We start from the raw sequence: 57671 nt of genomic DNA, 5'->3' as shown, positions 1-57671 counted from the left end.
CGAGGGGTGAGACCGTACCGGCGTACGGCCTCGGCGCCGGCCAACAGCAGGGCCGAGGCTCCGTCGGAGAGCGAGGAGGAGTTGCCCGCGGTGACGATCCCGCCCTGGCGGAAGACCGGCCGCAGGCGGGCCAGCCCCTCCATGGTGGAGCCGGCTCGCGGCCCCTCGTCGGCGGTGACCTCGTGGGTGGCGCCCTTGCGTCCGTGCACGGTGACCGGGACGATCTCGCCGTCGAAGCGACCGGCCGCGGCGGCGGCCAGGGCCCTTTCGTGGCTGCGCAGGGCGAAGGCGTCGCACTCCTCGCGGGTCAGCCCCTCAAGGGTCGCGACCTCCTCCGCCGTCTCCCCCATCGACAGGGTGTAGCGCAGGTCCTCGGGGGAGGCGTCGTCCGGGACGCGGGCGTCGGCCTCGGCGAAGCGGGGGTTGGTGAAACGCCAGCCCAGGGAGGTGTCGGCGACCTCGCCGGGCTTGGCCCAGGGGGTTCCGGGCTTGGCCATGACCCAGGGGGCCCGGGTCATCGACTCCACGCCGCCGGCGACCACGATGTCGGCGTCACCGGCGCGGACGGCCTGGGCGGCGGAGGCGACGGCGGTCAGGCCGCTGGCGCACAGACGGTTGACGGTGTAGCCGGGCACCGAGGGGTCGAGTCCACCGAGCAGGGCCGCCATGCGCGCCACGTTGCGGTTGTCCTCCCCCGCCTGGTTGGCGGCGCCGAGGATCACCTCGTCGACGGCCTCGCCCGGCACGCCGGTCCGGCGGACCACCTCGGAGACGACCCGGGCGGCGAGATCGTCGGGGCGGACGGACGCCAGGGCGCCCCCGTAACGGCCCTGAGGGGTGCGGACCCCGTCGACCACGTAGACGTCGCTCACGTACGGCCTCCTGTTTCGAGGGCGGTGGCGTGGGCCACCGCGGGGTGTGAACTCATCGACACTTCTCCTTGACACCGCGGGTCGGAGACTGAGTAAATGCATTAGTAACCGAACGTTCGGTCAGTAAGCAAGTCGACCCTCCCTCTCGAAGGCCGACCACGATCCGCCATCGCGCGACGACGCCGAAGACCCGCCCCCGCGCCCGGCCCGGCGACACACCGCGCACCGTACCCGGAGAGGCCCATGGCAAGCCAGGACACCACCACTCATTCGGCCGGTACCGAACTCCGGAGGCGTCTGGGGCCGACGCCCGAGCCCGGGACCCTGGACCCGGCCGAACGCATGAGCGTCGACGAACTCCGCGCCCTCCAGTTCGACCGTCTGCGTCGGACGTTGGAGCACGCCTACACCAACGTGCCCCTGTACCGGCGCAGGTTCGACGAGGCGGGTGTCCGCCCCGAGGACCTCCGGACGCTGGAGGACCTGGCCCTCTTCCCCCACACCACCAAGGACGATCTGCGGGACAACTACCCCTTCGGGATGTTCGCCGTCCCCCAGGAACGGGTCAGCCGGATCCACGCCTCCAGCGGCACCACCGGCAAGCCCACCGTGGTCGGCTACACCAAGGAGGACATCGACGTCTGGGCCGACGTCGTCGCCCGTTCCATCCGCGCCGCGGGCGGCCGGCCCGGGGACAAGGTCCACGTCTCCTACGGTTACGGCCTGTTCACCGGCGGCCTGGGCGCCCACTACGGCGCGGAGCGGCTCGGCTGCACGGTCATCCCCGCCTCCGGCGGCCAGACCGCCAAGCAGGTGCAGCTCATCCAGGACTTCCGCCCCGAGATCATCATGGTCACGCCCAGCTACATGCTGACGCTGCTGGACGAGTTCGAACGCCAGGGCATCGACCCGCGGAGCACCTCGCTGAGAATCGGGATCTTCGGCGCCGAACCGTGGACCGAGCGGATGCGTCTGGAGATCGAGGAGCGCTTCGACATCAACGCCGTGGACATCTACGGGTTGTCCGAGGTCATGGGCCCCGGCGTGGCCAACGAGTGCGTGGAGACCAAGGACGGACTGCACATCTGGGAGGACCACTTCTATCCCGAGGTGCTGGACCCGATCACCCGGGAGGCGCTGCCGGACGGCGAGAACGGCGAGCTGGTCTTCACCTCCCTGACCAAGCAGGCCATGCCGGTCATCCGCTACCGCACCCGTGATCTGACCACCCTGCGTCCGGGCACCGCCCGCCCCATGCGCCGCATGGACAAGGTCACCGGCCGCAGCGACGACATGATCATCCTGCGCGGCGTGAACGTCTTCCCCACCCAGATCGAGGAGATCGTGCTCGGCCTGGACGGGCTCGCCCCCCACTTCCAGCTGGTCCTGACCAAGGAGGGCCGTCTGGACCGGATGGAGGTACGCGTGGAGGCCGCCCCGGACTGCACGGCCGACCGGCGCGTGGCCCTGTGCCGGGAGATCACCGCGACCGTCAAGGACCGGGTCGGGGTCAGCGTGACCGTGGAGGTCGTCGACCCCGAACGGATCGAACGCTCCGTCGGCAAGTTCCGCCGCGTCATCGACCGACGCCCCCGCGACTGACCGGCCCTGTCGTCCGTTCCCGCGTCGCCCCGGCCATGGGCGCGGGAACGGACGGCCTCACCCCGCTCCCGAGGCCGCGGCGCGATACCCCCTGGGCGAGGTGCCCATCATCCGGGAGAAGGCCGCCGAGAAGGCGGCGGGACTGTCGTACCCCAGATCGGCTGCCACGCGGGTGACCCTCTCCCCTCGGGCCAGGGGCGGCAGGGAACGCAGAACGCAGGCCCGACGCCGCCACTGCGCGAACCCCATCCCGACCTCGGCCCGAAAGAGACGGTTCACCGTGCGCTCACCGACGTGGAGCGCCCGCGCCCACCGCGCGAGCGGATCGTGCACGTCGGGCGCCTCCAGGAACTCCTCGCACAGCGCGCGCAACCCCTCGTGGCGCGGCAACGGCAGATCCAGCGGCAGGGGCACCAACCCCCTCAGCTCGTGCAGGACCAGCTCCATGAGGGTCGCGTCCCTGCCGTGCCGTTCGTGGCGCGGATCGACGTCGACCGCGGCCGAGACCAGGGCCCGCAGCAGCGGCGAGACCTCCACCACCCGGCAGTGTTCGGGGAACCAGGGGACCGCGGCCGGTTCGAGGTACAGGCTGCGGGTGCTCACACCCTCCATCGTGACCTGGTGGTCCACCCCCGCCGGGATCAGCACCGCGCGCTGTGGAGGGACCGTCCACGCGCTGTCCTCGGCGACCACCCGCATCACGCCGGTGACCCCGTACAGGAATTGGGCCCGCCGGTGTCGGTGGCGGGCCAGCACGAAACCGGGCGGGTAGTCGGTGCCGATCGCCAGGACCGGCCGGTCGATGTCGTCCACCTCGTCGACGTGGATGTTGCGCACGGGCAACGACGCTACCCGAGATGTCCGCTGCGCGATCGTTCCTGTCGTCCGCCCGAATGCGCGCCGGCCCCGGCGCTTCTAGCGTGGTGCGGGTGCTCTCCTCGACCCTGATACTCCTGGCCCTGGGCTGTCTGACCGGCGTCACCACGATCGTGTTCGGTTTCGGCGGCGGTTTCGTGACCGTGCCGGTCGTCTACGCCTTCACCCTGGCCCGCGCCGAACCCGGTGTGGACGCCATGGCCGTGGCCGTGGCCACCTCCACCGCCGTGATGGTGGTCAACTCCCTGAGCGCCACCCTGGCCCAGTACCGGGCCGGTCGGCTGCGCCGCGACCTCCTGTGGCCCTTGGGCGCCTACATCGGTCTGGGCGCAGCCGGGGGCGCCCTGATCGCCACCGTGGTCGGCGGCGCCGTCCAGCACGTGTTGTTCGTCGTCTACCTGGCCGCCACCATCGTCGACAGCCTGCTCCGCAAGGGGTTCCTCACCCGTTCCGCGGACGTGGACCCCACCCCCTTGAGACGGGGGCCGACCCGGGTGATCGGGGTGGGCATCGGCGCGGTCACCGGTTTCCTCGGCGTGGGCGGCAGCGTCATGACCGTCCCCCTGCTCCGACGCCGCGGCCTGTCCATGGCCGAGGCCACGGCGGCGGCCAACCCGCTCACCGTGCCGGTGGCCCTGGTGGGGACCCTGGTCTACGCCCTGTGGGGCACCGCCGGGGCCGGGGCCGGTCAGGGCCATCTGGGCTCGGTCGACCTGGTGACCGGGGCGCTGCTGTTGGCCGGTTCCCTGCCCACCATCGCCCTGACCCGACGTCACCTGAGGCGTATCCCCGACCGGGCCCACGCGGTGGCCTACGTGGCTCTGTTGGGCGTCGTTCTGGTCGCGGTGCTGCTGATCTGATCCGTGCCCTCCCCGCCGGCCTCGGGCACCGCGCGCCCGCCGAGGTGGAGGTGGCGCTCCCCCGTGGCCAGGGTGTGGAAGGTGACCGGGGTCCAGGTCCACCGCTCCTTCGCCCGGAACACGTAGAGCCCGTCGTCGATCGGGGCCAGCGGGTGTTCCTCGACCGGGTCGGGGTCCACCCCGCCCAACGCTCCCAGGTCGATCACGCGCAGTCCCCGTCGAGCGCCGTCGCGCCCCAGGACCTCCAGGCGTTGGGAGGTGTTCTCGTACACCTCGGAGACGGAGGCGCGATCCTCTTCGCTCAGGTCCTCGGGATCGTGGTCGGGGGCGGGCGGCGCCGGAACCCGCGTCCCGGCCACCCTCTCGAACACCTCTCCGTACAGCTCCTGGTACAGGTCCCTGGCCCGACCGCCGTTGGTCAGCAGGGCCACCGCGATCCCGGCGTCGGGCAACAGCCGCAGGAAGGCCGACTGGCCGATGGTGTTGCCGTCGTGCCCCACCAGACGCCGCCCGTCCCACCCGTAGCGGATCCAGCCCAGCCCCCAGGAGTCCCCCAGGGTGTAGGGGTCGGGCAGCGTCACCCGCGACCGGGTCATCATCTCGACCGTCTCCTCCGACAGGATCCGCTCCCCGGAGTCGGTACGGCCCCCGCGCAGGTGCGCCTCGGCGAAACCCAGGAGGTCTCCGGCGTTGGCGGTGACGCCGCCCGCCGGCCCCATGGACCGGGGCAGCCCCCATACCGGAGCGCGCTCCGGGTCGGGGTACCCGCGCACGTGCCCCATGGCCGCCCCGTGCGGGATCGCCTCCTCGGGCAGGGTGCCCGCGCGAGTCAGCCCCAGAGGGGCGAACAGCCGCTCCCGCATCGCCTCGTCCCAGGTCAGCCCGGTCGCCTTCTCGATGATCCGTCCCAGCAGGACGAACCCCGAGTTGCAGTAGGAGAACCCGGCCCCCGGCGGGTGGATCGTGGCCGCCTCGGCCAGCGTGCCCACGTACCGTTCCAGGGCGTCGTCGCCCCTTCCCGTGTCGGTGAACAGGTCTCCGTCGATCCCGCTCGTGTGGTCGAGCAGTCTTCCCACGGTGATCGGGGCGGCGCGCCCGGGGTCGTCGGGGAAGGTCTCGGGAACCGCCTCGGCGACGGAGGTGTCGAGCGACAGCAGCCCCTCCTCCACCAGGCCCATGACCACCGTGGCGGTCCAGACCTTGGTGATCGAACCGATCTGGAACACCGATCCGGTGTCGACCGCGTGGCCGGTCGCGACGTCGAGCACCCCATGGGCCGCCTCCACCCTCGCGGCCGGCCGATCCGGACCGGGGGTCCGCACGATCCCCAGCTGAGCCCCGGGCACCCCGTGCCGTCCCGCGAGAACGGCCAACCGCTCGCGCCAGTGCTCGATGTCGATGGGTGTGCTCGAACCGTCGGACAAGACGTCTCCCCTCGCTCGGACCCGGTCAGGGGCTCTCCTCGACCCCCTGACACGGGTTCCCACGATCCCACCCCGGCCCGGGTTCCGCACCCCCGTTCCCCTCGCCCTGTGGACACCGGTTGTGCATCTGCCCACCTCAAAGGCGTCAACTCGCGTTAAATCGTCATTGAGTCGGGGCTCACACCGGCTGCAACCTGGAAAGGTACGGAAAGACACACCCGCCCAGGAGCCCTGCCGCATGCTCGACCTCAAACTGACCCGTGCGCGCGTACGCACCCTCGACGACGACCGCCCCCACGCCACCACCGTGGGCATCGTCGGAGGCCGGATCCTCGGCTTCGACGACGACGTCGCCGACCTGCCCGCGCGCACCGTGGTCGACTGCCAGGGCGCCGCGGTCGTCCCCGGCTTCGGGGACGCGCACAACCACATGGCCTGGTTCGGTCAGTCCCTCTCCGAGCTGCCCTTGGAGGACGTCACCACCCTGGAGGGGATCTACGACGCGGTCGCCGCCAAGGCCCGCACCCTTCCCGAGGACGCCTGGATCGTCGGCTCCGGCTACGACGACACGGTCATGGGGGCCCACCCCGACCGGAACGGCCTCGACCGGGCGGGCGGCGGCCGCCCCGTCTGGCTCAAGCACCGTTCCGGGCACATGTGCGCCGTCAGCGGCGCCGTCCTCCGTCTCTCCGGCGCCGAGAACGCCCCCGACCCCGAGGGCGGGGTCATCGTCCGCGACAGCCACGGGGACGCCACCGGCCTGCTCCAGGAACGCGCCCAAGAGCTGGTCACCGCCCTGGTCATGCCCTACCCCGTCGCCGAGCTCGCCGACGCCCTGGGCCGCGCCTCGCGCGTCTACGCCTCCGAGGGGCTCACCCACGTGGTCGAGGCCGGCATCGGTCACGGCCTGGTCGGCCGCTCCCCCGTGGAGGTCGCCGCCTACCAGCTCGCCCGCGACCGGGGAGAGCTCCTGCCCCGTGTGGAGCTCATGGTGGCCGCCGACAACATGCACCCCCTGGACGCCCACGCCGACGACGGCATCACCACCGGCATCGACCTGGGGCTGCGGTCCGGCTTCGGCGACGACCGTCTGCGTCTGGGCCCGATGAAGATCTGGCTGGACGGCTCCCTCATCGGCCGGACCGCCGCCGTCACCGAACCCCTCTGCGGACACGGGCACGGCGTCTACCAGAACCCGCCCGAGCAGATGCGCGCCCTGGTCGTGGCCGCCCACCGCGCCGGGTGGCGCGTGGCGGCCCACGCCATCGGCGACGACGCGATCGACCTGGCCCTGGACGCCATCGAAGAGGCCCAGCGCGCCCACCCCCGGCCCGACATGCGCCACCGCATCGAACACGCCGGGGTCGTGCGGCCCGATCAGCTTCCCCGCATCGCCGCGCTCGGGGCCGTCCCGGTCCCCCAGCCCCGTTTCCTGTACACCGTCGGCGACGCCATGGCCGCCTCCCTGGGCCCGGACCGGGTCCCGTGGCTCTACCGGCACCGTTCCTTCCTCGACCACGGCATCCGCGTCCCGGGCAGTTCCGACCGCCCGGTCGCGCCCGGGGCACCGCTCCAGGGCATGGAGTCGATGGTCGAGCGCACCAGCTCCGGGGGCGCCGTCCTCGCCCCCGGCGAACGCGTCACAGCCGAACAGGCCCTGCGGGCCTACACCATCGACACCGCATGGGTCGGCCATGACGAACACCGGCGCGGCAGCCTCACACCGGGCAAGCTCGCCGACATCGTGGTCCTGGACCGCGACCCGGTGGACACCGCGGAGCAGGGCATCGGCTCGATCCGGGTCCTGGCGACCCTGGTCGGCGGTGTCCCCGTGCACGGCGCCGACACCCTCGGCATCGCGGACACGAGCACCGCGCTTCACCACACCTGACGGGCGCCCCCGTCAGCATCCCCACCCGCGCCCCAGGGCGCGGATCCCGGATTGGAGAAACCCGACCCATGCGTGACCTCGATTCAGGGGACGCCCAGGAGCAGCCGAACACGTCTGCGGTGGTCAAGGAACGTGAGGCCGGCAAGATCGCCTTCGCCGCCTTCGTCGGCACCGCGCTGGAGTGGTACGACTACTTCCTCTTCGGCACCGCCGCGGCCCTGGTGTTCAACCGGCTCTACTTCACGACGCTGAGCGCGACCGCCGCCACCCTGGCCGCCTTCGCGACCTTCGGTGTCGGCTTCGTCGCCCGCCCCGTGGGCGCCGTCCTGTTCGGCTGGATGGGCGACAGGATGGGCAGACGACCCGCTCTGCTGCTCACCGTCGTCTGTATCGGCGTGGCCACCGGCCTCATCGGTCTGCTGCCCGACTACGCCGCCATCGGTGTGGCCGCTCCGCTGCTGTTGGCGCTGCTGCGACTGCTCCAGGGCGTCGCCGTCGGCGGCGAGTGGGGCGGCGCGGTGACCATCGCCGTCGAGCACGCCCCGCCCGAGAAGCGCGGTCGTTACGCGGCGCTGCCGCAGATCGGTTCCCCGGTGGGCACCCTGCTCTCCTCCGGAGCCTTCTCCCTGGTCCTTCTTCTGCCTCCGGACCAGTTCGACTCCTGGGGATGGCGCCTGCCGTTCCTGGCCGCGTTCCCGCTGCTGCTGGTGGCGGTCTACATCCGCCGCAAGGTGGAGGAGTCCCCCGTCTTCGAGGAGATGGAGAAGCAGGAGAAGCGTTCCAAGGTCCCGGCCCTGGACGTGTTCCGCAAGGCCTGGGGACGTCTGCTCGTGGCCATCGCCTCGGCCCTGCTCGGCGTGGGCGGCTTCTACGTCATGACCACCTTCGCCATCAGCTACGGCACCGGAACCCTGGGGCTGTCGCGTGGGCTCATGGTCAACTCGACCCTGGTCGCGGCCGTCGCGCAGATCGCCGTCATCATCGTCTTCGGCCGGCTGGCCGAGCGTCTGGGCCCGGGCCGGGTCACCATGTGGGGCGGTCTGGCCACCGCGGTGATCGCCTTCCCGGTGTTCTGGCTGATCGACACCCGTTCGCCGATCCTGGTGGTCCTGGCCATCACCGCCGGTGTGGCCATCCTGTCCACCGCCTACGCGGTCTCCGGAGCGCTGCTCGCCGAGCTGTTCCCGGCCGACCTCCGCTACAGCGGTGTGGCGCTGGCCTACAACCTCGCCGGCGCGCTCAGCGGCTTCCTGCCCTTCGTGGCGACCGCTCTGCTGGACAGCACGGGCGGCGGTTCGTGGGTGGCCTCGCTGCTGTTCATGGGCATCGCCCTGATCACCGCCGTCGGTGGTCTGTACGGTGAACGGCTGCGCGTGCGCGACGAGGTCGTCGTGCGCTGACCCGGCCCCGTCACACGAGCGGGCCCCGTAGGGAGACGTTCCCTACGGGGCCCGCACTCGTACGTGCCCTCGGGCTCAGCCCTGAGCGGCCGGGTCATAGACGCCGGTGGAGGGGAGCTCCCCCGCGCCCAACCGGCGGACCACCTCGGTGAGCATCGCCAGTCCGGCCAGCATGTCGCCGTCCTCGGTGTACTCGCCCTCGTTGTGGGAGATCCCCTCAACCGAGGGGACGAAGAGCATCACCGTGGGCACGTGGCCCTTCATGTTGACCGAGTCGTGTCCGGCCACGGTCCTGATCCTCTGGTGGCTCAGGCCCAGACGCTCGGCCCCGGACCTGGCCAGACTCACCCCCTCGGGCTGATAGGGGTCGATCCCCCAGGCGTGGGAGAGGTGCAGGTCCACCGACACCTTCGCGGTCTCCTCGACCCCGATGACCTGTTCCCGCAGAATCCGGTCGGCCTCGGCCAGCACCTCCTCGTCGTCGGCCCGCAGGTCCAGCAGGAGCTCGACCTTGGAGGCCACCACGACCGGGGAGTTGGGGTAGACGTCCATGCTGCCCACGGCGGTGTGCAGCACGCCGGGGAAACGGTCGGCCAGCTCGCGCGCGGCGACCACGAGGAGGGAGGCGCCCAGCAGGGCGTCACGCCGGTCCTCCATCACCGTCGCCCCCGAGTGCGCCTGTTCGCCGTTGACGACGACCCGGTACTTGCGGGCCGCCCAGCAGGCCTCGACCAGACCGATCGTGGTGCCGGAGCGCTCCAGGACGCGTCCCTGCTCGATGTGGATCTCCGCGCAGAAGGCGGCCTCGGGTCCGTCGGTCTCGCCCAGGAAGCCGGTGGGGGCCAGCGCCTCGCCCACCGACACCCCGGCCCGGTCCCGTACGGCCAGGGCCGTCTCCAGCGGGAGCTTTCCGGTGTAGACGGCGCTGCCCATCATGGACGGGGCGAAGCGCGACCCCTCCTCGTTGAACCAGTTGACGACCGCGAGGTTGTACTCGGGGGAGGCCCCCTCGGCCTCGTCGCTCCGGGCGGCGCGATCCACCGCGTGGGCCGCGGCCAGCACACCGTAGGCGCCGTCGAAGCGACCCGCCGTGGGCTGGGAGTCCATGTGGGAGCCGACCACCACGTACGGGGCGCCGGGGACCCGCTCCACCAGCCCGAACTGGTTGCCGATGCGGTCGTAGACCACCCGCATCCCCTTCTCCTCCAGCAGCTCCGCCAACCAGCGGCGCTGGGCGATGTCGGGTTCGGTGGCCGCCTGGCGGTCGACCCCTCCCGAAGGGGTGGCGCCGAAGGCGCTCATGGACCGGAAGTCCTCCAGGAAACGGGTGTCGGCGTCCGAACCTTCGGTCGACGACGGCACTTCCCGCGCGGACGAGGTCATGGGTATTCCTCTCAGAAGGGAACGGTGGTGTCCGGTGGTCGGCGACCGCCGGACGGGCCCGGGGCCTCTTCCCATGGTCTGCTCGTCCACCCGTACCGCTCAATCGACATCCACACACGTTTTCCAGCGGCCGCTGTGCACATGACCAGGTCCGGGGCCCGGGCCTTCCGGAACATGACACCATCGGAGGTGAAGGCCGGTCCGGCCCGCGTGGAAGACCGAGGAGGTGCGTCGTGACCGACCCCGGACAGGAGGGGCCGCGTTCCTGGCCCGGCATGCTCGAACTGCTGGCCCGTGACCGCGACGGACTGGTGGAGGACTTCCTGGAGCGGCTCCGCTCCATGGGCCGTTACGACGACGGCGTCATCCCCGCCGACGACCTGCGCCAGACCGCCGTCGACACGTTCGACCTGCTCACCCACCGGATCGCCGGTCTGCCCGTGCCCGAACGGCTGCGCGATCTGTCGACCCGGCTCGGGGTACGTCGGGCCCGCCAGGGCGTGGCCCGCGAGGATCTGCTGGAGGCGGTGCGGCTGGACTTCCGGGTCCTGTGGGCCGGCCTGGTACGCGCCGGCGGCGCCGACTCGGCCCCCACCCTCGTCCTGCACGTGGAGGAGGTCCTGGAGACGGTCGAGCAGTACATCAGCGACGTCCAGGCCGCCTTCCTCGAAGAACGCGCCTCCTTGGAGCACGACTCCCGGGCGGCGGCCACCCGGGCCTTCGCCCGTCTGCTCAGCGCCGGGGAGCGCGCGCCGCAGGTCGCGGTCGAGGTCGCCCCGGTGCTGGGGCTGCCCCTGGACGGGGTCTTCGAGGTGTCCTTCGTCCGGCTGCCGCCGGAGCGCGTCCATCGCACCGACGCCCTCGACCTCTCCCGCAACGGGTGCCTGGCCTGGGAGTTCGACGACGGGGTGGCCCTGGTCCTGGAACCGGGCCGTGTACGCCGTCCCGTCCTGCCGGCCGACACCACCGGAGCGACGATCACCGGTACGCGGGGGCTCGCCGAGGTTCCGGCGGCGGTCGAGGCGACGCGGATCATGGCCCGCTACGCCCGTCGGAACGAGGGGATGGTCCGGCAGGAGGACGTGTGGACCGCCCTGGCCCGCGATCAGGTGGGCGCCCTGCTGCCCGGGTTCGGGCGGGAGCCGGTCGAACGGATGGCGGCCCTCGAACCCGACGCGCGCGCACGGTTGTTGGAGACCCTCGCCCACTACACGGCCACGGGGTCGGTCAAGGCCGCCGCGGCCTCCCTGTACTGCCACCGCAACACCGTGGTCAACCGGCTCCAGACCTTCCGCGAGGTCACCGGGCTGGATCTGACCGTTCCGTCGCAGGCCGCGCGGGCCCTGGTCCTGTTCGCCGACCACCGGGCCGCCCCGGAACGGTGACCCCGGGCGGGCGCCCCACGACCGAAAACCGGTCGTCTCCGGCGTCCCGACCCCGGTAGGTTGCGAACACCGTGACACGCCCGTGGAGGAGGCCCATGAGACATTCGAGCGAGGAGTTCGCCCGTATCGCCGCCCAGGGGACCGTCCTGCGCTGTCAGGTCGGTTCGGCCGCCCACGGCCTGAACCTCGACGGGGTCTCCGACCGTGACGAGATGGGCATCTGCGTGGAACCGCCCGAGTACGTCATCGGTCTGCGCTCCTTCGAGCAGTACATCCACCACAGCCGTCCCGAGCACACCCGCTCCGGCGAGGGCGACCTGGATCTGACCGTCTACTCGCTGCGCAAGTGGACCCGTCTGGCGTTGGAGGGCAACCCGACCGTCCTGCTGCCGCTGTTCGTTCCCGAGGACGAGATCGTCACCATCACCTCCGTGGGGCGCGAACTGCGGGCCGAGGGCCACCGGCTGCTGTCCCGCAGGGCCGGGGAACGGTTCCTGGGCTACCTGCGGGCCCAGAGGGAACGCATGGAGGGGGTGCGGGGCGGCCGGCACACCAACCGTCCCGAACTCGTCGAGGTCCACGGGTTCGACACCAAGTACGCGTACCACATGGTGCGTCTCGGGCTCCAGGGCGTCGAGTTGATGGAGACCGGCTCCATCACCCTGCCCATGCCCGAGCCCGAGCGTTCCTGGTTGTTGGAGCTGCGACGCGGCGAACGCACCCGTACCGAGGCCCTGGAGCGCACGCGAGAACTGGAGGAGCGTCTGGTCGACCTGTGCCGCACCTCCGACCTGCCCGCCTCGCCGGACACCGACCGTGTCGACCGTTGGCTCTGCGACACCTACCGGCGGTTCTGGGACGAGACCTGAACCACGCTGGTCAGGGCGGTACCCGACATGGTGTCCCGGTGGCGGCGAGATAGGGTGAACCACCGAAGAGGTAACGCCGCGCCCGAGACCCCGGGTGGCCCGGTGTGCCGGGCGCCGGGGAACGGCCCACGGCGCGCGGGGACGACAAGTGAAGGAAACACCATGATCGGAACCATCGGGTTCGTGCTCATGATCATCAGCCTTTCGATGATGATCATCTCCGGCCTCATCGCGACCGTCGTCAAGACCCGCTAGACGACGCCGAGGGCCGTCGGCGGGTGCCGGCCCAGAACGCGCCCGCCGACGTCCCGCCCCGTTCCTCCGGGCGGTGCCGCGCGCCGCCCCGCCGTCCCCCACGGCCTCTTCCCGGTCCGACCACGTCGTGTCCCTCCGACGGTCCTCACCGGGCCCTCCCCCGCTCACGCGGATCCCCGCTCCCCCGTTCCGTACGCCCTCGCCCGTCTTCGGGCCGGGCTCTCCCATGCCCGGACGTCGGGCCGGTGCGGGGCACCCGTCCACCGCGTCCCGCACCGGCGTTCGCGCGGATCCGCGCGGGGACCACCCTACGGAACTCCACGCCCTCGAAGCGTCGACTCCGGGGAATCCCAGACGTTTTCACCCCTCCTGCATGGTCTTTTCAAAGAAAGGGCGACCATGCGAAGTTACGCGTCTTTTGTGGTGTAGATTCCCTTCTTGTGACGTCCCGGTCGCCCCGTTCCCCGTGCCGAGCCGTCCACCCGGGAAGCCGGGCCGAATCGGGCCTGTATGGCCGGATCCGGCCATACACACATGAACATGCACGTGCAACTGCACCGCCGGTGATATCACTGGAAAACGCGGTCGCCACCTCGAATCCGGGTACGACGGACGAAGACGAAGCGGGAATTCCAGGTCGGGTTCGCTTTGTCATGGAACCGCCGACCGTTCACACCTCGTCCGGCCTCCCGACAAGGTCGGCTCCGCCTTCGGCCCCCACACCGTAGTTAGGGTGAACGTATGTCGATATGGGCGCGGGGAGACCGTACCGGGCGGGTCGGTGAGGCCCTCCTCATGCTGGAGGGCCAGGGCATCATCGACGGCCTGGAGATCCTCCCTCAGGAGGACAAGCCCTACCGGGTCCGGGTGCCCGCCGGCATCGTCCACATGGACGAGGAGGAGGCCTCCATGTTCGCCCTCGGCGCGGTGGTCGGCGCCTTCGGAGAGGTGGCCCGCACCCGCGGCTGAGCGACCCTCACCTACGACCCATGGTCCGCAGGATCGCGTCCAGGAGAAGGTCTCGGACCATCACTCGGCGCTCGTCGGTGTGCTCCACGGCCAGCTCGTTGTTGAAGGTCGACAGGCACAGGCCCACCGTCATCTCCGCCAGAGGCTCGGCCGGACGCCCGTCCTTGGGCAGCTCCTCCACGAAACGGGCGACCTCGATCGCCTCCCGGACCGCTTCGATCCACGGCCCGATCCGTTCACGCCACCAGTCGCGCTGGGGTCCGGGCTCGACCCCGAGCCCGGAGGCCGCGGCCAGCAGGCCCCCCGACTCCTCCCACAACGCGATCCAGGAGTCCACCAGACGCCCCATGTAGCCGTCGATCGATTCCATCCGCCCGAAGGTCAGGTCCACCTGGGAGGCGAAGGCCGTCAGACGTACGTCCACCGCGGCCCGCAACACCTGGTTCTTGTGGTTGTAGTAGCGGTAGACGGTGGAACGGTCGATGTCGACGCCCTCGGTGATCTCCTTGTAGGTGATCTGACCGAAGGGCTTGGTCCGCAGTAGCTCCACCAGACTGTTCTGCAACTGGAGCATCCTCTGCGTGGCACGCAGACTCCCGCTGGTTCCCGCGTTCGAACCGCCAGGCGCCGCCATACCCGTTCCGTCCGTCATGAGCCCTCACAGCCCTTGTGTGTCCGACTCCCCCAGCTTGCCGCAGAACGGCATGTATGCCAACACGACGTTGGCGTCGGAAGCAGACCTGTGGAGGCCGAAAGACCCTTTCCGCCCGCTCTCGAGGGCGCAAGGGCCCCGCCACCGGCCCGTTCTCCCCCACCACCGCCATGATCACGACTGGACGACGACCACGCCACCGGAGAACCTTCCCGACCCTCCCGTACGTCACAGTCACCGGCGCGCCCCCTCCCTCAGGCACGCGAAGAAAGGCGATACCGGGCATGAGTTGGATCGATTACTCGCAGAACGTGCGGATCAGGGACCTGGAGGAGAGTCTGGGTTCCGCGTATTCGCAGATGACCCAGGACCGCAAACGCATGCGGTCGGAACTGAGTCATCTCAAGGGCGATCTGGGACAACGGCTGGACCGGGTCTCGGCCACCCTGGACGCCTTCATCGAACTCAGCGACCTGCGCGTCACCCTCTCCCTGTTCGACGGTATGGCCATCACCCGCCATCGCACCCTCCAGATGCTCGACGGCGCCTTCCTCGGAGAACTGCGTCTGGACGACGTCCCGGGCTACTGGCTGGTCCCGGCCGCCCGCGGGCTGCACCACCTGCTCAACGGCGACCTGCCCCGGGCACGGGCGCGTTTCGCCGAGGCCGCCGAGATCGACCGGGAACGGGCCTTGGGTTTCACCGCCCTGGCCACCGCGCTCACCAGCTCGGAGAACGCCCACCTGCTCGGTTCGGGCGCCGCGACCGAACTCCTGCCCCACCTGCCCCTCCCCGAGGTGCGCCCCACCCGGGTTCAGCGGGCCCTGTGGCTGTTGAGCGCGGACGGCTCCTTCGGCGACGACGCCCGCGAACACCTCCTGTTGTCGACCCTGCGCCACTGGTCCGCCGAGGACGCGCGGGTCGCGACCGTCGAGGCCTGGTCCGCCACCGCACCCTCCACCTCCGGGGGCCGGGGTCGCACCCCCTCCAAGGACCCCTTCGCCGTACGTTCTCGTACGGCGAAGGCCCTGGGCCGGCTGCGGGAGCAGGTCTCCCACGTCACCGGGCCGAACGGCGAGGACGAACCCGATCGGGTGCTCGCCCCCGATCAGGCCAGCGTCGACTTCCTCAAGGAGACCCTGCGGCTGCTGGTGGAGGAGGGCGGACCGGAGGAGGCCCCTCTGCTGGCCGAGGCACGCGCGCTCCGGGCCACCATCGAGAACGGCGGCGAGAAGGTGGAACCGCCCCATTGGAACGAGGGGACCGACGACGTCGCCACCCTGATCCAGCGCGACCTCACCTCGACGGACACGCCGCTGCGCCGCCGCACCTTCGCCCTGGTCGTCCAGCGGACCACGGTGTTGGAGGACGCCGAACGTCTGGCGGCCGACCTGAACGCCCCTCTCCCCGAGACGACGACGGTGTCCACGCAGGGCGTCGACGTCACCATCGACGCCGCCGGAGCCGACCAGGGGCAGATCGAGCGGGTGCGCGGGCTCATCTCCGAACGCCACACCGCGGGAGGCGACGCGCGGAGCATGGTGTGGGTGACCCTGGGCATCGCCGCCGTGCTGGGACTCCTGGCGCTGTTCACGATGAACGGGTTCCTGTGGTTCCTGACCCTGGTCTCGCTCGGCGGATCCGTCCTGGCCCACCACTCCTCGACCAAGGGACGGGGCGAGGGAGAGGCCGCGATCGCGGAGGCGCGCCGCAGGACGGACGAGCGGATCGCCGGCGCCGTCGAGGAGTGGCGGCGCCGACGTCTCCAGGCCGAGGAGGAGACCGACGCCGCCCGACGGGACCTTCGAGAGATCCGGCGGATGCTCTCCGTCTGATCCGGCTCAGAGCCAGTCGTTGCGCTTGAAGACCAGATACAGCGTGAGACTGGCCAACGCCATGCCCGCCAGGGTGAGCGGCCAACTGAACATCCAGTGGAAGCCGCTCTGGGGGGCGATGTTCATGCCGTAGATCGAGGAGATGAGGGTCGGTACCACCAGGATGCCTCCCCAGGAGGAGACCTTCTTCATCGCCTCGTTCTGCGCCCTGTCGACGAGGCTGCTCTCCACCGACATGATGTTCTGCAACAACTGGCGGAAGCCGTCCACGTGCTCACGGGCGACCGTCACGTGGTCGGCCACGTCGCGCAGGTGCTCGCGCAGCTCGTCGCGCATCCCGGCGTGCGGCCCCCGGATCACGGGACCACCGTGTCCGGTCCGGTCCAGAGGGACCATGAGCTCGTCCAGGACCCGGCCGAGCGGATCGACCGCGCGTTGCAGGAGGATGAGCTCGCGGGCCAACCGGTACGTGCGCCGGGAGGCCCCCTTCTCCCCCGCGAAGACCTGGCTCTCCACCTCGTCGACGTCGTCCTGAAGCCCCGCGATGGTGGGGGCGTAGTCGTCCACCACCCGGTCCAGGACCGCGTAGACCACCCCGAGGACCCCGTGTCCGGCCATCCGGGGGTCGTCGCGCAGGCGGGTCCGGATCCCTTCGAAGTCGGTCCGGGTGTCGTGTCGGATGGTGATGACGAGGTCGTGGGTGGCGAAGACGTGGATCTCGCCGATCCGCACCGATTCCCGGTCCTCGTCGTACTCGGCCGGACGCAGGACCAGGAACAGCACCTCCCCGTAGGTCTCCGCCTTGGGCCGCTGGTGGGCGACGATCGCGTCCTCCACCGCCAGGAGCGGCAGGTCGAACAGCCGGGAGGCCTCCAACAACTGGGACCGGTCGGGCTCGGTCATCTCGATCCAGACCATCGGACGGTCGTCGCCGTCCAGCGCCGCGCGGGCCTCGGCGAGGGTGGAGGCGCTCCGCACCGTCTCGCCCTCCCGGTAGAGCCCGATCCGGCACTCTCCGGGCGGAGCGTCCACGGGCAGGGCCGCCCCGTCCCGGCCCAGGGCCATGGTGCGCTCGGGCGCGGACTCGTCCACGGTCGTCCTCCCTGCTCTCCCCTGCCCACGATCCTGGCCCGGACCGTGCCCGGGGGCGAGCGGACACGCCCTCAGTGGGAGAGTCCGGAGGCCCGGATCGTGATGTTGAGCCGCCCCTTGAGCCCCAGGGCGGGGTCGGCCGTGCCCGGACGGACACGGGGGACCCCGTGGTAGGCCAGCCGCGAGGGGCCGCCGAAGACGAACACGTCGCCGTCGCGCAGTTCGACGTCGGTGTAGGGACGACCCCGGTGCTCGGTGCCTCCGAAACGGAAGACGCAGGTGTCACCGAGGCTGATGGAGACCACCGGGGCCGGGGAGCGTTCGTCCCGGTCCTGGTGCATGCCCATACGGGCGTCGGCGTCGTAGAAGTTGACCAGGGCGACGTCATGGGCGTCGCCCTCGTAGGGCTCACCGTAGGCGGCCTCCACGGAACGCACCACCAACGTGCCGAGCAGGTCGGGGAAGGGCCGGACCGGGGTGCCGTCGGGCAGGGTCCGGCTATAGGTGTAGGGGCGCCAATGCCATCCGAGGGCGACCATGTCGACGCTCATGACCCCGCCGCTCGGCATGGTGTGCCTGCGCATCCCGGCGGGCCCGCGTGCCCATTCACGGCAGCGTCGCACCAGATCGATCCGGGTTTCCAACGGCAGCAGACCGGGCAGGTGGACCGCTCCCGGGGCCACCATGACCGGTGGCGCGTCGAACAGGGCGTCGTCCATACCCCCATTGTGCCCCGGAGCGACGACGCTCCGGGGCACGAGGGGACGTCAGCGGCGCATCAGGTCGCGGATGTTGACCACCAGCAGCACCACGACGATGAGCACGATCGGCACCGTGACGGCGATGCGCCAGTCCGCGATGAAGGCGACCACCACCCCCACGATCAACCCGATGGCCACCGCGGCGATCGCCAGCCCCGTGAGGTACTGGAGGAAACGGCGACGGGCCACGGAGTCGATCGCGGCGAACAGCAGCACCACGCCGAGCATCGCCCACAGCGTCATCTGCCCGCTGAGCAGGAAGAGGGTGAGCGCGAGGGAGAGCAGGAGCAGGGGCGTGCTCAGCGCCACCCACAGGTGCAGGAACCGGGTGCTGCGCTGCTCGCCCGAGGCGTAGGGCATGTGCGGCGCCTTGAGGTGCCCGGTCGGCGAGGGCACCAGCGGAACGTCGCTCGCGAGGGCCCGCAGGTGGGCGTCGCGCTCGTCCGCGGTCAACGCCCGCCTCTCGTAGATCTCGGCGAGCTCCCCCTCCAGGTTCTCGATCTCCTCGGAGTACTCGCGGGCGCGGGGTCGGGAGGAGGCCTCACGGGCCAGCACCAGACGCGCGGACTCCAGCCTTCGGATCCGGTCCCGTCGCTCGACGATCTCGGATTCGTACTCGCCGATCCGTTCGTCGAGGGCCCCCACGTGGGAGCGCAGCTCGGCCCGCGCCGCGGCCTCGGTCGGCGCGACCTTCTGGAGACCGACCCAGGCCAGCGGGTCGGCCCAGGAACGACGGATGGTGCCGTCCCGCTCGTAGCGGGGGCCGCTGGGCGCGCGTTCGCCGTCGAAGAAGTCACGGGTGTCGCGCCCCCACAGTCCGCGGAAACCGTGGACCCAGGGGGTGTCGTCGTCGATGAGGACGGCGTTCCACTCCCGGTCGCCGCCCGGCCCCAGGCGTTCCCCGTCACCGCGCGCGTAGTCCACGAAGGGGACGCCGATACCGTGCATGGCGCTGTCCGCGCGGAAGAGCCGCCGGCCGAGGTTGCGCCAGGCGCTGACCAGACCCCGCAGGAAGGAGGGGTCGACCTGGATGAGGTAGTCGCCGGGGAGCATCTGGTGGGAGTGCGAGCCCGCGCCGACGTAGATCATCGGGTGCTCGCCGTCCCGGTGCAGGTCGGGGTCCTCCCAGGAGCGGCGCAGGTCGTCGCCGTGGTATTCGTGCGAGGAGGCCCCCACCCAGACCGGCCGGGTGGTGCCGTCGGGGTTCTCCACCACGTAGACGGTGACGCGTTCCCAGTCGGCCTCGTGGTCGTTGACCCCGCCGTAGATGGTGCGCCAGTCGTTCATCGCGTAGAAGAACCAGTACTGGAGGACGATGTAGCCGCCCTCGCGGGTGACCCGCCCGTAGTAGGTGGCCCCGCCGTTGTCGACCCGCTCGCGGTAGCGGGTGACCGCCGCGAAGGTGACCCCGCCCGGGACCGCCCCTCGGACGAGCAGCGAGATCTTCATCAGGATGTCGAGGACACGGCCGAGGACGCCGACGGCGGCCAGACGGCCGCTCTTGGGGATGACCGAACGCGCCATGCCCTTGAAGCGACGGGCCTCCTCGCGCAGGGTCTCCTCCTGCACGAACCTCAGGTGCTTGTGACGGTGGGGCCACTCCTCCTCGGCCCGCGCCAGACGGTCCAGGGTGAGCTCCCCCGCGGGGACGATGACACTCTCACCTCCGCCGGGCTCCTCGATCCAGAGACTGCAATTGCGTACGTAGGCGTCCACGTCGGTGGGGAAGAAGAGCTCTCCCTTGGTGCACATGAGCACCGGCTCGTGGGCGCGCAGAAGTTCGAGGTTGGTTTTCGCCGCCATGATTGGCACCAAGCTAGTACATACACGGGCCCGAACGCGTTGCGCGGGGGTGTGTCCGGGGCGTGGGCCGGCTCATGTCCACGTGTTCTCCGCCCCTCGTCCCTTCCGCTCCACGGACCCTTCACGAGGGACGGGTCAGGCCGCCTCCACGGTCGGTTCCCGGAGCGTCCCCGGAGGGGGAACGGGGTCGGAGGCGCCGTCCTTCGCCCCCGAACCCGTTCCGGTGCGGTATTCGCGCACCACCTTCCTCTCTGGGACGGCGGGGCCGCGGGCCTGGTCCCCTCGGGCAGCGCCGATCCCGGCGACCACCACCAGCCCCATGCCCACGAGCTGGACCGCGACCGGGGCCTGGCCGATCACGATCATGCCCATCACCAGGGCGACCGCCGGCTCCAGACTGGAGAAGGTGCTGTAGGCGGTACGGCTCATCCGCTGGAGGGCGATCATCTCCAGCAGGAACGGCACCATCGGGAAGAGCAGCGCGATGAGCAGCGTGAAACCGATCAGACCGAGGTCGGGGTCGACCAGCGCCCCCGGAGCCCCCAGCGGCGCGGTCACCACCGCGCCCACGGTCATGGCCAGGGCCAGCCCGTGCACGGCGCCGAACCCGGCCCCCACCCGCTGGGTGAGGACGATGTAGCCGATCACGCAGACCGCTCCGGCCAGCGCGAACCCCAGACCCACCAGGTCCAGGTCGCCCTGCCAGGGACGGGTCAGGCAGATCACGCCCACGACGGCGGCGACGATCCACACCAGTTCCCTACGACGGCGCATCGCGGCCACGGCGACCACGAGGGTGCCGAGGAATTCGATGGAGGTGGCGGTGCCGAGTTCGATCCGCGCCGTCGCCTCGGAGTAGAACAGCATCATCCCCGCGCTCGCTGTGCCCAGGATCACCACGGCGCCCAGCTCACGGCGGCTCGCGGCGCGTACGGCACGCCACAGGGAGCGGCCGCCGAAGGCCGTCAGGAGCAGCGCGGCCCACGTCAGACGCAGCCAGGTGACGGTGGCGGGGCTCGCGTGTTCGAAGGCGGTGACCGCCAGGGAGCTGCCCGTGTGCAGCGTGAACATGCCGATGAGCAGCATCATCGGCGCCGGGATCTGGAATCGGGCACGGCCGAGGGAGGGGAGGTATGAGCGGATCACCCGACCATTGGATTGCAGTCCTCCGTTTCTGTCCACGAACCGATGGTGGATGAACCGTGTAGTTTCGGTTGATGGACTTCACTCGGCTGCGTCTACTCGTGGAACTGGAACGACTCGGCACCATGGCGGCCGTGTCCGAGGTCACAGGCATGAGCACCTCGGCGGTCTCCAAACACTTCTCCGTCCTGGAGAAGGAGGCCGGGGTGCCCCTCCTGGCGCCCGACGGCCGCCGCGTCCGGCTCACCCCGGCGGGGCGGAGGCTGGCCGAGCACGCCGTGGACATCCTGGCCCGGGTGGAGGCGGCCCAGGCCGAGTTCGAGGGGGAGGGAGCCCCTGTCGGCCGCGTCGACCTGGTCATGTACACCTCGGCCGCGCCGATCGTTCTGCCCGCCCTGCGCCGTTTGAGGAACGACCACCCCGGGATCGACATCCATCTGACCGAGTACGAATCGGAACAGGCGCTGGATCTGTTGCAGGACGGGGAGGCCGATCTGGGGGTGGTGTACCAGTACAGTCTTCTCCCCCGACGTTTCCCGGGAATACTGACGGTATATCCGATGGGCACGGAGAGTCTCCTGCTCTCCCAGCCCTCACGAGGGGCGGACAGCCGCATCCTCACCCGGCGCCGCCTGCGCGAACTGTCCGACGCGGCGTGGATCGCCAGCCCCTTCCGAGGGGACGAGGAGGCATTGGTGCACCGGATGTGCGCCGACGCCGGCTTCACCCCGCGCATCGTGCACCGGATCGACACCCTGGAGCTGTTCGAGGAACTGGTGGCCACCGGCATGGGTGTGGGGGTGGTGCCCAGGCTGTCCACCACCACCCGGCGCGGGATCGCCCACGCCCCCGTGGGGGAACTGGGCGGGGTCCGACAGGTGTACCTGGCCGGGCGCACCGGCGGCTGGGCCTGGCGTCCGATCCGGGTGGTGGCCTCCTACCTTCGAAGGGCGGCCGAGGACGTGCTCGACGACGTGCCCCCGCTGCCGTTCTGAGGCGCGGTCAGCCCGCTATCGCGAAGGGTCCCACCGAGGGGACCGGCACCTTGCTGGCGGCCTCTCGGACCGCGGTGAGCAGGGGTTCGGGCGTGGCGCCCGCACGGGAGAGCACGAGGATGTGGCGTCGGGCGGTCTCGCGTACCCCGCGCACCACGATCTGGGGAAGGTTGAGCCCGGTCCAGGCCAACCGGGGCATCAGGGCCACGCCCAGCCCCGACTGGACCATCGCGAAGACGGCGCTGAAGTCGTCGACGGTGTGCACGACGCGCGGCTGGAAGCCGGCCTGGTTGGCCGCGGCGGTCACACAGGCGTTCCACGCGGTGCCCGGAGCGGACATGATCCAGTCCTCGTCCGCGAGGTCGTCGGCCAGGTGCAGGCTGGTCCGGGTCGCCAGGGGGTGCTGGTAGGGCAGGATCGCGTCGAAGAGCTCGACCATGACCGGGTCGCTGCGAAAATCCGGGTCCCCGGCCGGGGGCAGGTGGCTGGTGGACATGGTGACGGCCACGTCCAGACGGCCCGAGCGCACCATCTCGGCGCTCTCCTCGGGCTCGGCCTGGACGACCTCGAAGCTCCAACCCGGGTGGCTGTCGCGCAGTCGGGCCAGGGCGGGGGCCACCAGGTCGCTGATGCCGGTGGAGAAGGAGCCCACGCGCACCACGCCCCGGTCGCCGTCGGCGTACTCGGCCAGGTCGGCGGTGGCGCGTTCCATCTCCGCGAAGATCACGTGGGCGCGTTTGAGCAGCACGCGCGCGGCACCGGTCAGCAGGAAGCGGCGTCCCTGGCGCTCGACGAGGGGGACACCGGCCTCCTTGGCCAGGGCGGCGAGCTGTTGGGAGACCGCCGACGGCGTGACATTGAGCGCCTCCGCGGTGGCGGCCACCGTGCGATGGTGGTCGAGGGCCTGAAGAAGCTGCAAGCGCCGAACGTCGATCATGTGTCCCAATTTATGACAGAACGCCTGAATATCGACGTGGTTTCGGTCCGATGACGACTTCTTTGCGGGTGATTCCCTGCACATCGTCCGACCACCCCCACCACCACGGGCTTTGAGGACACCAGGAAGAAAGATTGCACTTTCTTCTCCTTTAGTGATCACATGCCGGGTTTTCTCCGTGTCATGGCCCCCAGCGCCTTCCCCGACACGTACAGTCGGACGCACAGCTCAACCACGGATCCGCTTCGAGCGGCATCCTGGGAGACCAGTGCCCAAGTCGGTGGAACGGGTGAGAAGAACATGCAAAATTCGCTGATGACCAAACCTCGACCTGGCAGCGTCGACGTTCTCGGTTTCCGCTACCTCGGTGCTCACGAGGTGGAGGAGCTCGCCGACCTGTGGGGCGCCCTCCACCAGCAGCACACGATGACCAACCCCCACCTCGAGGACATCATCAGCTCCGTCGGCCTGGACGAGTCCTGGCGACGACGCCGCGCCCAGTACAAGGCGTGGCTGGCCGACCCCGAGACCATGGCGATCCTCGCCGAGCACGACGGCGACCTCGCCGGCTACGCGATGGTCACCATTCGAGAGAGCTCCCAGGGCAGCTGGGACCGGGGCGAACGCATCGCGGTGGTGCAGACCTTCGCGATCGACCCCGAGTACACCGGCACCGGGGTGGGCTCCAAGCTCCTGGAGGAGATCCGTAGGCAGCTCGCCTCCATGGGCGTCCGGGACATCGAGTTCTCCGCCCTGGCCACCGCCTCCGAGGACATCGACTTCCTGGAGCAGGAGGGCTTCCGTCCCTTCGTCACCACCATGGTCTGCCGCGTGGACGGTTTCGGCGCCCACGACTGACCCTCTCGGCACAGGCCCACAGAACCGGCCCCCGCGCGGTCTCACCCACGTCCCGCGCGGGGGCTTTCCCATGCCCCGGCGGCGCCCCGCGACACACCCCGGCACGTCGAGGCCGAAAACGCTACGCTCGCCCCGTGGCCTCCTCCGACTCCAGCACCTGTGTCTTTCCCGGCTGTACCCGACCGGTCCCCCGCGGTTCCTCCCCCGGGCGCCCGCCGCAATACTGCGACCTGCCAGAACACACGCGTTGGCGGGCCTGGAAGGAACGCCAGCGGCTCGCCCAGGAGGCCGAGAGCGCCGAGAACGACGCCCGCGCCGAACGCGAGGAGCGCTCCCCGGTCGCCGCGCCCCGCGACGCCGAACCGGTCACCACGGCACGTCTGCGCGCCGACGACCTGCTCACCCGCTTCGCCGTCCAGACCGAACAGCTGGAGACGACCCTGAAGGCCGCCACCGAGGCCTTCGCCACGATGTCCGACCCGGCCGCCGCCGAGGCACAGGTGGAGGCGGCCCGTCTGGAGGCCTCCCGCCGGATCTCGGAGGCCGACTCGGCCCGTCTGGAGGCGGAGAACCGCCGCCGCGAGGCCGAATCGGCCCGCAGATCGGCGGAGGAGGCCACCGAAGCGGCCGTCGCCGCCACCCAGGACGCCGAACGCATGACCGAGGAGGCCCTGCTCCGCCGGGACGCCGCCGAGGCCGAACGCGACCGTCACGAGGAGGCCGCCCGAACCGCGCTCCTGGAACGGGACGCCGCGACGGCCGAGGCCAACGCCGGTCTGGCCGCCGCCGAACGCCGGATCTCCGAGACCGTCGAACGGGCAAGGGCCGAGGCCGAACGCGAACGCGCCGAGGCCGCGCGGACCCTGGACCGGGCCCGGAAGGAGGCCGAGGTCCTGCGCGAGGAGCTCGCCGAACGGTCCCGCCTGCTCGACCGGGCCGAACGGTCCGCCCGTGACGCCCTGGCACGCGCCGAACGGGCCGAGGATCTGGCCCACCGGGCCGCCCGGGAGCTGGAGACCGAACGCGAACGTCTGGGCGCCGAACTGGACCGGGCCCGACGGAGTCTCGAATCGGACCGTGCCGCCGCCGAGGCCGAACGCGAACGCCTCACCGCCGAACTGGACCGCTCCGCCGCGGACCGGGAACGGCTGTCCTCCGAACTGGAGGGGCAACGCCGCCAGGCCGAGATCACCCTGGCCGAGGCCCGAGAGGCGGGGGCCGCGCGGCTCTCCACCGCCGAGGAGGCCCGTGACCTGGCCTTGGAGCGGGCGGAACGGGCCGAGGCCGAACTCCGGGCCCTACGTGAGAAGGAGCACGAAGAGGCCGCTCCCCGGTCCGGCTGACCCGGCCTCCCACCCGAGAAGTCCCGTTCGTACCGATATCTCGGCTTAGGATGGGGGCCGTGCGAGATCTGGGAACCACTGGTGAGACCGGCCCGATGCCTCTGGGCGAGGGCGGGTCCGACCGGGGACCCGAACGCGCGACCGTGGGCGAACGCCCCCGCCCGCGCGTGGACCTCAAGGCGCTCTTCGGGCTGGAGACCGGCCACTGGGCCTGGACCACCGCCGTCCAGGCCGCCATCGCGATGACCGTCTCCTTCGCCCTGGCCTCGCTCCTCTTCGGAGCCCAGGTCGGCACCCTGGCCGCGCTGGGCTCCATGACCGTCCTGTACGAGAAGAAGACGCCCTACGCCTACCGCGCCGCCGCCCTGGCCCTGGTCGGGCTCGGCTTCGTCGCCGCGGTGGCCGTCAACTCCCTGGCCGCCTCGCTGTCTCCTTGGGCCGCCGTGGCCTCCATCGGCCTGACCGCCGGACTCGCCACCTGGGTGTGCGCCGCCTGGCGGGTCGACAAGCCCGGCCCGATGTTCTTCGTCCTGGTCGCCACCATCTCCACCATCGCGCCCAGCGGCGTCGCCGACGTGCCCCTGCACGCGCTGATCGCCGCCCTGGGCGCCGCGGTCGGTTGGACGGTGTCGATGTCCGGCGCCCCCTTCCGCGCCCGCCACCCCGAGTACCAGGCGGTCGCCGGGGCCTACCGGGCGCTGGCCACCCTGCTCCGCGCCGTGGGCACCCCCGAACTCGACCACGCCCAACACCAGGCGTCGGTGGCCGTGGCCGACTCCTGGCGGATCGTGCTGCTGGGCCAGACCCGCGGCTACCGCACCACCGCCGAGGCGGCCCGGCTCCGCGCCCTGCTGCGCTGGGTCTCCGACATCCACCTGTCCGCCACCCAGGTGTGCCTGGCCCGCCCCACGCCCCTTCCCGACCAGGCCGCCGAGTTCGCCGACCGGATGGCCGTCGCCGTCGCCGACCCCTCCCGCGCCCCCGACCCGGAGTCCCTGGACGAACTGCGCCGCGGCATGCGCCCCCGATCCCTGGAGGCGCGTCTGTACAACCTGCTCTCCCGCGCCGCCCAAGCGGCCCGACGCAGCGCCCAGGAGGAGGACGAACGCCGCACCGCCACCCTGCACGACGAGCGCTACCCGGCCCTGTGGTCGGCACTGCGCTCCAGCCTGAGCCGCGACTCCCTCATCCGCCCCACCGCCATGCGCATGTGGCTGACCGTCACCGCCGCGGGGGCGTTCGGTCTGTGGCTCGGCCTGGACCACTACTACTGGGTCGCGCTGACCACCACGTCGGTGCTCCAGGCCGGAAACGTGGTCCTCACCCTGAACCGGTCCGTGCAACGCTCGCTCGGCACCCTGCTGGGGGTCCTCGCCGGAGCCGCGCTGATCATGTCGCACCCGCCGCTGTTCGTGGTGATCGTGCTGGCCGGACTGTTGCAGGGAGCCACCCAGCTGGTGGTCGCCCGCAACTTCTTCTACGCCTCCGTGCTACTGACCCCGATGGCGCTGATGCTGTCCTACACCGCCAACCCCTACCCGGTGAGCGACCTCGTGGTGTCCAGGATCATCGACACCCTGGTCGGGTCCGCCTTCGGTCTGGCCGGGTCACTGCTGCTGTGGCGCAAGGCCTCCGCGACCCGGCTCCCCCAGGCCATCGCGAACGTCCTGGAGAAGACCCGCCAGTGCATGCAGGCGGTACTGGACCCGGACGTGGAGATCACCGAGGAGCGCCGCTACCGGCTGCGCCGCGACATGCGGGCCGCCGCCGTCAGCCTCCGCGGAGTGTACGAGAGCGCCATCGGCGATGCCCCCAAGGCCGCCTCCACCCGCCCCCTGTGGCCCGTGGTGGTGGCCACCCAGCGCATCGGCTACCTGGCACTGGCCGCGCTCTCCCAGGACCGCAACCCCGAACCTGCGGGCGCCATCACCCTCCAACGGGTGGACCTGGCCTTCCAGGAACTCATCGTGGCCATGGAGGAACGCCGGACCCCACGTCTGGGCGCCCTCCCCCGCCTGCCCGCCTACCCCAGGATCAACATGGAGCTGCGGGCGCTGGCCAACTCGATGACCAGCGCCGTCGCCCAGGACGAGCGCGCCGCCCAACAAGAGGCCGAACGTCGCGCCCGCCGCGAACGCCGCCGCGCCCAGGACGACACCGACGCCGACCTGTAGGTGCCCGTCCGGGCGCCGGCGGGGTTCTGGAGGTGCCGCAGGTGGGGTCGCGAGGAACGAGTGACCACACCGTAGGTGCCGAAGGTTCCCGCCTCCCTTGGCGCCCGAACACGGCCCGAAGCGCCAGCGGAGGGCCAAAGCAAACACTCTCGGGCCTCAACCACAGCAGGGGGTAACGGTCACACGCCCTCCCACCTCAACCCCAGGGGGTGCGACCCGTACGCGTTCTCCTACCTCGGCTACAGGGGGGGTGCCCGAAGCGCCGGCGGAGGGCCAAAGCAAACACTTTCGGACCCCGACCCCAGCAGGGTGTGACCGGTACGCGATCTCCTACCTCAGACACGGGGGGTGCGAGCGGTACGTGTCCTCCTACATCAACTTCAGGGGGGTGCCCGAAGCGAAGCGGAGGCGCAAAGCAAACACTCTCGGGCCCCAACCCCAGCAGGGGGTAACGGTCACACGCCCTCCCACCTCACCCCCTGGGGTGAAGGCGGGAGACCGCGTGCACCGGCCCCGGGTGGTGAGCCCCCTCCCCTACTCCACGAGGGCGAAGGCCCGGACGGGGAAGGCGGCCATGCCGCGGACCTTGGCGGGGACCGCGTAGAAGGTGAACCCTTCGGCGGGCAGCCGGTCGAGGAGGCACAGGTGGGTGACCACGGGGATCCCGCCCGCGAGGAGGACCGCCTGGACGGGGCGTGAGCCCTCGGTGATCGGCGAGGTGTCGTCGACGCTGGTGGAGTCGATGCCGACCAGGGTGACACCGGCCTCGACGAGGGCCTTGGCGGCGGTCTCGGTCAGGTGGGGGTGCTCGTAGGTCCCGTAGGTCTCGGTGCGCCAGTGTCGGTCCCAGCCGGTGCGGAACAGGACGGCGCGGCCTTCGAGGTCGCGTCCGGCGAAGGCCTCCGGGCCGATCTGTCGACCGTCGGTGGCGTCGACCACGATGCCGGGCAGGTCGGCGACGCGTTCCAGGTCCAGGTCGGCCGGGTCGGCGGCGTCCCGGTAGGGGTGGGCGGGGATCTGGATGTGGGTGCCGGTGGCTCCGGGCAGGGTGACGTGGCCGCCACCGTCTCCGTGGCCGGGGGTCTGGCCCGCGAAGGCCGAGCTCTCGCGGATCTCCGGTCGGGGGATGCCGGGGACCGTGACCATTCCGTCGGTGATCTGGTGGCTGACGTCGACCGGTTTCGGCATGGCTGTGTTTCCTCACTCGCATCAGGAAGAGGCCCTCTGACCCTGGCCAGAGGTCTAGACCATCAGCCTAGCGCGGGTGGCCTGGATCACGACAGTGCCACGAGGCGGTCTTCGACCACCACGTTCCCGCTCCGACCACCGCTAAGCTCGATGGAGTCGTCGCGGGCCACCGCTCCTCCCGGCCCCGCCACCTCCACAGCACACCCTCACCCACCGAGAAGGGGCGACTCCATCGTGTCACTTTACGGAGCGGCCAAGGCCGTCGTCACACCCGCCACGCGCGTGATGTGGCCTCAGCGTGTGGAGGGGCGTGAACACATCCCCGCGAGCGGACCGGTGATCCTGGCCGCCAACCACCTCTCGGTGATCGACCCTCTCTTCATCGGTGTGGCCTGCCCCCGCCAGGTGCGCTTCATCGCCAAGCGCGAACTGTTCGACGAGAGCACCTGGGCGAAGAGGCTTCTGGCTCGGGGCCTGCGCGCCCTGGGCCCCCTGTCCGTGGACCGGCGCCCCGGCCAGAGCGCCCAGGAGGCCATGGACAACAGCCTGGGCGTCCTGGAGAGCGGTGAGGTGTTCGGCATCTTCCCCGAGGGCACCCGCTCCCCCGACGGCCGCCTCTACCGGGGCCAGACCGGGCTGGCCTGGCTGGCCTTGACCACCGGCGCCCCGGTGGTCCCGGTCGCACTGGCGGGCACCGGACGCATCCTGCCGCCCGGACGCAAGATGCCCTCGTTCAATCGGGTGGGCGTGCGCTTCGGCGAGCCGGTGGACCTGTCCCCGTGGAAGGGCCAGGCGGGTCGGGCCCGTCCGCGCCGCGAGGCGACCGACGCCATCATGGACGCGATCGCCAAGCTGTCCGGGCAGGAGCGGGTGCCCAGGTTCGCCGCCTCGGTCAAGGCGGAACTGGAGCAGCGGTGACTTTCCCCACACCGACCTCGGGGCTCATTCTCCCTTGAAGGAGCGTTGACCACAGACCGAAGGGCCTTTAACCCGGCCCCCATCCGGCCTCTGGCCTGCGATCCCGCCCCGGGAGAGCACACGGGGCGTCACCGACGCCCCCGTGGGAGTGAGCAGAATTCCCCACCTTTATAGTGGGGTATGCCGGTGAAGGCACCGGATAGATTAGGCAAGCCTTACCTTGAGATGGCGTCCGACCCTGGCGCGAAGACTTGGAGTTGTGCGATGACGCGACCACTGCGAGTGGGAATCGTGGGTGCGGGCCCGGCGGGAATCTACGCCGCGGACCTGCTCACCAAGGACGAGTCCCTATCCGCGAGCGGCACGTCCGTCAGCATCGACATCCTCGACAAGCTGCCCTCCCCCTACGGACTGGTCCGCTACGGCGTGGCCCCCGACCACCCCCGGATCAAGCAGATCCAGGGAGCCCTGCACAAGATCCTCGACAAGCCGGAGATCACCTTCTACGGCAACGTCGAGTACGGCGTCGACCTCAAACTGGAGGATCTGCGCCACCACTACGACGCCGTCGTCTTCGCCACCGGCAGCGATCGGGACCGTCCTCTGGACATCCCCGGCGTCGACCTGCCCGGTAGCCACGGCGCCGCCGACTTCGTCTTCTGGTACGACTCCCACCCCGACGTCGACCCGTCCTGGCACGTCGACGGCACGAGCGTCGCCGTGATCGGCGCCGGCAACGTCGCCGTGGACGTCGCCCGCATCCTGGCCAAGGACGCCGACGACCTGCTGTCGACCGACATCACCGACAACGTCTACGAGGGCCTGCGCGCCAAGAAGATCACCGACGTGCATGTGTTCGCCCGTCGCGGTATCGCCCAGTGCAAGGCCACCCCGATGGAGCTGCGCGAGCTGGACAAGCAGCCCGGCGTCGAGGTCCTGGTCTACGCCGAGGACTTCGACATGGACGAGGGCAGCCTCGCCGCCTGCGAGGAGTCCAACCAGGTCAAGACCAACGTCAAGGTCCTCCAGAACTGGGCCATCCGAGACCCGCGCGGGGCCGAGCGCCGCCTGCACCTGCACTTCCTGCACTCCCCGGTCGAGATCCTGGGCGAGGACAAGGTCACCGGCCTGCGCACCGAGCGCATGGAACTGGCCGGCGACGGAAGCGTCAAGGGCACCGGCGAGTACGTCGACACCGAGGTCCAGGCCGTCTACCGTGCCATCGGCTACCTGGGCTCGCCCCTGGTGGACCTGCCCTTCGACGAGGACCGCGGTGTGGTCCCCAACGACGGCGGCCGGGTCCTGGACCTGGACGAGAAGCCCGTCGACGGGGTCTACGCCACCGGCTGGATCAAGCGCGGTCCTGTGGGCCTCATCGGCCATACCAAGGGCGACGCCCTGGAGACCGTCACCAACCTGGTCTCCGACCGCGACTCCTTCACCCCCGCGGTGGAGCCCGACCCGGCGGCCTTCCGGGCCCTGCTGACCGAACGCGGCGTCGAATACACCACCTGGGAAGGGTGGCAGCGTATCGAGGCCCGTGAGGAGGAGCTGGGCGCCGAGCGCGGGCGCAAGCGCCTGAAGCTGCTCACCCGTGAGGAACAGACCAACGTCGCACGTCAGGCCTAGCCACGTGTGAGTTCCCGGCCGGCCCCGCGCCCCTCTGCGGGGCCGGCCCTCTTCTTCCCACCCGTTCCGCGTCCGCCCGGCACCGTGAGATAGCGCATGCGTCTCTCCCGAAGTTCGTGGAACAAGACCCCGCGTCGATGGGTTAGAGTCACTGTTGGTCGGTGTGGTAGCAAGTGTCCCCCGGGCCTCAACTATTGCCTTCGCGGAATACCGCGTTCGGCTCCCGCCCTTCGGGGCGGGCCGACCGAACGGCCAGGAGCCCCGTTGTGCCCCGCGCCGAGAGGCGACCGCCATGCCGACCATCAACCTCGTGCCCCGCTCCCACCGAGGTGGGAGTGGGGCATCGTGTTGTCTCCAGGAAACGTAACGAAGGACGGTCACAGGCGTGGACGAACGGTCCCCCCGGCAGCCGGATTCCTCCGGACCACCCGACTACACGGGTGGTTCCGAGGCAGGTCGGCCGCGCCCGGAGAACCCTTACCGCATCCCCCAGCGGCCACCGGGGGCTCGCCCCACGGACACCGGCGACTTCGGCCTCGAGCATCCGCGTCCCGCGGACCCCGTCGTCCCGCCCTCGTCCGAGCCGAGCCTCCCCGCCGCCGAGTCGTGGGACCCCCGCCCCGGTCGACACGACCCCATCACCGAGCCCTGGGAACTGCCCAGGGAACCGGACGGCCCCGACCAGCGCCCCGAGCGGATCGATCTGGACGACGTCGCGCCCGAGCGCGAGGAGCGTCGTTGGGACCCTCCGCTTCCGCCGGAGCCCGCCCGCTGGGAGCCGCCCTCGTTCCAGGGCGAGTCCTCGATGGGCGAACGGCCCGCGCCGGCCGGGGGCGACGGCCCCTCCGAGCCTCCTCTCTGGGAGGCGTCCTCTCACCGGGACGCTGTCTCGACCGACGCGTGGCCCGCGTCCACCGAGGAGAGCGCCTCCTCCGAGACCACCGGATGGGAACCGGCCCCCTACCGGAGCGAGGCCCCGACCGGCGAATGGGACACCGCTCCGACAGAGGAGAACGACGCCCCCTCCGAGCCCTCTCTCTGGGAGACACCCTCCTACCGGAGCGAGCCCTCGACCGGTGAACGGGGCACCGCCCCGACAGAGGAGAGCCACTCCCCGGAGCCCCTCCGTTGGGAGACACCCTCGTTCCAGAGCGAGCCCCCGACCGGTGAACGGCCCGCGCAGGCCGAGGAGCCCACCGGATGGGAACCGGACCCCTACCGGAGCGAGCCCTCGACCGGCGAATGGGGCACCGCCCCGACCGAGGAGAACGCCTCCTCCCCGTCCGCCTTCGACGACCGTCCCTACCCGGACGCGGTGTCCAACGAGCATCAGGCCGCTCACGAGACGGCGTACTCCCCTTCGGCCCCCCACTACTCCGAGCCCGGGGAGCCCTCCTTCTATGAGGAGCGTTCCGACGGGCACGACCCGGTGCCCGTACCGGTCCCGGTCGGCCACGGAGAGACGCCCTACGGCGGACAGCCCGCCTACAACGGCGACACCCCCTATCCCGGATCGGTCCCTCCACCCGCCGAGGACGACGGGTCCACCGCGGCCGAGCCGCCGCGGAGAGAGGGCTATGAGTTCCTCTACAGCGGCCAGGGGCCGGGCGGGGCACAGGGCCCCGGCGGCCCCCAGGGTCCGGACGGACCCGGAGGACCGTACGGGCCGGACGAGGACCCCTACGACGGTGACGCCTACGACCCGGGGCCGCCTCCGGCGAAGAGGAAGTCCCGCCGTGGCCTGCTCATCGGCGTGATCTCGGCCGTGGTCGTGCTGGCGCTGATCGGCGGCGGCGTGTCCTGGTACATCTACACCATGCCGCAGCCCGAGGAGGCGGTCGCCGCCTACGAGTCCGCCTGGGAGGAACGCGACTACGCGGCCCTGGCCCAGGTGACCACCGGTGCCGACGCCGAGGAGATCCTCGGCGGGATCGACGCCGGTCTCGGTGTGGACGGCGTCGACGTGGAGATCGGCGCCCCGGTCGTCGACGGTGGCGCCGGTACCGCCTCCTACGAGGTGACCCTCTCGCTCACCAACGCCGACGACTGGGGTTGGGAGGGCGAACTGCCGCTCGTGCGCGAGGACGGCGAGTGGCTGATCGACTTCTCGCCCGAGGTCGCCTATCCGGGGCTGGGCGAGGACCAGGTGCTGGTCCGCACCACGGTGTGGGGCGAGCGCGGTCAGATCCTGGCCGCCGACGGCACCCGTCTGGACGCCCCCGACGTGTCCGGTTCGCTCCAGATGATCGCGGGTTCGGTCGGCGAGGCCGACGAGGACGACGTGGAGCGTCTGGGCCCGGCCTACAGTGTGGGCGACATCGTGGGCAAGAGCGGGCTCCAGCGCACCTACGAGGAGCGGCTGGCCGGCGAGGCGGCGACCACCATCCTGATGGTCGGTTCCGCCGAGGCCGAGGACCCCGACTCGTTGGAGGCGACCGAGGACAACACCGTGGCGACGCTGGACGGCTCCGACGGCGAGTCCATCACCACCAGCATCGACATGGGGGTCCAGAGCGCGGCCGCGAGCGCCATCATCGGCGCCGACGATCCGGCCGGTCTGGTGGCGGTGCGTCCGTCGACCGGGGAGATCCTGGCCGCGGTGAACGTCCCCGGTGGGTTCAACCGGGCGTTCGAGGGTCAGTACCCGCCCGGTTCCTCGTTCAAGATCATCACCTACAGCGCGCTGTTGGAGAACGGTCTGTCCATGGACACGACCATGGACTGTCCCGAGGAGTACGACCTGGGCGGCTGGCCGTTCCGTAACGCGGGCGGCGCCGAATACGGCGACCAGACGGTGACGGAGGCGTTCGCGACCTCCTGCAACACCTCCCTCGTTCAGGAGGTGGAGCGCTACCTGTCGTCCGACTCGTTGCAGGCGGCCGCCGAGCGGTTCGGGATGAACGCCCCGCTGGACATCGGCGTGCCCGTCCAGGAGCCGAGCTTCCCGCCCGTGGACAGCGCCACCATGCTGGGCGCGCAGAGCATCGGCCAGGGCCAGATCCTCACCTCGCCGCTGCACATGGCCACGGTGCCTGCGGCGATCGCGGACGGTTCCTGGCGGCACCCGGTGCTGGTCACCGAACCGGCCCGGGAGGACCTGCCGGAGCCGAACGCCATCGGTAACGCGGAAACGCTGCGTCCGATGATGCGCGCGGTGATCACCGAGGGAAGCGCCAAGAGCGTCGACTTCCAGGGTGAGGTGTACGGCAAGACCGGTACCGCCGAGTTCGGTACCGCCGACGACGCCGACGAGGACGACGAGCTGCCCAGCCACGCGTGGATGGTGGGTTACAAGGGCGACGTCGCCTTCGCCCTGGTGGTCGAGGGCGGCGGTGGCGGTTCGGCCGTGGCCGGCCCGCTGGCCGCCAAGTTCACCAACGCGCTGTAGTCGAGTGCGCGATGGGCCCCGGCGATCTCCGGATCGTCGGGGCCTTCGTCATCCCCGGTGGGCGGCCGCGAGGGCGCGCGCGGCCGCCCGACGCCCGGAAGGGGCTTCGGTGTTCGTGCCCCGTCCGGTCAGTCGGCCGGGTGGACCGGCACGGAGGAGCCGCCGGTGGCGACGGCCTCCGCGGCGAGATCCCCGCCCGTCTCGGTGCTCTCCGTGGCGCTCCCCGCCCGCGGGGTGTCCGGTCCGGGAACACTCGGTGTGAGGACGAACAGAGCGATCAGGAGCCCCACGGTGACCGCCGCGATCAGACCGCAGGCCACCCAGGGCTTCCAACTCCGCAGCCCGGGATCGACCGGGGCGTCGGGATCATCGCTCTCGAAGGACGACAACCGGTCGGCGAGCCTGGGAGCCTCCTCACTGAGCTGTCGCTCGATCTCGGCGAGAATTCTCCGCTCGTGCTCTCTCAGGGACATGGCACCCTCCTCGGCCGCCGGGGGAAGGACTGTCGTCACCGGGTGTCCTACAGTCTCCCCCGAGTGAGATCCGCTTATCCGAACACCCCCAGGTTCTGCATGCCCGTTTTCAGCGCTCTGACCTCGTATGAGATGTATTTTCACGATTCGAGAGGTTTGTATCGCCCAGCGAGAGGAAGGGCTCCTCAGTCCGGGTAGCACTCGACCTCGGAGGCCTTCACCACGGCCCACACCTCGCTCCCCCTGGTCAGCGCCAACTCGGCCAGGGCCGCCGGGGTGATGTCGGCGGCCAGGGAGAGCCCGCCCTCCAGAAGCACCCGGACCTGATCCCCGAAGCGTTCGACCCCGGCCACCGTCAGCCGCCACGCGTTGCGCGGGCTTCCCCCCGAACTCTCCCGGTACAGGGCCACCGCCCGGGGTGGGAAGGCGACCAGGGCCGGCCCCCGGTGTCCGTCACCCGCCTCGACGCGCACGGGCCCCCTCCCGTCCTCGCCCTCCAGGGTCACGGTGGTCCCGGAGGCCTCGCCCCGGAAGAGGTTGAGCCCCACCAGTCTGGCGACGTAGGAGGTACGAGGGCGGCGGGCGACCTCCGCGGGGCTCCCCTCCTGCACCAGACGACCGTCCTCGATGACGGCGATCCGGTCGGCCATCACCATGGCGTCGAGAGGGTCGTGGGTCACCAGGACGGTCGCCCCCTCGAACCCCTCCACCAGATGTCGCAGCCGCGAACGCACCGTCGCCCGGGTGCCGATGTCCAGGGCGGCCATGGGTTCGTCCAGCAACAGCAGCCCGGGACGGACCGCCAGGGCACGGGCCAGGGCCACCCGCTGCGCCTGCCCTCCGGAGAGACGTCGGGGTCTGGCCGACGCGTACTCGGCCAACCCCATCTGCTCCAGAAGCTCCATCGCCAGCCTTCGCGCCTCGGTCCTCCCCGCCCCCTGGCAGCGAGGACCGAAGGCGACGTTGTCCAACGCGCTCAGGTGCGGCAGGAGCAGGTAGTCCTGGAAGACGACGCCGACGGGGCGATGCTCGACGGCGGTGGTGGTCAGATCCTCCCCGGCCAGGAACACGTGCCCGTCGGAGAGCGGGGTCAGCCCCGCCAGGGCCCGCAGGACCGAGGTCTTACCGGCCCCGTTGGGCCCGAGCAGGGCCAGGACCTCCCCCGGCGGACAGGTGAGACGGACATCGAGAGTGAACGTCCCCCTGCTCAGCCTGAGGTCGGCGTCGAGCCCTCCGTCGGACGTCGGGGCGGGGTCGAGCGGGGTTCGGGGTTCCCGTGCGGCCATCAGACGCTCATCCACCTCTCTCGCAGGGTGGCCAGGACGGCCAGGGAGACCAGGAGCAGGACCAGGCTGAGGACGATGGCGGCCTCGGGGTCGCGCTGCATGGCCATGTAGACCGCCAGTGGCATGGTCTGTGTGGTGCCGGGAAAGTTCCCGGCGAAGGTGATGGTGGCGCCGAACTCGCCCAGAGCCCGGGCCCAGCACAGCACCGCCCCCGCGCCGATCCCCGGCAGGATCATGGGCAGGGTGACGCGGGTGAAGACGGTGACACGCCCCGCCCCCAGGGTGGCGGCGGCCTCCTCGTAACGGCGGTCGGCGCCGCGCAGGGCCCCCTCGACACCGATCACCAGGAAGGGCATGGCCACGAACACCTGGGCCACGACGACGGCCGCGGGGGTGAAGGGCAGGGTGAGCCCGAACCAGGAGTACAGGTACTGGCCGACGATGCCGTTGCGCCCCAGCACCAGCAGCAGCGCCACGCCGCCCACCACCGGCGGGATCACCAGGGGGACGGTGACCAGGGCCCGGACCAGTCGGCGTCCGGGGAACTCCGTGCGGGCCAGCGACCAGGCCAGAGGCACCCCCAGGACCAGGGAGACGAGGGTGGCCGCGGTGGAGGTGGACAGCGACAGCCACAGTGCGGTCAGCACGTCGGGGTCGACGATCCTGCGCCCCATGGTGGCCCAGGGCGCGCGGACCAGCAGGCCGACGAGGGGCAGGAGCAGGAAGAGGAGCCCTATCAGGGCGGGCAGGACGAGGACCCAGGGGACCCGTGCGGTCCCGTTGCCGGAGGGGCCGCGACCGACTCGGGGCGTTGGAGCGGTCACGGCGTGCCGAACCCCGCTTCCCGCATGATCGGAGCCCCCTGTCCGGTGACGAAGTCGACCCAGGCCGCGGCCCGCTCGGGCGACTCGGAGTTCGCGAGCACGCCGATGGGGTACTCGTTGAGGGCCTCCTTCGCCTCGGGGAACCCGATCCCCTTGACCCGGTCCCCGGCGGAGATGACGTCGGTCTCGTAGACGAGTCCGGCGTCGACCTCGCCGAGTTCGACCTTGGTCAGGACCGCGCGCACGTCCTCCTCCAGGGTGACGGGGGCGACCTCCAGCCCGGCGGCCTCCAGAGCGATCCCGGTGGCGGTCCCACAGGGCACCTCGTCGGCGCAGAAGGCCGTCGAGACGTCCTCGGACGTCAGATCGTGGAGGGAGGAGACCCCGGCCGGGTTGCCCGGCGGCACGGCGATCATGAGGGTGTTGGTGGCGAACACCAGCCCCTCCTCTCCGTGTTCGGCGGCCCAGTCCGCGTCCAGGTCGCCGGCCTCGACGACCCTTTCCATCGTGGTGGTGTCGGCCGAGGCGAAGACGTCGGCGGGGGCTCCGGAGGCGATCTGCTGGGCCAGTTCGCCGCTGCCCGCGAAGTTGAGGACGACCGTCACCTCGGGGTGCTCCTCCTCGAAGGACTCCGCGATCTCGGTGAAGACGTCGGTGAGAGAGGCGGCGGCCATGACGGTGAGCTCGACGTTCTCCGTCCTCTCCCCGCCCCCGTCGCCGGAGCAGGCGGTGAGTCCCAGGGCCAGGGCGGCCGCGACGGCGCACGCCCGGTACACGCCCGTTCCGGCGCAGCGGGTTCTCGGGGGGATCTCAGGCATGCCGTCCTCCGGTGGACTCGACGATGACGTTGGTGGACTTGACGACCGCGGTGGCCGCGGCCCCGACCTCCAGTCCGAGTTCGTCGGCGGCCTCGCGGCTCATCAGCGAGACCACCCGGTGCGGCCCGGCCTGGATCTCGACCGAGGCCATCACCCGGTCCCGGACGATGCCGGTGACCAGACCCTTGAAACGGTTGCGGGCGGAGGAGACCCGGAGCGCGGGGTCCTCGTCGGTTCCGGAGCGCATGAAGTCGGCGAGTACGGCGCCGTCGAGGGTGCGGCGCCCGGAGGCGTCGCGCTCGGCGGCCAGTCGACCGGAGTCGACCCAACGGCGCACCGTGTCGGCGCTGACGCCGAGCAGTTCGGCGGCCTCACTGATCTGGAAGGTCGGCATGGAGGAGACCCTACTAGTCGCAGATGCAAGGATTTCAGGGATTTTCCCCTAGCAGATCCTAGCTTTCAGCGCCGATATCTGTCGCTTATGCCAAAAGGGAACATGACAGGAGGGCCCGCCCCCCTTGGGAACGGGCCCTCCTGTTCTCGCTCGTGGTCTCAGCCGCGAACGTCGACGATCTCGCCGACCGGCCCCTCCGCCCGGAAGTCGTCCAGGGCGGTGACCACGTAACCGGCCCCCTCCTCCAGGGGCTCGGTGTCGGTCAACGTGGGTTCACCGGTCATGCCGACCAGGTTCGCCGTGTCCAGGGCCGCGCAGTAGGCGTCGTCGTCGCCGTCCTCCAGCGCCCGGACCGCGTCGGCCGGCAGGCGGTAGAGCGCGTAGAAGCGGGCCCCCTCGATCTCGTCCCACTCCACCTCGACGTTCCCGTCGACGAGTCGGGCGTCGACGTCGTCGACCGAGCCGACCCGGGGCCCCTCGCCCTCGGGGTCGGTCATCGTCGGAGGCAGCGCGGGGTCGGCGTAGTGGGTCTCCAACAGGTGATCCACCGCGCCGGGGTTGTCGCGCATGCTCTTGATGGAGAAGTAGATGTCGCCGGCGACCTGGTCGAGTTCGCCCGAGTAGTCGAGCTGCGTGCTCAGCGCGTCGTCACCGGTCCATCCGCTCTCACCGAGCCGGTAGGCGCCCTGGCCGACGTAGAGGTCGACGTCGGTGCCCTCGACCTCGTTCGCCCACCAGTCGGTCAGCGCCTCGTAGTCGGCGGTGGCGAAACCTCGCTCCCAGTAGAGCTGCGGGGCCACGTAGTCGACGGTCCCCTCCTGGATCCAGGTGCGGGTGTCGGCGTACTGGGCGTCATAGGACTGTAGGCCCGAGCCGGGCGAACCGGACGGGTCGGTGGAGTCGTTGCGCCAGATGCCGAACGGGGAGACGCCGAAGCTCACCCACGGTTTGCTCTCCTGGATCCCACCGTGGACGTCGCGCATGAGCTGATCGACGTTGTCGCGCCGCCAGTCGCCCCGATCGTCGAAGTCGCCTCCGTACTCCTCCCAGGTGGCGTCGTCGTCGAAGGTCGCGCCCTCCTGCGGGTACGGGTAGAAGAAGTCGTCGAAGTGGATCCCGTCGACGTCGTAGCGGTCGACCACGTCCATGATCACGGAGGTCACCCACTCGCGGACCTCGGGGTTCCCGGGGTCGACGTAGGCCTCGGTGCCGAAGTCGACCAGCCAGTCGGGGTTGCGCTTGACGGGGTGGTCGTCGGAGAGGTTCTCCACGTCGGGGTCCTGAAGACCCACACGGTAGGGGTTGAACCAGGCGTGCAGTTCGAGGCCGCGCTTGTGGGCCTCCTCCACCGCGTACTCCAGCGGGTCGTAGCCGGGGTCGCCGCCCTGCTCGCCGGTGAGGTAGCGGGCCCAGGGCTCCAGCTCGGAGTCGTAGACGGCGTCGGCGGTGGGCCTGGTGTGCAGGAAGACCGCGTTCAGTCCCATATCGACGGAGTCGTCGAGCCACTCGTCGAGTTCGGCCTTCTGCTCGTCCGCGGACAGGCCGGGCTCCGAGGGCCAGTCGATGTTGCGCACGGTGGTGAGCCATGCTCCGCGCATCTGACGCTTGTCGTCGTCCGCCGGGCAGACCGCAGGGGCGGCGATGCCCTCTCCGCCCGGTGCGCGCGGGTCGTCGGAGGCCGGGTCATCGCCGGCGGAGCAGCCCGCCAGCAGTACCGTCGCCGTGGCGGCGGCCGCGGCCCACCGGCCTCCGGCGCGCGGCTTGGTCAGGGCCCGTGCCATGGAACGCATCGACCATCTCCTCAAAGGTGTTCGCGCGCCGCCGTCCCATGACGCCACGCCGCGAACCAGATTAGGACAAGATGTCAATTTTCAGACACGATTCGGCCAAGGTGTGGACAACGTCGCACCTTGGAGGGAACGGGAATGTCACCGAGGGTCAACGGGACACCCCGGTCCGGGCACGAGTCCTCGACCACGTCCCCTCACCGGTGATGCCTCGTTCCCGGCTCTCACCCCGCCCCTCCCCACCTGCGAGGAGCCGTGATCCGGACACGATGGCGACGTCCTAGACTCGATCCCTGTGAACGCCGCGTTGACCCCACCGAAACTGTTCGTCCGCACCGTCCCTCTGCGCGATCGCGCGGACGGCCTCGTCCGGCGGTTGCCGGAGGGGGCTCCCCTGGCCTGGCTGACCGGGGACGAAGGCATCGTCGGCTGGGGTGAGGCGGCGCGGTTCGACCCCGAGCCCTCCCCCGAGGGGACCCCGCCCACCGACATCACCCGTTTCACCACGGCCGCGCGCCGGTTCGCCGAACTCCTCGAACACGCCGAGGTGGAGGACGAGGTCGGCCTGCCCGGCACCGGCCCGGTCGCCTTCGGCACCTTCGCCTTCGCCCCCACCTCCGGCGGCTCCGCGCTGATCGTGCCCCGCGTGATCGTGGGACGGCGCGAAGGACGGTCCTGGCTGACCACCATCACCGACGCCCCCGGGGACCATCCGCGCGAACTGCTGTGGCCGGTCACCGAACCCCGCCCCGTCGGTCCGGTCGACTGGAGACCCGGCTCCCTCACCGACGCCGTGTGGATGGACACGGTCGCCTCGACCGTCGCCCGCATCCGGTCCGGCGAACTCGACAAGGCCGTCCTGGCGCGCGACGCCCACGCCGAGGCCCACTCCCCCATCGACGTACGCGTCCTCCTGGAGCGGCTGCGCACCCGCTTCCCCGGCTGCTTCACCTTCTCCGTCGCCGGCATGGTCGGCGCCACGCCCGAACTCCTCCTGCGACTGGAGGGGGACGAGTTCACCTCTCTGGTCCTGGCCGGGACCCGCCCCCGAGGCGTGGACGAGGAGGACGACCACCGTCTGGGGCGGGAGATGATGTCCTCCGCCAAGGACGTGGAGGAGCACGGCCTGGCCGTGGACTCCCTGCGCGCCGCCATGGAGCCCCTCACCGAGGAGCTCACCGTTCCGGCCTGGCCGCACCTGCTCAAACTCGCCAACGTCCAGCACCTGGCCACTCGGGCCCACGCGCGTATGTCCCCCGGGGTCGGAGCCCTGGAGGCGGTGGCCGCCCTGCACCCCACCGCCGCCGTGGGAGGGACCCCCACCGAGACCGCCATGCGATTGATCGCCGAGGTCGAGGGCATGGACCGGGGCGGCTACGCGGGCCCCGTCGGATGGGTCGACGGCGCGGGCAACGCCGAATGGGGCATCGCCCTGCGCGGTGCCCACGTGGAGGGCTCCCGGGCACGTCTGTACGCGGGCTGCGGGATCGTGGCCGGTTCGGACCCCGCCTCCGAGCTCGCCGAGACCGAGTCCAAGTTCCGGGTGATGCGCGAGGCCCTCACCGACCCCGAAACCTGAGACCCGCGCTCGGGCACGCGGTTCACACGCGTGAAACACGAGCACGACAGAATTCGGACATGAACGTCGAAAGCATCCCCTGGGACCATCCCGAGGCGTCCGCGCTGCGCGAAGGGCAGCGTCGGGAGATCGCCGTCCGCTACGGCACCCCCGACTCCGAAGCGGGCACCCCTCCCTCCGCCGCCGACATCACCGTGTTCGTGGTGGTGCGGGACGAGGACGGCACCGCCGTGGGCTGCGGAGGCCTGCGCGACCTGGGCGACGGTTCGGGTGAGCTCAAACGGATGTTCGTGCTGCCGGAGCGTCGAGGGAGCGGGGCCGCCCCCGCCCTCCTGCGCGACCTGGAGGGCCGGGCCCGCGAGTTCGGCTGGAGACGGCTGCTCCTGGAGACCGGAGACCGGCAGCCGGACGCGGTGCGCTTCTACACCCGGGAGGGCTACTCTCCCGTCCCCGCCTTCGGCTCCTACGCGGACGCGCCCGGCTGCCTGTGCTTCGGGCGGGACCTCTGACACGAACCGGCCCCGGTCCTCCCCCACGACGGAGGGACCGGGGCCGGTGGTCTCGGCTCGGGAACGGATCCCGAGGCGAAGGATCAGGTGCCGACGTCGCGGCCGCCCTTGTGCCAGGCGCACACCACCGAAGGACGCGGGAAGTCCCCGTCGGGCCAGAGGCTGGTCGGCTCCTCGGCCGTACCGTTCTCGCCCGGGTGCTGCGGCGCGAGGAAGACCGTCTTCTGGTCCTTCGTGACCAGCGGGCCGCAGGTCTCCGCCTCGACCGGGACGGTCGCGAAGGTCCGCAGCTCACCGCGGAAACGACCCTCCACCGGGACCACGTGCAGGGAGTCGTTCATCCCCAGGCTGCCCGGCTGACCGTCGGTGGAGATCCACAGGTTGCCGTGCTTGTCGAAGGTCAGGTTGTCGGGCGCCGAGATCGGCATGACCTTCGACTTGTCGAAGCCCGCGTAGTAGGTGCTGTCGTCCTCGGGGTCGCCGCACACGATCGGGACGATCCAGGAGAACGTGGTGGCCGCCGAGTCGGCGCCGTCCTCGATGATCTCCAGGATGTGGCCGTACTTGTTGGGGCCCCGCGGGTTCGGCTCGTCGGCCTGGCCCGGCTCGCGCGCGCTGTTGTTGGTCAGGGCGCAGTAGACCTTGCCGGTGACCGGGCTCGGCTCGAAGTCCTCGGGACGGTCCATCTTGGTGGCGCCGACCTTGTCGGCCGCCAGACGGGTGTGGATCAGCACCTCGGCGACGGAGAAGCCCTCGACGAAGCTCTCGGTGTCGGAGCACAGCGGCAGCCACTCGCCGGTGCCGTCGAACTCGCCGTCGGAGGGCAGGGCGCCGGTGCCGTCGATCTCCTCCGCGGGGCTGTTGCCCTCCAGGCGGGCCACGTAGAGCGTGCCGGTGTCCAGCAGCGTCATGTTGTGCTTGTGGGAGCCCTCGACGTACTTCTTGGCGCTGACGAACTTGTAGATGTAGTCGAAGCGCTCGTCATCGCCCATGTAGGCGGCCACCCGGCCGTCCTCGGTGAGGTTGACGTTGGCGCCCTCGTGCTTGAAACGGCCCAGCATCGTGCGCTTGACCGGGGTGGAGTCCGGGTCGTGCGGGTCGATCTCCACGATGTAGCCGAAGCGGTTCACCTCGTTGGGGTGTCTGGCCAGGTCGAAACGCTCGTCGACCCGATCCCAGCGGCGACCCGAGTACCCGGTGGACAGCCCGTAACGGGAGGTCGCCTCGTTGTCGGGGGCGCCCACGAAGTACTGGTGGAAGTTCTCCTCACCGCTGAGGACGGTGCCCCAGGGCGTCATACCGCCGGCGCAGTTGTTGATCGTGCCCCGGGCCAGGACGCCCTCGGGGTCGGCCTCGGTGCGCAGCAGTTCGTGGCCTGCCGCCGGGCCGGCGATCCGGAAGGGGGTGTCGGCGGTGATGCGGCGGTTGAAGGGTCGCTCGCCCTCGGTCACGAGCCTCCACTGCCCGGTGCCGCCGACGCGCTCCAACTCGACGATCGAACCGCCGTGGGCGGCCATGGCCACCCGGATCCATTCGAGGTCGGCCTCGGCGCCGCCGGAGTATCCGGCGAACATCAGCTCCTCGTTGGTGTACTCGTGGTTGACCCACAGCAGGCCGCGCTCGTCGTCGAGCGTGAAGAAGCCGACGTAGTCGCAGTTGTAGCCGAACTGCTTCGCCTGCGCCTCGGCCGTCTGGTTCTCGAAGTCGAACTCGGGGGCGTCGGGCAGGACGGGGTCGCCCCAACGGACGATGACGTGGTGGTCGTAGCCCTCGGGGACGCTCACCTCGTCCCGGTTGTTGGGCAGGACGTTCTTGAAGGTGGGGCGAGGTGAGGGGTGGGGGCGTCCGGGACCTCTGTCCGCCGCCGCCGGGCTCAGCGCCGCCAACCCCAGGGCTCCGGCACCACCGCCGACCAGGGCGCCCTTGAGGGCGCTACGGCGGGAGAGCACCCCCTGGAAGATGTCGCCGAAGTAGGCGTTGTCGCTCTTGTTCGGCTCGGGGTGGAAGCAGGCGTTGCCGCAGCGGTACAGGCAGGTCTTCGCGGATCGACCACCGCCGACGCCGCCGATCAGGGGCAGCATCCGACGACGGGGCGCGGATTCGGGCACGCGTTCTCCTCGGGAATCGTGTCTGCTCCGCACCTTCCCGAGGGGGCTGCGGGGCTCCGCTCGGGGGGGCACGGAGTAGTGCGGGCAGTGGGGTCCTGCCGGTCGATCTCGACCTTGGCCGAGATTCCACACGCTCGGGTGAAACCGGGGTGAACTCACCCTCAACTCCCGCGCACGACTGTGGTGATCGCACGCTGAGCGGTCACACGAACACGTACCGTCGGACCTCTTGGTGATCCTCGCCTACCCCACCGCGCACTTCCACAAGCCTCGCCCAGGTGAGGCCGGGTGTTTTCGAGGAGAGGGTCGGAGCCCCCGTGCCGTAGGGCCCCGAACGCCTCCGGAGACCGATGTCCCGAAAGACGTCACCGACCTCGCGCTCGTCCGTCACGATCTCGAGGAGGGTCGTACAGCCGCCCCAGCAGAGCCCCCTGTCCGGACTGCAACACGTGCCCGGCGGACAGGGGGATCCAGAGGCATTCGAAGCGGGTCGGCTCCCCCACCCCGTCGTGCTCCTCGAACGAGGTCCACCGCTCGGGGACCGGGCCGTCCACCTCCATGTGGAAGACGTGACGCCGCTGGACCTCGAATCGATAGGGGGTGATGTCGTACTCGACCACCCCGAGCGGGCGTACGACGCGCAGCCCGGTCAGCCCGGTCTCCTCCCGTCCCTCGCACAGCGCTGCGGCCTCGGGCGTCTCTCCGGGACGTACGCTCCCCGCCGGAACCTGGAGCCCCACCTCCTCGGGGGAGGCGTCCACGTGCCGGAACACCAGCAGCCGTCCGTCGCGCACCACGTAGCACAACGCCTTGTCCCGTACCTCGCGCACATCGCTCATCCCGCCGTCCCGCCCTTCCGGCGCTCCGCCGGTTCCCTCACGGCCTCGCCGGGGAACATCCACCGGTACCGAATCCGACCCCGATGGGAGAATCCTCGGAAAAGCACCCGGCGGAGCGAGGGAAATGACTAGATTGAGCGCTGAGAACGATCCGTCGACCGAAGGCAGTCGCATGTCCGCTCCGACAGTGGCCGAGCAGCAAGCGTCAGAGTTCGACGACCGCGTGGTCCTCCCCATGCCACCGCAGGACGGCTTCACCGCCGACGACCTCGACCGCATCCCGGATCTTCCGCCGCACACCGAACTCATCGACGGAAACCTGGTACTGGTGAGCCCGCAGAAACTCTTCCACATGCTCGTCCTCGAACTCTTGGGGGACTCACTGAAGGCCCAGGCCCCCGAGGGCCTTCGGGTGGCGAGAGAGTTCTCGATCAGGCTCGGCGCGCGGCAGCGGCCGGAACCGGACCTGATGCTCGTCCATGCGGACGCCTTCAGGGAACTGGCCCAGACCTGGTTCGCCCCGGAGGCGGTGGAGTTGGCGGTCGAGATCGTCTCCCCGGAATCGGAGGTCCGGGACCGGGAGCGCAAACCCCAGCTCTACGCTCGTGCGGGTATCCGTTTCTTCTGGAGGGTGGAGCAGGACGGGGACGACGCCGTGCTCTACGAGTACGAGAAGGATCCCGCCAGTCCTTCCGGTGACTACGGCAAGCCGACCGTCCACCGCGAGACGCTCAAGACCTCGGTCCCGGTGAGGATGGAAGTGGATCTCACGAACATCCTGCGCCGCTGACCGAACGCCATCACCGGAACGGCGCTCGGGGGTACCCCGGTGACGGGGCGCGGGGCCGTGGGGACGGCCCCGCGGGAGAGCCTCAGGCGAGGGAGGCGACGGCCTCGTCGACGGCGTCCTGGAGGCGCCTGCGCCACGAGGCGCTGCCCGACCTGGTCGTGCGCACCTCGACGATCCGCAGGCCCTCGCCCAGGAGGGCCTTGGGTAGATCGGTGGCCCATTCCACCCGGGTGTAGGGCAGATCGGCCACGGCGGCGACCCGCTCCATCGACACCCCGTGCGGGGTGCCGAAGACGCGTTCGAAGTCCGGGTGGCCGGCCTGTTCCAGACCGGAGAAGATCCCGCCGCCGTCGTTGTTGACCACCACGATCGCCAGATCGGGTCGGGGCTCGCCCGGGCCGATGATCAGCCCGTTCTGGTCGTGCAGCATCGCCAGGTCGCCGAGCAGGGCGTAGGCGCGGCCCTCGCTCTCGCTCCGGTGGGCCATGGCCGCGCCGATCGCCGTGGAGACGGTCCCGTCGATCCCGCTCACACCCCGGTTGCCCACCAGACGCACGCCGCAGCGGGCCCGCATGGTGGCGTCCAGGTCTCGGATGGGCATGCTCGACCCGGCGAACAGCAGGGAACCGGTCGGCAGTTGAGCGGCCAGGTCCCGCGCCAGTCGCGGTTCGGAGAGCCCGTCCTCGGAGTCGAGCACCCCGTCCACGGCCCGGCGCGCCGCGGCCTCGGCGCGCTCCCAGGAGCGCGACCAGTCGGTGCGGACCGGGTTCTCCCAGTCCGCCTCCGTGGGCGGGGCCACCGCGGACACCACGTCGGTGGCGGTGCGGGCGGGGTCGGAGAAGGCGTTGGCCAGGCTCGCATCGGGGTCGCCGACGGAACCGGCCGTGACCACCACGTGGCGTTCGGCGCCGCGCAGGAAGGCCAGGATCTGCCGGGAGAGGTTGGGGCGGCCCACGCTCACCACGAGCTCGGGGACGTGCGCCTCGGCGAAGCCCGGCGCGGCCAGAAGCTGCCGGTAGGTGGAGATCGCTCCCCCGCGTCGCGCGTTGGAGGTGGGCTCGGCCAGCAGGGGCCATCCGGTCAGCTCGGACAGGGCGAGGAAGGGCGCCGGGTCGTAGTCGCCGTCACCGCAGACGATGACCCCGCGCTCCACGAGGGGAAGGCGGTAGGGGGCGGGTTCGGAACGGGGTCCGGGGCGTCCGATCCACGGGCCGCCGTCGGACCGCCCGTCCAGGGGCGCCGTCCATTCGGGGCCGTCGCCGGAGGACTGGTCGGGGGTGAGGGGGTCGCGGAAGGCCACGTTGAGATGGACCGGTCCGGGGCGCCCGCCCAGCGCCGAACCCCAGGCGCGGCAGACCAGGGAGCGCCAGTAGGCGACCATCCCCGGAGCGGGGTCGGGGGTGCCGACCTCGGCGAACATGCGCACGGCCCCGCCGTAGAGACCGATCTGGTCGACGGTCTGGTTGGCGCCGGTACGGCGCAGTTCCGGGGGCCGGTCCGCGGTCAGGACCAGCAGGGGCACCCCGCTCTCGTCGGCCTCCATCACGGCCGGATGGAAATTGGCGGCGGCGGTGCCGGAGGTGCACACGATCGCCACCGGGCGGCGGGAGACCCGGGCCATGCCCAGGGCGAGGAAGGAGGCGGATCGCTCGTCCACCCGCACATGGACCCGGATCCCGGGGTGTGCGACCAGGGCCAGCGCCAGGGGGGTCGAGCGCGACCCGGGCGCGATGACGGCCTCGGCCAGCCCGCAGCGGGCCAGTTCGTCGACGAGGACCCGCGCCAGGGCGGTAGACGGATTCATCCAGAGTCTTTCGTTCGTCACGGTGTTCACCAAGTATCGCCGTGCGGCCCCACCGCATCGCACGACGCCTCCTCGCTCCGGCGGCCGCGCTCCAGAACGCGCGCGAGACACCGAAGCCCCCCTCCAGTGAACCCCGTTCGGTCGTCATCGGCGACCGAACGGGGTTGTGATCTCTTGCCCATCCCGTCTCATCCCGCCACGGGCCATGATCGTCGTCACGGTTCGGGCGGGCCGCCCCGAGCGCCGTCTCAGGCGTTCGCGGCCTCCGCCGCGGCCGCGGCGCGCGCGAGCCAGGGGGCGGCGTCGATCTCGACCGCCTCCAGGGAACGCTCGTCGACCTCGACCCGTCGGACCGGCAGATATCCGTCGACCGGGGTCAGCGGTTCCGCCGCCACGTCGGCGGTCAGCATCTGCATGGTCGCGAGCCCGCAGGCGTAGGGGAGCTCAGGCAGCGCGGCGGCCAGGGCCACGCCCGCCGCCAGGCCCACGGAGCTCTCCACGGCGCTGGAGACCACGACCGGGAGTCCGCAGGCCTCGGCCACCCGGAGGGCGGCGCGTACGCCGCCCAGAGGCTGCACCTTGAGCACGACGATGTCGGCGGCCTCGGCCGCGCGCACCCTCAGCGGATCCTCGGCGCGCCGGATCGACTCGTCGGCGGCCACCGGGACGTCCACACGTCGGCGGACCTCGCCCAGTTCCTCCAGGGTCGCGGAGGGCTGCTCGACGTACTCCAGGTCGAACCGGTCGAGTTCGCGGATCATCCGCACCGCGGTGTCCACGTCCCAGGCGCCGTTGGCGTCGACCCGGATCCGGCCCCCGGGACCGATCGCGGCACGCACGGCCTCGACCCGGTCGACGTCCTCACGCCGGTCCCGGCCCTTCTCGGCGACCTTGACCTTGGCCGTGGCGCATCCCCCGGAGGCCACGATCTCGGTGGCCCGTTCGGGGCCGACGGCGGGCACGGTGACGTTGACCGGGATCCGCTCGCGCAGCGGTTCCGGCCACCCCTGGTGGGCCGCCTCAAGACAGGCGGTCCACCAGCGGGAGGACTCGCGCGGACCGTACTCGGCGAAAGGCGAGAACTCGCCCCACCCGGCGGGACCGCGCACCAGCAGCCCCTCGCGCACGGTGATGCCGCGGAAGCGGTTACGCAGGCCGATCGCGAAGGCCCGCCCCTCGGCGGACCCCCGCTCCGGGTCGAGGCGTTCCTCGGCGGTCACGGGCGACGCGGGAACTTGTCGAACTCCGGACGACGCTTCTCCTTGAAGGCGTCCCGCCCCTCCTGGGCCTCCTCGCTCATGTAGTAGAGCATGGTGGCGTCACCGGCGAACTGCTGCATACCGGCGGCCCCGTCGCTGACGGAGTTGATCGCGCCCTTGAGCATGCGCAGCGCCAGCGGCGACTTCTCCAGGAGCTCACGCGCCCACTGGACGGTCTCCTTCTCCAGGTCGGCCAGGGGCACCACGGTGTTGATCATGCCCATGTCCAGCGCCTCCTGAGCGCTGTACTGGCGGCACAGGTACCAGATCTCGCGGGCCTTCTTCAGGCCGACGGTCTCGGCCAGCAGCCAGGAGCCGTAGCCGCCGTCGAAGGAGCCGACCTTGGGGCCGGTCTGGCCGAACTTGGCGTTGTCGGCCGCGATCGTCAGGTCGCAGCAGACCTGGAGGACGTTGCCGCCGCCGATGGACCAGCCGGCGACCATGCAGATCACGGGCTTGGGCAGGCGACGGATCTGCACCTGGAGGTCGAGGACGTTGAGGCGGCCGATGCCCTGGCGGGCCACGGCGTCGTCGCCGATGTAGCCGTCGTCGCCACGGATCTTCTGGTCGCCACCGGAGCAGAACGCCTGGTCACCGGCGCCGGTGAAGATGATCACACCGACCTCGGAGTCATCGCGCGCGATGTTGAACGCCTGCTGGAGTTCGAACAGGGTCTGCGGCCGGAAGGCGTTGTGCCGCTCAGGGCGATTGATCGTGATCTTGGCGATGCCCTCCGCGGTCTCGTAGATGATGTCGGAATACTCGCCCGACCGCTGCCAGTCGATCACGCTGCTCACGGCTACTACTTCTCCTCACGCGGACTTCAGGGGACGACCCGGACACGAAACGGCCCGAAGACCTCCGCGTCCAAGTGTCGACCCTACGCATTCTGCCAGGCGGGCCGGGACCAACGGCACGCGCCCGACCCTCGGACGTCGCGCGGCCCGACCCGAAGGGTCTCGGTCACGCGCGACGCGTCGTCACGCGGCGGATCCGTCATCCTTCCACCGGGCGTACCCTGGGGCACCGTGGCAGCAGCAGCGAGTGAACACCGGTCCCCTTCCTCTTCCTCCCTCGAAGGAGCGCGTCCCCTTCAGGCGGTACGCGGTATGTCCCCGAAGGCTCTGAACCGCCTGCTCGCCGAGGCTCTGGAGGGCACGGGGCCGGCTCTGCTGCCGATCCCCGACGGCACCCCCGACGCCCGGGTCCGAGGGCTCCTGGAGGCGATGCGTCCCTCCTCCCTGCGCACTCCGGACGGTGTGGTCCCGCTCGCCGACGCCCTTCCCGTGGGCGACGACGCCGCGCTGGTCGTCACCACCTCCGGGTCCACCGGCACGCCCAAGGGGGTGGAGCTGTCGGCCGGGGCCCTCACCGCCTCGGCGCGCGCCTCCCTGGACCGGATCGGCGCGAAGGACGGGGACACCTGGTTGTGCGTCCTTCCGGCCGGTCACATCTCCGGGATCCAGGTCATGGTCCGGGCCCTGGTCGGGGGGACGGAGGCGGTGCACGCGCGTTTCGACACCGACACCTTCCCCGGCCTCGTCGAGGCCTCCCCCACCCATGTCTCCCTGGTCCCCACCCAGTTGCGCAGGCTTCTGTCCGCCGGTGTCGACCTGTCCGGTCTCGGGGCGATCCTGCTGGGCGGAGCGGCGGCCGAACCGGAGCTGTTGGAGCGGGCCCGTTCGGCGGGCGGGCGTGTGTTCACCACCTACGGCATGAGCGAGACCTGTGGTGGTTGCGTCTACGACGGCGTCCCCTTGGACGGTGTACGGATCCAGGTCGACTCCGAGACACCCGGTGAGCCCGGCCGTGTCCTGATCGGCGGCCCCACCCTGCTCACCGACTACCGCCTGCCTCCGGGCGTGGCCCCGGATCCCGGCGCTCTGAGCGACGGTTCCTCCGGTCCGCGTCTTCTGCGCACCAACGACCTGGGGCGGCTCGACGAGGAGGGGCGGCTGCGGATCCTGGGCCGGATGGACGAGGTGATCAACACCGGCGGCCACAAGGTCGTGCCGGGGCCGGTCTCCGAGATCCTGTCGGGGCATCCGAAGGTGGCCGAGGTCGTGGTCGTGGGTCGCCCCGACCCGGAGTGGGGCGAGCGGGTCAGCGCCGTCGTGGTCCCCGTGGACCCTGCCGACCCGCCGGTGTTGACCGAACTTCGGGACATGGTGCGCGCGCACCTGCCCTCCTACGCGGCGCCGCGGGAGTTGGACCTGCGTCCGGAGCTTCCGATGCTCGCCTCCGGAAAACCGGATCTGCTCTCTCTTCGCGCCTCCTCCTGAGAGGTCCGTCCCTCCACCACCTCGTGTTCGTCCTCGGGGAAGGGCCTGCCGCCCCCCTCTCCCGGGCTCTCGATAACGGCCCGGACGAAGCGGGGTTACCGGTGTGGACCGAACCCATGGGACCCTGGCCGCGGCGGGTGTCGTTCCCGATGGCGCGAACACCCGCCGACACGGGACCGTCCGGGGGCCGAACACGCCCCCGGCCTCCTTTCGACCACGGTCGCTCCCGGACCGGTCCGAAAAGGCGGGGAACTTCCCAAAGCTCCCTGACGTCTACCCGAGTACCCGGTTCCTTCGGCCCCCGCCCAGAGGAGGTCCGCAGTTGGCGACAGTCATGGTTCCACCCGTCCACGTACGCGCGGCCTCTCGAACGCCCGGGCGGCCTCGGGTCGAACGTTCGGAACACCGGCGCGGAGTCGTCTCCTTTACCCGCACGACCCCGCTCACCGCCACTCACGGAGCAGTGATCTATGCCACCCTCTCCGATATCCAATCGAGACAGGGAACATTTGACTCGCCGACACGTTGGACATATTGGCGCGTCCAGCCGGCGGTGACCCTCCGCCACGTGCCACACGTCTTGGAAGGGAGGGAGGTGCCCCGATGACGAGCACTACCCTGGCGGCCTCCGGCCGAACGGTCGAGGCCGACGACGGAACCGCTCAGAACCCGGCCCCCGAGGCCCACGCGGCCCTGTCCGACCTGCTCGCCCAGGGACGTGCTCAGGGACATCTGTCCCTCCCCGAACTACGTACCGCTCTCACCGCGGCCGGAGTCACCTCCAGTGACGGCCGCTCCATCCTGCGTGAACTCACCGAGAACGGGGTCCGACTCGCCGACGGGGGCGAGGATTCCGCGAAGGTGGCCGACCCTGACGCCGAGGACGACGTGCTGGAAAACACTCTCATCGCGACGGTGCCCGACACCGACGAGGCACCCAAGGCCGCATCCGGCAAGGTCGCGACGCGCAAGAAGACCGCCTCCCCACGGAGGAAGGCCCGCTCCACGCGCCGCACCAAGAAGACCGAGACCACCCAGGCCACCACCGACCCGGAGACCGGTGAGGCCGACCTCGACGACCAGTCACCCGCCATGGGCGACTCGGTCCACACCTACCTCAAGGCGATCGGACGTCGCCAGCTGCTCACCGCCGAGCAGGAGGTCGACCTGGCCAAGCGTGTGGAGGCCGGACTCTACGCCGAGTACCGCCTGGGTCTGCACGGCGAGATCGACGAGTCCGTCCCCATGGCCGACGTCGAGCGCGAGGAGCTCGAGTGGGTGGCCGAGGACGGTCGCAAGGCCAAGTCCCACATGCTGGAGGCCAACCTCCGCCTGGTCGTGTCCGTGGCCAAGAAGTACAGCGACCGGGGGATGTCCCTGCTGGACGTGGTCCAGGAGGGCAACCTGGGGCTGATCCGCGCGGTCGAGAAGTTCGACTACACCAAGGGCTTCAAGTTCTCCACATACGCCATGTGGTGGATCCGTCAGGCCATCCAGCGAGGGTTCGCCGACTCCGCGCGCACCATCCGTCTCCCCGTGCACGTGCTGGAGCTGCTCAGCAAGGTGAGCAGGCTGGAGCGCGACATGCACCAGGCGCTGGGCCGTGAGCCCACGCCGGAGGAGCTGGCGCTGGAGCTGGACAAGACCCCGGCCCAGATCGAGGAGCTGCTGCGGGTCACCCGTCAGCCCATCAGCCTCGACTCGACGATCGGCGAGGACGGCGAGACCCGTATCGGCGACCTGATCGAGGACGTGGACGCCTCGGAGGCCTCCGAGGTGGTCGACCGTCAGCTCATGGCGGACCAGCTCCGTAACGCGCTGTCCGACCTGGAGCCGCGCGAGGCGACCATCATGTCGCTGCGGTTCGGACTGATGGACGGGCGTCCGCGCACCCTGGACGAGATCGGCAAGCACCTGGGGCTGACCCGCGAGCGGATCCGGCAGCTGGAGAAGCAGTCGCTGTCCAAGCTGCGTCACCCGAGCCGGGCCCAGCAGCTGCTGGACTTCGCCAGCTAGAAGAGTACGACGCGTTCGGAGCCGCTCTCCCTCGGGAGGGCGGCTCCGTCGTCTTCGGAGCGCCCTCGTGCGCCCTCCCGTATCGGGGTTCCCCCGATCTTCCCCCGGGTTCCGCCGAAGGCCTCCCCCTTGCCCGGATTCCGGTGGAATGATGGTCCGATGACCAAAGATCCCGGTACCAACAGGGACGAGATCGCCGCCGCCCTGCGCGCGGGCCGTGAGCTGGGCCCCGAGTACGACGACGCGATCGCCGCCTCCCTCGTCGAACGTGTCGACGATTCCATCGACGAGCGCATCCGACACCATGTGGAACGCCGTATGGGCGAGGATCGGGGCCGTCGAGGGCTGCCCTCCAACAACGTGCGTATGGTCCTGTCACTGGTGTGCCTGGGCGTCAGCATCCCCCTGACCGCCATGTCCGCCGCGATGATCGGGGTGGGCGGCGTGTTCGTCACCTGGCTGGGGCTGATCGTCTTCTACCTGGTCTCGATCACGGGGCTGCGTCGCTGAGAGCCCCTCCCCCGGCCACACGCGAGAAGGCGGGGCGGGACCGATGTCGGTCCCGCCCCGCCTGCTCGTCGTCCTCAGAAGCCGCAGGCCGCCAGGATCGTGTCATGGGTGTCGGCGGTCCAGGTCAGGGCGTCGGCCAGACCGGCCTCGTCGCCTTGGTCCAGCTCGTCGAGGATCGCGTAGACGGCGTCCGCGCGCTCGGCGGCGTCGGCCTCCAGACTCCCCCTGGCCGCCTCCTCCAGACGTTCCACGTCCGCCAGGTGGGCCTCCAGTTCCTCGGCGTGCTGGTCCTGGTAGGGCACGCCGTCCACCAGCAGGTCCTGCTCGATGCTGGAGGCCGCCATGTCGACGGCGCTGATGTTGCTCTGGATGTCGGCGCAGGCCGCCTCGATCTCGGCCTTGTTCCCGGAACAGGCGGTCAGCAGCAGGGGAAGCGCCAGCGCGCCCGCGGTGAGGGCGAGGGCACGGGCGGGGGTTCGAGGGTGGGACACGGGTGAAGCTCGTTCCTTCTCGTGGTTCTACAGGGGGACGGCCCTGGGGCCGGAGAGGGGAAGGGGAAGAAAGATGGGGACGGGGGATCAGAGGAGGAAGAGGGCGAAAAGCCCGAACACTCCCGCGATGACGACGATCGCCGCGACGAAGACACAGCCCAGGACCGCGCCCACTCCCCCGGTGCGCGGGGAGAAGCGGGGACCGTCGTGGTAGTGATGCCGGTGTTCCTGGTGGTGGTAACGGTTCCGGCGTCCCGACGAGGACGGGGGAACGTACGAGCGCCCCGTCCCCCTCGACCTTCCGGAGGACCGCGCGGGGCGTCCGCTCCGCGAGTTGAAACCGCCACCGGGGCGGGACGCGCCGCCCCCGGAGGAGAAGCCGCCCGACCGGGAGGAACCACCGCGCCCACCACCGCGCGAGGAGAAACCTCCACCCTTCCGGGAGGCGCCGCCACCCGATCGCCCGCCACCCGATCGTCCTCCGCCGGAACGTCCGCCCGACGAACGTCCTCCGCCGGATCTCCTACTCATCGGAGCCTCCTTGGGGTTGTCGTTCGAAGCCGCCGAGGAGACGGCCCTCCGACCATAACGGGACGGATCGACCTCTCGGATCACCGGAGTCACAGCCGGCCACTTGAGGCCGACTTCGACGTGGGAGGGAACCGACGAGGCCCCTCCCGCGTCCGGGGGTCCGTCCGCGGAAGGGGCCCGTGGCCGGCGGGGTCATCCCTCCAGCGCGGCCCGCAGGATCTCGACGGCCTCCTCGTGGTCCAACCCCACCCGGTTGATGACCTCGGCGTACTCTCTGGCCGAGGCCAGGGCCTCGGCGCGTTGGTCGTCGCCCGCCGCGGCGATGAAGGTCCCCGAGCGCCCTCGGGTCTCCACCACCCCGGCCTGTTCGAGCTCACGGTAGGCGCGGGCGACGGTGTTCACCGCCACCGAGAGCCGGCCCGCCAGGGCCCGGACGGTCGGCAGCCGGTAGCCGACCGGCAGCTCGCCGTTGGCCGCCGCGATCGCGACCAGAGCCCTGATCTGTTCGTAGGGCGGTACCTTCGACGTTGGATCGATGCGGATGAACTCCGCCATGCCCTTCTTCGCTCCCCACGTGGCTCGCCTGTCTACGCTCCGGAATCGATCCGGACGCCTCACCAACCTATCGTCCGCCGTTCGACCCTAGGTCGCGCTTTTGTGGATCATTCCTCCCGCGCCGTCACCCGCCACCACCCTCAACGGTCGCGCTGACGCGCGCGGTGTTTCACGCGGGGCCGGGCTTCCTCTCGCGGCGCCGACGTCGCTCGGACAGCCGAACCCGGGCGGGCCCCCGCTGTGCGATTCTGCGGAGCCTGCGTAGCAGGGCACAGTAGGGGAACTCTCGCTCGTCGTCCGGCGAGAGATCGCCCGGCGGCCGCTCGCCACGGATCGGCTCCGCCGATGCCCAACGAAAGCATCCACAAAAACACTCCCTAGGGCGTGTCCACGACGGACGAGCCCCACGACCGCGGGTCGTGGGGCTCGTGTCACCGGTGATCAGGCCACGGGACGGGGCACTCCCTGGATGCCGTGCAGGCGGTGGGTCTCCCGCGCGGTCAGCAGACGCTCGGCGACCCCGGTCGCCTGCTTGACCCGGGGGTGGGCCAGGCGCTTACGGCGCTGGATCCGGTCCATGTAGCCCTTCGGGCCGACCAGGACCCGCTCGTGGGCGTAGGCGGCGCGCATGGCCTCGGTGAGCAGCGTGTCCAGAGCCACCCCGAGTTCGTGGAGTTCCTCCGCCGGGGCGCCTCCGTCCCGGGCGGTGTCCAGGGCGTCCTCGGCGGCCGCCACCTCCGCGAGGAGCCCGGGAAGACGGTCGGCCGCCTCCCGGTCGTGCGCGAGCCTCTCCTCGGCCCGGGCCCTGGTCTCCTTGGCGACTCCCATCGCGTTCTCCTTCGGTCGTCACATCAGCCGTGTGGGGCCACTCTAGACATGACGGGGATCACTTTCCTCCCTCCGCCGAGATCGACACCTTAGGGAGATCCGAGCCTTGGTGGGGCGGGTCGATGGTGGTGTTCTCCGTGTGGAACTGTCACCTTACTTAGTAGATCCAGCCCCTCCCCTTGGAAGGACCCATGCGAAGCAGGAACAACGCGGGACTCAACCGTGAACGCATCATCGTGGAGGCCCTGCACATCATCGAAGGGCGTGGGCTGGGCGGCCTGTCCATGCGGCGGCTGGGCGACGCCCTGGAGGTGGAGGCCATGGCCGTCTACCACCACTTCCCGAAGGGGAAGGAGCAGCTCTTCAACGCCATCGCCGCCTACGTCACCACCGCGCGCGTGGTCAACGGCCTCTCCGAGGACGAGGGCCCCGAGGACGAGGAGCTCCCGGCCGCGGGCACCTCGGAGGAGGACGTCGAGAGGATCGAGGAACTCCCCTGGGAACAGAGGATCACCCTGTGGGCCGAGGGGTACCGCGCCCGGCTGCTGACCTATTCGGGCGCGCTGTCCCTGCTCATGCACCGCGCCCCGCGCACCCTCGCCGAACGCAGGACCGCCGCCCTCCTGGACGGCGCCCTTCTCGACGCGGGCCTGACCGGAGGGGACGTGGCCGCGACCCGGGACGCGCTCTTGGGATATTGCCTGGGGTCCGTGGGACATCAGGTGCGTCACGCGGGCCGTGAGGACGCCCCGAGCGAGGACGAGGCCCTGTCCCGTTTCCGTTTCGGGCTGCGCGCGCTCCTTCGCGGGGCGACCTCCTGACGTCCCCCTTCAGCCCTCGCTCCCGGCCCGGGCCCGTTCCGCGCGCAGGCGGCGGGCCTCGTCCGGGTCCAGGACCGGGGCCGCGGTGAGGAGTCGACGAGTGTAGTCGCTCCGCGGGTTCTCGTAGATGCCGTCGCTGTCGCCCATCTCGACGACCTCGCCCTTGCACATCACCGCGACCCGGTCGCTGACCTGGCGCACCACCGCCAGGTCGTGGGCCACGAAGATGTAGGTCAGACCGAAGTCGTCCTGCAACTCCGACAGCAACCGCAGCACCTGGTCCTGCGTGGACACGTCCAGCGCCGAGACCGGCTCGTCGCAGATGATCAGCTTCGGCTTGAGGATCAACGCCCGGGCGATCGCGATCCGCTGCCGCTGACCACCCGAGAACGCGTGCGGGAACCGGTTGTAGTGATCGGGTTCGAGCCCGACCCGCTCCAACAGTTCCTGGACCCGGACCCGGTTGCGCCTGCCATCGCGCTCGCCCTGGACCTTCAGGGCGGTGCCGATGCTCTGGCCGATGGTCAGACGCGGGTTGAGCGAGGAGTAGGGGTTCTGGAACACCATCTGCACCTCGTTGCGCAGAGGACGCATGCGGCGGTCGGACAGGTGGGTGATGTCCTGGCCCTCGAACTCCACGGTGCCCTCGGTGGGCTCCAGCAGCC

General features: G+C 70.8%; 48 protein-coding genes (1 of these 48 running past the window's edge). 22 read left to right on the top strand and 26 right to left on the bottom strand.

Translation table 11 applies throughout. The features are described from left to right. A protein-coding gene (locus D451_RS0116180; protein WP_017535194.1) for a thiolase family protein crosses the window boundary here: on the bottom strand, positions 1 to 872 show its 5' portion. 364 nt of this gene lie to the left of the window's left edge; the window shows 872 of its 1236 coding nt (coding positions 1-872); it begins with the start codon at positions 870 to 872; its stop codon lies beyond the left edge, outside the window. Positions 873 to 1115: 243 nt separating this feature from the next. Between D451_RS0116180 and paaK the strand changes: the two genes are divergently transcribed. Further along, positions 1116 to 2474, top strand: coding sequence for a phenylacetate--CoA ligase PaaK (gene paaK / locus D451_RS0116175; protein ID WP_014910203.1), 1359 nt, complete (start codon positions 1116 to 1118; stop codon positions 2472 to 2474). Between the two features lie 57 nt (positions 2475 to 2531). On the opposite strand, the gene D451_RS0116170 is transcribed toward paaK, so the two are convergent. Then, positions 2532 to 3311 (bottom strand): AraC family transcriptional regulator, encoded by a 780-nt coding sequence (locus D451_RS0116170; RefSeq protein ID WP_020379959.1) that lies wholly within the window; start codon positions 3309 to 3311, stop codon positions 2532 to 2534. A gap of 92 nt (positions 3312 to 3403) precedes the next feature. Between D451_RS0116170 and D451_RS0116165 the strand changes: the two genes are divergently transcribed. Beyond that, positions 3404 to 4210: a sulfite exporter TauE/SafE family protein gene (locus D451_RS0116165; protein WP_020379958.1), complete on the top strand. Its 807-nt coding sequence runs from the start codon at positions 3404 to 3406 to the stop codon at positions 4208 to 4210. Here D451_RS0116165 and D451_RS0116160 read toward each other — a convergent pair. Further along, positions 4162 to 5634 (bottom strand): serine hydrolase domain-containing protein, encoded by a 1473-nt coding sequence (locus tag D451_RS0116160; RefSeq protein WP_017535191.1) that lies wholly within the window; start codon positions 5632 to 5634, stop codon positions 4162 to 4164. The two genes, D451_RS0116165 and D451_RS0116160, sit on opposite strands and share 49 nt — an antisense overlap. Before the next feature lie 238 nt (positions 5635 to 5872). Here D451_RS0116160 and D451_RS0116155 point away from each other — a divergent pair, with 238 nt between their 5' ends. Further along, positions 5873 to 7525 (top strand): amidohydrolase, encoded by a 1653-nt coding sequence (locus D451_RS0116155; protein WP_017535190.1) that lies wholly within the window; start codon positions 5873 to 5875, stop codon positions 7523 to 7525. 68 nt (positions 7526 to 7593) lie between these two features. Beyond that, a complete protein-coding gene (locus D451_RS0116150; RefSeq protein WP_014909458.1) occupies positions 7594 to 8925 on the top strand; it encodes an MFS transporter in 1332 nt (443 codons plus the stop codon). A gap of 75 nt (positions 8926 to 9000) precedes the next feature. Here the strand turns inward: D451_RS0116150 and D451_RS0116145 are convergent, their stop codons facing one another. Continuing rightward, complete coding sequence (locus D451_RS0116145) at positions 9001 to 10308, bottom strand: M20 family metallo-hydrolase (protein ID WP_026125118.1); 1308 nt, start codon at positions 10306 to 10308, stop codon at positions 9001 to 9003. Positions 10309 to 10541: 233 nt separating this feature from the next. Between D451_RS0116145 and D451_RS0116140 the strand changes: the two genes are divergently transcribed. The 3 genes from D451_RS0116140 to D451_RS26590 all read left to right on the top strand — a co-directional run bounded on the left by D451_RS0116140 (position 10542) and on the right by D451_RS26590 (position 13786). After that, the gene (locus tag D451_RS0116140) at positions 10542 to 11693 is read left to right on the top strand and encodes a helix-turn-helix domain-containing protein (protein WP_017535188.1); all 1152 of its coding nucleotides are present in this window, start codon (positions 10542 to 10544) and stop codon (positions 11691 to 11693) included. A gap of 95 nt (positions 11694 to 11788) precedes the next feature. Beyond that, positions 11789 to 12562: a nucleotidyltransferase domain-containing protein gene (locus tag D451_RS0116135; RefSeq protein WP_014911295.1), complete on the top strand. Its 774-nt coding sequence runs from the start codon at positions 11789 to 11791 to the stop codon at positions 12560 to 12562. Positions 12563 to 13558: 996 nt separating this feature from the next. After that, positions 13559 to 13786 (top strand): hypothetical protein, encoded by a 228-nt coding sequence (locus D451_RS26590; RefSeq protein ID WP_014910801.1) that lies wholly within the window; start codon positions 13559 to 13561, stop codon positions 13784 to 13786. Positions 13787 to 13793: 7 nt separating this feature from the next. Here D451_RS26590 and D451_RS0116120 read toward each other — a convergent pair whose 3' ends face one another. Then, positions 13794 to 14360 carry a TetR/AcrR family transcriptional regulator gene (locus D451_RS0116120; protein ID WP_014910447.1) on the bottom strand — a complete coding sequence of 189 codons (567 nt, stop codon included), beginning with the start codon at positions 14358 to 14360 and terminating at the stop codon, positions 13794 to 13796. A 362-nt stretch (positions 14361 to 14722) separates the two neighbouring features. Here D451_RS0116120 and D451_RS0116115 point away from each other — a divergent pair, with 362 nt between their 5' ends. Continuing rightward, positions 14723 to 16273 carry a hypothetical protein gene (locus tag D451_RS0116115; protein ID WP_017535186.1) on the top strand — a complete coding sequence of 517 codons (1551 nt, stop codon included), beginning with the start codon at positions 14723 to 14725 and terminating at the stop codon, positions 16271 to 16273. 6 nt (positions 16274 to 16279) lie between these two features. Here D451_RS0116115 and D451_RS0116110 read toward each other — a convergent pair whose 3' ends face one another. The 4 genes from D451_RS0116110 to D451_RS0116095 all read right to left on the bottom strand — a co-directional run bounded on the left by D451_RS0116110 (position 16280) and on the right by D451_RS0116095 (position 21075). Next, a complete protein-coding gene (locus D451_RS0116110; RefSeq protein ID WP_017535185.1) occupies positions 16280 to 17365 on the bottom strand; it encodes a magnesium and cobalt transport protein CorA in 1086 nt (361 codons plus the stop codon). A 71-nt stretch (positions 17366 to 17436) separates the two neighbouring features. Then, entirely contained in the window at positions 17437 to 18084 is a 648-nt protein-coding gene (locus D451_RS0116105) for an alpha-ketoglutarate-dependent dioxygenase AlkB (RefSeq protein WP_017535184.1), read from the bottom strand. A 48-nt stretch (positions 18085 to 18132) separates the two neighbouring features. Then, positions 18133 to 19929, bottom strand: coding sequence for a hypothetical protein (locus D451_RS0116100; RefSeq protein WP_017535183.1), 1797 nt, complete (start codon positions 19927 to 19929; stop codon positions 18133 to 18135). Positions 19930 to 20064: 135 nt separating this feature from the next. Continuing rightward, a complete protein-coding gene (locus D451_RS0116095; protein WP_017535182.1) occupies positions 20065 to 21075 on the bottom strand; it encodes an EamA family transporter in 1011 nt (336 codons plus the stop codon). A 71-nt stretch (positions 21076 to 21146) separates the two neighbouring features. On the opposite strand from D451_RS0116095, the gene D451_RS0116090 reads away from it, so the two are divergent. Then, positions 21147 to 22067, top strand: a complete 921-nt coding sequence (locus tag D451_RS0116090) for a LysR family transcriptional regulator (RefSeq protein ID WP_017535181.1) — start codon at positions 21147 to 21149, stop codon at positions 22065 to 22067. A 7-nt stretch (positions 22068 to 22074) separates the two neighbouring features. Here D451_RS0116090 and D451_RS0116085 read toward each other — a convergent pair whose 3' ends face one another. After that, complete coding sequence (locus D451_RS0116085; protein ID WP_014911988.1) at positions 22075 to 23004, bottom strand: LysR family transcriptional regulator; 930 nt, start codon at positions 23002 to 23004, stop codon at positions 22075 to 22077. Positions 23005 to 23319: 315 nt separating this feature from the next. Between D451_RS0116085 and D451_RS0116080 the strand changes: the two genes are divergently transcribed. The 3 genes from D451_RS0116080 (at position 23320) to D451_RS0116070 (ending at position 27379) form a co-directional block, all read left to right on the top strand. Further along, positions 23320 to 23862, top strand: coding sequence for a GNAT family N-acetyltransferase (locus D451_RS0116080; RefSeq protein WP_014912202.1), 543 nt, complete (start codon positions 23320 to 23322; stop codon positions 23860 to 23862). 134 nt (positions 23863 to 23996) lie between these two features. Further along, entirely contained in the window at positions 23997 to 25205 is a 1209-nt protein-coding gene (locus tag D451_RS0116075; protein WP_017535180.1) for a coiled-coil domain-containing protein, read from the top strand. Between the two features lie 95 nt (positions 25206 to 25300). Further along, positions 25301 to 27379 (top strand): FUSC family protein, encoded by a 2079-nt coding sequence (locus tag D451_RS0116070; RefSeq protein WP_026125116.1) that lies wholly within the window; start codon positions 25301 to 25303, stop codon positions 27377 to 27379. Between the two features lie 534 nt (positions 27380 to 27913). On the opposite strand, the gene D451_RS0116065 is transcribed toward D451_RS0116070, so the two are convergent. Beyond that, a complete protein-coding gene (locus D451_RS0116065; RefSeq protein ID WP_014909514.1) occupies positions 27914 to 28567 on the bottom strand; it encodes a cyclase family protein in 654 nt (217 codons plus the stop codon). A gap of 234 nt (positions 28568 to 28801) precedes the next feature. Here D451_RS0116065 and D451_RS0116060 point away from each other — a divergent pair, with 234 nt between their 5' ends. The 3 genes from D451_RS0116060 to D451_RS28660 all read left to right on the top strand — a co-directional run bounded on the left by D451_RS0116060 (position 28802) and on the right by D451_RS28660 (position 34502). Next, positions 28802 to 29485 carry a lysophospholipid acyltransferase family protein gene (locus D451_RS0116060; protein ID WP_014911110.1) on the top strand — a complete coding sequence of 228 codons (684 nt, stop codon included), beginning with the start codon at positions 28802 to 28804 and terminating at the stop codon, positions 29483 to 29485. Between the two features lie 282 nt (positions 29486 to 29767). Beyond that, positions 29768 to 31114: an FAD-dependent oxidoreductase gene (locus D451_RS0116055; protein WP_017535178.1), complete on the top strand. Its 1347-nt coding sequence runs from the start codon at positions 29768 to 29770 to the stop codon at positions 31112 to 31114. Between the two features lie 385 nt (positions 31115 to 31499). Further along, entirely contained in the window at positions 31500 to 34502 is a 3003-nt protein-coding gene (locus tag D451_RS28660) for a penicillin-binding transpeptidase domain-containing protein (protein ID WP_017535177.1), read from the top strand. 128 nt (positions 34503 to 34630) lie between these two features. Here D451_RS28660 and D451_RS0116045 read toward each other — a convergent pair whose 3' ends face one another. From D451_RS0116045 to D451_RS0116020, 6 genes are all read right to left on the bottom strand, one after another. Next, complete coding sequence (locus D451_RS0116045) at positions 34631 to 34975, bottom strand: DUF3040 domain-containing protein (protein ID WP_017535176.1); 345 nt, start codon at positions 34973 to 34975, stop codon at positions 34631 to 34633. 185 nt (positions 34976 to 35160) lie between these two features. Continuing rightward, entirely contained in the window at positions 35161 to 36261 is a 1101-nt protein-coding gene (locus D451_RS0116040) for an ABC transporter ATP-binding protein (protein ID WP_017535175.1), read from the bottom strand. Further along, positions 36261 to 37085 (bottom strand): ABC transporter permease, encoded by an 825-nt coding sequence (locus tag D451_RS0116035; RefSeq protein WP_017535174.1) that lies wholly within the window; start codon positions 37083 to 37085, stop codon positions 36261 to 36263. The genes D451_RS0116040 and D451_RS0116035 overlap by 1 nt, the downstream gene beginning before the upstream one ends. Continuing rightward, positions 37082 to 37903, bottom strand: a complete 822-nt coding sequence (gene modA, locus D451_RS0116030; protein WP_017535173.1) for a molybdate ABC transporter substrate-binding protein — start codon at positions 37901 to 37903, stop codon at positions 37082 to 37084. Before modA ends, D451_RS0116035 begins: the two co-directional genes overlap by 4 nt. After that, the gene (locus D451_RS0116025) at positions 37896 to 38297 is read right to left on the bottom strand and encodes a TOBE domain-containing protein (RefSeq protein ID WP_014908847.1); all 402 of its coding nucleotides are present in this window, start codon (positions 38295 to 38297) and stop codon (positions 37896 to 37898) included. The genes modA and D451_RS0116025 overlap by 8 nt, the downstream gene beginning before the upstream one ends. Positions 38298 to 38455: 158 nt before the next feature. Further along, positions 38456 to 40087: a glycoside hydrolase family 10 protein gene (locus D451_RS0116020; protein ID WP_026125115.1), complete on the bottom strand. Its 1632-nt coding sequence runs from the start codon at positions 40085 to 40087 to the stop codon at positions 38456 to 38458. A gap of 292 nt (positions 40088 to 40379) precedes the next feature. Between D451_RS0116020 and D451_RS0116015 the strand changes: the two genes are divergently transcribed. Both D451_RS0116015 and D451_RS0116010 read left to right on the top strand, forming a co-directional pair. After that, positions 40380 to 41663 (top strand): isochorismate synthase, encoded by a 1284-nt coding sequence (locus D451_RS0116015; protein WP_017535172.1) that lies wholly within the window; start codon positions 40380 to 40382, stop codon positions 41661 to 41663. Between the two features lie 59 nt (positions 41664 to 41722). After that, entirely contained in the window at positions 41723 to 42172 is a 450-nt protein-coding gene (locus D451_RS0116010; RefSeq protein ID WP_014908975.1) for a GNAT family N-acetyltransferase, read from the top strand. Between the two features lie 83 nt (positions 42173 to 42255). Here D451_RS0116010 and D451_RS0116005 read toward each other — a convergent pair whose 3' ends face one another. Further along, entirely contained in the window at positions 42256 to 44280 is a 2025-nt protein-coding gene (locus D451_RS0116005) for a PhoX family protein (RefSeq protein WP_026125114.1), read from the bottom strand. Between the two features lie 365 nt (positions 44281 to 44645). Then, positions 44646 to 45119: an NUDIX hydrolase gene (locus tag D451_RS26585; RefSeq protein WP_017535171.1), complete on the bottom strand. Its 474-nt coding sequence runs from the start codon at positions 45117 to 45119 to the stop codon at positions 44646 to 44648. A 172-nt stretch (positions 45120 to 45291) separates the two neighbouring features. Here D451_RS26585 and D451_RS0115995 point away from each other — a divergent pair, with 172 nt between their 5' ends. Then, the gene (locus D451_RS0115995) at positions 45292 to 45909 is read left to right on the top strand and encodes a Uma2 family endonuclease (RefSeq protein WP_026125113.1); all 618 of its coding nucleotides are present in this window, start codon (positions 45292 to 45294) and stop codon (positions 45907 to 45909) included. A gap of 82 nt (positions 45910 to 45991) precedes the next feature. On the opposite strand, the gene menD is transcribed toward D451_RS0115995, so the two are convergent. From menD to menB, 3 genes are all read right to left on the bottom strand, one after another. After that, a complete protein-coding gene (menD, locus tag D451_RS0115990; RefSeq protein ID WP_014909210.1) occupies positions 45992 to 47713 on the bottom strand; it encodes a 2-succinyl-5-enolpyruvyl-6-hydroxy-3-cyclohexene-1-carboxylic-acid synthase in 1722 nt (573 codons plus the stop codon). A gap of 248 nt (positions 47714 to 47961) precedes the next feature. Next, positions 47962 to 48933, bottom strand: a complete 972-nt coding sequence (locus D451_RS0115985; RefSeq protein WP_017535169.1) for an o-succinylbenzoate synthase — start codon at positions 48931 to 48933, stop codon at positions 47962 to 47964. Beyond that, on the bottom strand, positions 48930 to 49769 hold the full coding sequence (menB, locus tag D451_RS0115980) for a 1,4-dihydroxy-2-naphthoyl-CoA synthase (protein WP_017535168.1): 840 nt from the start codon (positions 49767 to 49769) through the stop codon (positions 48930 to 48932). The genes D451_RS0115985 and menB overlap by 4 nt, the downstream gene beginning before the upstream one ends. A gap of 231 nt (positions 49770 to 50000) precedes the next feature. On the opposite strand from menB, the gene D451_RS0115975 reads away from it, so the two are divergent. The 3 genes from D451_RS0115975 to D451_RS0115965 all read left to right on the top strand — a co-directional run bounded on the left by D451_RS0115975 (position 50001) and on the right by D451_RS0115965 (position 53780). Further along, positions 50001 to 51254, top strand: a complete 1254-nt coding sequence (locus D451_RS0115975; protein ID WP_017535167.1) for an AMP-binding protein — start codon at positions 50001 to 50003, stop codon at positions 51252 to 51254. Between the two features lie 603 nt (positions 51255 to 51857). Continuing rightward, positions 51858 to 53270 (top strand): RNA polymerase sigma factor, encoded by a 1413-nt coding sequence (locus tag D451_RS0115970; protein ID WP_014908454.1) that lies wholly within the window; start codon positions 51858 to 51860, stop codon positions 53268 to 53270. A 159-nt stretch (positions 53271 to 53429) separates the two neighbouring features. Beyond that, entirely contained in the window at positions 53430 to 53780 is a 351-nt protein-coding gene (locus D451_RS0115965) for a hypothetical protein (RefSeq protein ID WP_017535166.1), read from the top strand. 74 nt (positions 53781 to 53854) lie between these two features. On the opposite strand, the gene D451_RS0115960 is transcribed toward D451_RS0115965, so the two are convergent. The 3 genes from D451_RS0115960 to D451_RS0115945 form a co-directional block, all read right to left on the bottom strand. Next, on the bottom strand, positions 53855 to 54271 hold the full coding sequence (locus D451_RS0115960; protein ID WP_017535165.1) for a hypothetical protein: 417 nt from the start codon (positions 54269 to 54271) through the stop codon (positions 53855 to 53857). A 723-nt stretch (positions 54272 to 54994) separates the two neighbouring features. Next, a complete protein-coding gene (locus D451_RS0115950; RefSeq protein ID WP_014913277.1) occupies positions 54995 to 55357 on the bottom strand; it encodes a GntR family transcriptional regulator in 363 nt (120 codons plus the stop codon). Positions 55358 to 55798: 441 nt separating this feature from the next. Further along, positions 55799 to 56185, bottom strand: a complete 387-nt coding sequence (locus D451_RS0115945) for a hypothetical protein (protein ID WP_017535164.1) — start codon at positions 56183 to 56185, stop codon at positions 55799 to 55801. 191 nt (positions 56186 to 56376) lie between these two features. Between D451_RS0115945 and D451_RS0115940 the strand changes: the two genes are divergently transcribed. Next, positions 56377 to 57006: a TetR/AcrR family transcriptional regulator gene (locus tag D451_RS0115940; RefSeq protein WP_014911139.1), complete on the top strand. Its 630-nt coding sequence runs from the start codon at positions 56377 to 56379 to the stop codon at positions 57004 to 57006. 9 nt (positions 57007 to 57015) lie between these two features. Here the strand turns inward: D451_RS0115940 and D451_RS0115935 are convergent. Then, positions 57016 to 57671: ATP-binding cassette domain-containing protein (locus D451_RS0115935; RefSeq protein ID WP_017535163.1), on the bottom strand; the 656-nt coding region annotated here is incomplete at its 5' end.

Origin of the sequence: Nocardiopsis alba DSM 43377, assembly GCF_000341225.1 — a bacterium.
GTDB lineage: Bacteria > Actinomycetota > Actinomycetes > Streptosporangiales > Streptosporangiaceae > Nocardiopsis > Nocardiopsis alba.
Note: the sequence above shows the minus strand (reverse complement) of the source record. Positions and strands in the feature narration are given on the sequence as shown.

Excerpts from the sequence above, each read along its gene's own strand:
- D451_RS0116115 (WP_017535186.1), top strand. The coding sequence starts at position 14,723 with ATGAGTTGGATCGATTACTCGCAGAACGTGCGGATCAGGGACCTGGAG.
- D451_RS0115965 (WP_017535166.1), top strand. The coding sequence starts at position 53,430 with ATGACCAAAGATCCCGGTACCAACAGGGACGAGATCGCCGCCGCCCTG.
- D451_RS0116090 (WP_017535181.1), top strand. The coding sequence starts at position 21,147 with ATGGACTTCACTCGGCTGCGTCTACTCGTGGAACTGGAACGACTCGGC.
- D451_RS0116105 (WP_017535184.1), bottom strand. The coding sequence starts at position 18,084 with ATGGACGACGCCCTGTTCGACGCGCCACCGGTCATGGTGGCCCCGGGA.
- D451_RS0116150 (WP_014909458.1), top strand. The coding sequence starts at position 7,594 with ATGCGTGACCTCGATTCAGGGGACGCCCAGGAGCAGCCGAACACGTCT.
- menD (WP_014909210.1), bottom strand. The coding sequence starts at position 47,713 with ATGAATCCGTCTACCGCCCTGGCGCGGGTCCTCGTCGACGAACTGGCC.
- D451_RS0115970 (WP_014908454.1), top strand. The coding sequence starts at position 51,858 with ATGACGAGCACTACCCTGGCGGCCTCCGGCCGAACGGTCGAGGCCGAC.
- D451_RS0116045 (WP_017535176.1), bottom strand. The coding sequence starts at position 34,975 with ATGTCCCTGAGAGAGCACGAGCGGAGAATTCTCGCCGAGATCGAGCGA.
- D451_RS0115995 (WP_026125113.1), top strand. The coding sequence starts at position 45,292 with ATGTCCGCTCCGACAGTGGCCGAGCAGCAAGCGTCAGAGTTCGACGAC.
- D451_RS0116010 (WP_014908975.1), top strand. The coding sequence starts at position 41,723 with ATGAACGTCGAAAGCATCCCCTGGGACCATCCCGAGGCGTCCGCGCTG.
- D451_RS26590 (WP_014910801.1), top strand. The coding sequence starts at position 13,559 with ATGTCGATATGGGCGCGGGGAGACCGTACCGGGCGGGTCGGTGAGGCC.
- D451_RS0116085 (WP_014911988.1), bottom strand. The coding sequence starts at position 23,004 with ATGATCGACGTTCGGCGCTTGCAGCTTCTTCAGGCCCTCGACCACCAT.
- D451_RS26585 (WP_017535171.1), bottom strand. The coding sequence starts at position 45,119 with ATGAGCGATGTGCGCGAGGTACGGGACAAGGCGTTGTGCTACGTGGTG.
- D451_RS0116120 (WP_014910447.1), bottom strand. The coding sequence starts at position 14,360 with ATGCTCCAGTTGCAGAACAGTCTGGTGGAGCTACTGCGGACCAAGCCC.
- D451_RS0116080 (WP_014912202.1), top strand. The coding sequence starts at position 23,320 with ATGACCAAACCTCGACCTGGCAGCGTCGACGTTCTCGGTTTCCGCTAC.
- D451_RS0115940 (WP_014911139.1), top strand. The coding sequence starts at position 56,377 with ATGCGAAGCAGGAACAACGCGGGACTCAACCGTGAACGCATCATCGTG.
- D451_RS0116070 (WP_026125116.1), top strand. The coding sequence starts at position 25,301 with ATGCCTCTGGGCGAGGGCGGGTCCGACCGGGGACCCGAACGCGCGACC.
- D451_RS0115945 (WP_017535164.1), bottom strand. The coding sequence starts at position 56,185 with ATGGGAGTCGCCAAGGAGACCAGGGCCCGGGCCGAGGAGAGGCTCGCG.
- D451_RS0116100 (WP_017535183.1), bottom strand. The coding sequence starts at position 19,929 with ATGGCGGCGAAAACCAACCTCGAACTTCTGCGCGCCCACGAGCCGGTG.
- D451_RS0116025 (WP_014908847.1), bottom strand. The coding sequence starts at position 38,297 with ATGCCGACCTTCCAGATCAGTGAGGCCGCCGAACTGCTCGGCGTCAGC.
- modA (WP_017535173.1), bottom strand. The coding sequence starts at position 37,903 with ATGCCTGAGATCCCCCCGAGAACCCGCTGCGCCGGAACGGGCGTGTAC.
- D451_RS0116135 (WP_014911295.1), top strand. The coding sequence starts at position 11,789 with ATGAGACATTCGAGCGAGGAGTTCGCCCGTATCGCCGCCCAGGGGACC.
- D451_RS0116065 (WP_014909514.1), bottom strand. The coding sequence starts at position 28,567 with ATGCCGAAACCGGTCGACGTCAGCCACCAGATCACCGACGGAATGGTC.
- D451_RS0116040 (WP_017535175.1), bottom strand. The coding sequence starts at position 36,261 with ATGGCCGCACGGGAACCCCGAACCCCGCTCGACCCCGCCCCGACGTCC.
- paaK (WP_014910203.1), top strand. The coding sequence starts at position 1,116 with ATGGCAAGCCAGGACACCACCACTCATTCGGCCGGTACCGAACTCCGG.
- D451_RS0116145 (WP_026125118.1), bottom strand. The coding sequence starts at position 10,308 with ATGACCTCGTCCGCGCGGGAAGTGCCGTCGTCGACCGAAGGTTCGGAC.
- D451_RS0116155 (WP_017535190.1), top strand. The coding sequence starts at position 5,873 with ATGCTCGACCTCAAACTGACCCGTGCGCGCGTACGCACCCTCGACGAC.
- D451_RS0116020 (WP_026125115.1), bottom strand. The coding sequence starts at position 40,087 with ATGCGTTCCATGGCACGGGCCCTGACCAAGCCGCGCGCCGGAGGCCGG.
- D451_RS0115950 (WP_014913277.1), bottom strand. The coding sequence starts at position 55,357 with ATGGCGGAGTTCATCCGCATCGATCCAACGTCGAAGGTACCGCCCTAC.